Raw genomic sequence first — 57,671 nt, forward strand, 5'->3', positions numbered from 1 at the left:
TTGCCTCGAGCTTCCTTCAGATTCCACGTCACCGTGGACACCCTTGCTTTCAGCTATGTACTTACCGCTACTTGGTCATACTCGGGACTTTCACCCGTTAGAGTTCGCCCATGCTGGGCGAACATAAAAAGTCTCCCCAATCAGGGAGACCCTCGAGAGATTAGTCATTTGGATTAACTGTGTCTTCACAATCTCCAATGAATGTTTGTGGAGTCACATCTGCTTCAAACGTTGTTTGAAAAACAGTTCCATCTTCTCCTACTGCTGTGATTTCAACCGTTGCAGTACCATTATTAATGGTATAACTGAAATCGACAGTGTAGTCCTGATTCGGAATTAAATTTCCAGAACCTTGTGCTGTACCATCTTCTAAGATTGCAACCGTATTTCCTTCACACGAAATAAACCCACGTCTACCTTGTGTAAAGTTAATGGTATTTCCACCTTGACCTTGAGTTCCAAAGTTCACTGTAAAATTATCTACTGCCGGATTACACATTGCTGCTGCAGTAAAGCATTGCTCAGCAGAGAAGTTAATTGTATCCGTAAATGTTTGTACAGTTCCCTCAGGAGATGTTACAGTTACCGTTGCTTCAGTATTCGGTACGCCTAAAAGAAACTTACATGGACAAGCTAAACCCATTTTCATATCACCCTTTCTTTATGGAGTTGCTATATTGTATGAAAAAATGAACGTAATGTATGGACAGGTAGAATAAACAATTTGCACATTTTTTTAAAGAGTAACATGGATTTAAGGGAAGAGAAGTATAAAGGTCTATATAAAACAAAAATGCTCTACGCCTTTATATAAAGCGTAGAGCATGATCTTATTGGACGCCCTCGGAGGGAATCGAACCCCCATTTTAAGAACCGGAATCTTACGTGCTATCCGTTGCACCACGAGGGCATATTTAAGTAGTTTAGTTTGAGACTCTAATAAGATTTACGTCTAATTATTATATGCCATGCATTTAGCGTTTGCAAGGCAAACTTTGTGTTTAAAAAGGTGTGTAATATGGGTATTATGAGAAAGGAGTACATTTATGGAAATTAACTTAGAGTTAAACCATATACATACATATAGGGTGGTTATTAATAAAAACGGTGTCGAATAAATCCCTTTGATATTCAGTTCGATTCGTTTGACCTTTATTGACCATCAGTGTATCATAAACTTACATACAATTAAGGCTAAGAGTACCCAACCATGTATGTTTTTACTCTCAGAATGAAGGAGGAACAAAACAATGAACTTGATCCCAACAGTTATTGAACAAACAAATCGTGGAGAGCGTGCTTATGACATTTATTCACGTCTTTTAAAAGACCGTATCATCATGCTCGGTAGTGCCATTGATGATAATGTGGCAAACTCAATCGTTGCTCAATTATTATTCTTAGAAGCTGAAAACCCTGAAAAAGACATATCTATTTATATCAATAGCCCAGGTGGCAGTATCACTGCAGGTATGGCCATTTATGATACGATGCAATTCATTAAGCCAAAAGTACAAACAATTTGTATCGGTATGGCTGCATCAATGGGTGCATTCCTACTAGCTGCTGGTGAAAAAGGAAAGCGCTATGCTCTTCCAAACGCAGAAGTAATGATTCACCAACCATTAGGTGGAGCTCAAGGTCAAGCGACTGAAATTGAAATCGCTGCAAAGCGTATTCTATTCCTTCGCGAAAAATTAAATCAAATTCTTGCTGAACGTACTGGCCAACCAATCGACGTTATTGCGAAGGATACAGATCGCGACAACTTCATGACAGCTGAAAAAGCGAAAGAATACGGTTTAGTAGACCATATCATCACACGTAATTCTTTAGAAGATAATAAAGAAAACAAATAATACTTAAGTTTCAATAAAAAAACTCGCTCTGATTTTAAAGAGCGAGTTTTTTATTACGAAAAAATTGTATATAAGGATAACTTACGAAGTCTGCATCATAAAGCTCGAAAGTTCTTCAATCGCTTCTTTTTCGTCACTTCCATCAACGATGAGGGTTACGACTGCCCCAGAACTTAATGCTAAACTCATAATTCCCATGATGCTTTTCGCATTTACTTTTTTGCCGTCCTTTTGTAGAAAAACATCAGATGCAAACCGATTTGCCACTTGGACAAATAGTGCAGCTGGACGAGCTTGTAGACCTGTTCTTAGTTTCACTTCGACCTGCTTTTCCACCATGTGATTCTTCCTCCAATAATTCTCTCTATTTATGATTTATGGGATCTCCTGCTCGCAGTTTTTCTGCAATTTCATCAATTTTTCTTAGTCGATGATTGATCCCAGATTTGCTGATTGTTCCTCCTGATGCCATTTCACCAAGCTCTTTTAAAGTGACATCTTGATAAGCAACTCTCAGCTCTGCTATTTCCCTTAATTTATCAGGTAGGATATGAAGACCTACCGTGTCTTGAATATATTTAATATTTTCAACCTGTCTAAGAGCAGCACCAATTGTTTTATTCAGATTTGCTGTTTCACAGTTAACGAGTCTATTAACTGAGTTTCTCATATCGCGTACAATGCGGATATCTTCAAACCTTAACAGTGCCCCGTGGGCTCCTACTATGTTTAGGAATTCTGTAATCTTTTCAGCTTCCTTTAAATAGGTGATAAACCCCTTTTTTCTCTCTAGTGTCTTACTATTTAATCCAAAAGTATTCATTAATTGACACAACGCATCATTGTGTTCCTTATATAATGAGGCTACTTCCAGATGATAGGAAGAGGTTTCAGGATTGTTCACAGAACCTCCTGCAAGGAATGCTCCACGCAAATAAGAGCGCTTACAACACTTTTTCTTCACTAAGTCTTCGGAAATATCATGTTCAAAAACGAAGCTTTCTCTTAAAATCTTTAAGTCCTCAAGGATTTCTTTAGCTTCTTGAGATAATCGAACAATATAAACATTATTTTTTTTCAAACGCATTTTCTTTCTTACTAACAACTCAACTTGAGCTTCGTAATGCTTTTTAATTAAGGAATATATTCTTCTAGCAATAGCAGCATTCTCCGTTTGTATATCTACTACTAACTTACGATTGGAGAAGGATAAAGAGCCGTTCATTCGAATAAGTGCTGAAAGTTCCGCTTTACCGCAACAATTTTTAGCATCAATATTCGTTAATTCCTTTTTAGTTTCCGAAGCGAATGACATCCCTTCACCCCCTTAGACACAGGCTGCATCTATATTACGCTTTAAATCGCTTATTGGTTTCATTTATTAAAAGAGAATATAAAATTTTTGCTACTTCTTTTGTGTCATGACGGATAGCACCGTTGTCTAAACACATAATTTCACCATCCACCACTTCAAGTCCAAGTTCGTATAACCGGGTTAGGTCAAAGTGAACAGGCATGGCTAATTCTTCATCATACTTTGCCAAGACATCATCAGGAATATTTTCGCTGTTTACAAGGATTGTATTAATAAAAGCACATTTCATATGATCATAGATCGCTTTAACATGATCACTAGCCGTAAAGTTTAGCGTCTCCCCAGCTTGCGTCATTAGGTTACAAATATAAACTTTTTTAGCTCTAGAACGACATACCTCATCCCCTAGCTTCGGAACGAGAAGATTTGGCAATATACTTGTATAAAGACTGCCCGGCCCTAAAATAATTAAGTCTGCTTGCCTAATTGCATGTATGGTTTCAGGAAGAGGATGAATGTTATTAGGTGTTAAAAAAACCTTTTTAATTCTTTTTCCGGAGTAAGGAATTTTCGATTCACCCGAAACAATGGTTCCATCTTCCATTTCAGCATGAAGAACGACACTTCTATTTGCTGCTGGCAATACTTTGCCTCGAACGTTCAGAACTTTACTCATTTCTTGAATCGCATGAACAAAATTCCCTGTAATCGAAGTCATTGCAGCTAAAATCAAGTTCCCTAGAGAGTGTCCTGATAATTCATGAGATGTTGCAAAACGATGCTGAAACATTTCTTCTATTAAAGGCTCTACATCTGATAAAGCCGCGAGTACGTTTCGAATATCACCTGGAGGAGGAATATCCATTTCATCCCGTAAACGTCCTGAGCTACCTCCGTCATCAGCAACGGTAACAATCGCAGTAATATCCACTGGATACTGCTTCAGTCCTCGTAGAAGAACTGGTAACCCTGTCCCGCCTCCTATGATGACAATTTTTGGCTGTCCGTTTGTGGTCATGTTGTACTTTCCTTTCTCCTTTCAATGTCACGGTGAGTAATACGAGTGTTATAGTCTTTTTCAAAGTGATGGCCGATGTATTCTGCTAGTGCCACTGAACGATGTTGCCCCCCTGTACACCCAATCGCAACGACTAGTTGGGCCTTTCCTTCTCTTTTATAATGAGGGAGCATAAAGCTTAACAATTCCGTAACCTTTTCAAGGAATTTATTCGTTTCATTCCATTTTAAAACATAAGTCGAGACTTCCTCATCTAACCCTGTCTTCGGCCTCATATGGTCAATATAATGTGGATTTGGCAGGAATCTCACGTCAAAGACTAAATCTGCATCAATCGGAAGACCGTGCTTAAACCCAAACGACATAACATTGACTGTAAAGATCTCCTTTTTATTCACAGAGAACTCGACTATGATTTTTTCTCTAAGCTCTTTTGGCTTCATGCTAGAGGTATTATAAATAAGCTGTGCTCTGCCCTTTAGTTCTTCTAATAATTCTCGCTCAGACTTAATTCCTTCTAAAGGAAGCCCTGAGGGAGCTAAAGGGTGAAAGCGCCTCGTTTCCTTATATCTGCGCACCAAAGCTGCATCATCAGCATCTAAAAATAAGATTTGTGGGGTTACCCAAGAGGTTTCAACTAAATCATCAAGAGCCTTAAATAGATGTTCAAAGAATTCTCTGCCTCTTAAATCCATAACTAGAGCAACTTTATTCATTTTATTCCCAGACTCTTTCATCAGTTCTAGAAATTTGGGTAATAAAGTTGGTGGCAAGTTATCCACGCAAAAGAACCCTAAGTCTTCAAAGCTTTGCATGGCAACGGTTTTCCCTGCCCCTGACATTCCTGTAATAATAACCATTTGAGTATCATTTGCCGATCCCGTACTCATGGATATTCCCCCTATTAGATTCTAACTTGGATCAAGTCGATAATTAATTAGTTCGAAATCTGGTGTGTAAGTAAATGTTCCGTAAATGATGCCGTTTCCATGCACCATGTAATCTAATATATGATAATCTCCTTCTGCCATTGGTAAGTTCTTGATGTCATCAAAGGAATGCCAAGCAATGATTCCTTCCTCTGATTCATCTAGATTTATTCCATCTGCTTCTGTACAGAAAAAAGTGAACATCATCCATTCAGACAATACTTGATCTCCATCTTTCATGATGAAGGTGAAAATCCCTTTAATATTCGGGTTCCTTAAATATATTCCTGTTTCCTCACGGTATTCACGAATACAACAGTCTCTTACAGATTCACCAGGCTCCATCTTCCCTCCCGGTGCCACCCACCATCCACGTCTTGGTTTTTGTAAAAGCAATACTTTATTATCCTTAAGGAGTACACAATTCGTGACACGTTGCATAATTATCACCTCAATAAATCAGTAAATTAGTTCCGTATGTAAAGACAAATACCTTAGATTAAGGGGACTAGTGTGATTTGTCCGTTAATTGTAGGATTGTATTCTTTTTATTATACTATTTTTGCTATGCTGTCTCAATGAATAGGAATGAAGGTAAATTTTGCTCATATAATGATTCGCTTTATTTTAACGAACGTACATTCTTGCTTTTTGCCTAAAAAAAGAGCACAGGTCATTACTCCTGTGCTGTACAAAGGGTTATATCTTTAAAAGGGGGTCAATTCTTATTTCTATAATACCCTATATATATTTCACTTCTGTTACAGGATAATTAAAAGAGAATTACTTTTTGTTAATTTAGGAAGAAATTGGCTTAATAAATCTGATTTGGGGATTAGCTTAGTGCATGGTTCGGAGAATTTATACACTCTTAGTACCTGTTTTCAACGGTTTGCTCAATTTCTTGGTACTAAGAACGCAACTTAGTACACGATTTAGACCGGTTAGGCAGATATTCGGTATTAACATCCTTTCTTAATACAGGTTTTCAGTAGTTTGCTCACTTTTTTTGTACTAAGAGCTCAGCTTAGTGCAGGTTTTCACCTATCTAAGCAGAACAATGGAACTAAGTTACTCAAACATTGCCGGTAATCACACTGGACTGTTTGCCCAAAATTAAAACCGCACATATAGATGTGCGGCGTTAACAATTAAGATTTTGATTTTAATGACTCCATTAGTTCTTCAACATAATGCTGTGCGCTTTGCGCTGCGATACTTCCGTCTCCTGTTGCTGTTACGATTTGACGCAATGTTTTTTCGCGGATGTCTCCAGCAGCAAAGATTCCTGGTACTCTGGTTTCCATGCGGTCATTAGTTTCGATATAACCATTTTCATTGGTTATTCCAAGGTTAGCAAATGGCTTTGATAGAGGAACCATTCCAATGTAGATGAATACACCATCTGTTTTGAATTCTTGTTCTGCTCCATCTTCTGTTGAAACTAAAGTAACACTTCCTACTTTGCCGTCTTTATCATTGATTTCTTTTACCGTATGGTTCCAGATGAAATCAATTTTCTCATTATCAAAGGCACGTTGTTGTAGGATTTTTTGTGCACGTAGTTCGTCACGACGGTGTACAATCGTTACTTTTGTAGCAAAGCGAGTTAAATATACACCTTCCTCAACAGCCGAGTCTCCTCCACCTACAACCACAAGTTCTTTCCCTTTGAAAAATGCACCATCACAAACTGCACAGTAAGAAACTCCACGTCCACCTAGCTCTTTCTCTCCAGGCACTCCAATTTTCTTATATTCTGCACCAGTTGTAATAATAACTGCGCGTGCTTTATATTGTTTAGAGCCAGCGATAACCGTCTTGTATTCTTCGCCATCGATGACTTCTTTAATATCCCCATATGCATATTCTGCACCGAATTTCTTTGCATGCTCGAACATTTTTGTAGATAAGTCTGGTCCTAAAATATGGTCAAACCCAGGATAGTTTTCTACTTCTTCCGTGTTTGCCATTTGTCCGCCAGGGATTCCACGCTCTAACATTAGTGTAGAAAGATTTGCACGAGATGTATAAACTGCAGCTGTCATACCGGCAGGGCCTGCGCCAGCGATAATGACATCATAAATTTTTTCTTCAGACACGGTGATTCCACTCCTTTAATAAGCTGTTTCGGATAGATTATTTTCATGATTTCATTTCAATCTAATTTTAGTATGGGAGAATCTCTTGGTGAAAACTAGACGCGCTCTCCATATCACTAAACTTGTCGTTGTATAGTATTCCCTTACTAATCATATCCTATAAAACAACAGCTTTTTAGTCCAAAAAAATGCTCAGCAAAGGTGAATGTTCACAATTTTGATATATTTTTGAACCGTTGTGAGTGAAAGTCCGTACTGTTGTGCAATGGTTTGTTGAGTCACTTTCTCATTTCTCAGCTTTCTCCATAAGTATTCAATCGCTGCTGCAAAAGCTTTATAATTTTTCAATTCAACTTTTGCCTTTTCCATTTCAACAGAAACCGTGAACCACATTAAGTACAAACCGGCTTCGACCGTTCCAATCGGTTGATGAAATTGATAAAGTTCTTTTGCGGTTTCATGGACAGCTAGACTTGAGATTTTTTGATTTCCTTTTAACCAGAGGAAATATTTTTCCTCTAAGTCGTGCCTTGAAACATCTTTAGAAGTGAGAATTTCATCCTTTTTCTCAGAAAGAGAGCTTAGAAACATACCGAAAAGTCTTTCTTCGATATAATCACTCTTTATCTTTTTAAAAATTGTAGGTGTATGGTCCTCAATTCCCTCAATTGAATCTCGGTTTTCATTCCAAGGTTCTAGACCTTCCTTCTCGGGGTTTAATTGAAGGACTTTTTTCCAAAAACCTTCTGCCAGTTGTTCTCTACCAGTATGAAATGCAGCATAGGATAACCAGTAATAAAATGGACCATCACCATCAAAGCCCTGTTTATGCAGCTTTCTTAACCAAAGATAGGCCACCTCATATTCACCAACTAAAGCCAGTGTTGCCCCAACTTTAAATTGATGTTCTATAAGCATAGGTTTAATTTTCTTTAAAGTTTCCTTAAGTTGTTCAACTACCTTTTTTTCTTTCTGATAGAAAGCAAAAACTAGTTTGTTACAAAGTGCATGTAGGTTTCCTGGATTTTTCTCAAGCACTTCATTTAATATCGTTTCCGCTTTTTCTACTTCCCCTAGGTAAAAATGAGCTAATGCTAAATTATTATAAGCAGACCAATACTCAGGGAATTCGTCGATTACTGAGGTTAAAAGGTCAATCGCTTTAGGGAAATGGCCTGATTCAAGAAGATTTCTAGCTTCCTCTTGTTTTGTAATCAAATCATCCTGTTCATAAAGATCTTCCTCTAATTCCTCTGCCTCAAGGGACAGTAAATCTAGTAGATCTTCTGTATCCTCTATAAACTCGCCTTCTTCGTCCAAATCCATATATTGCTTCGCATGCTGGTAGGCATCCTTAAAGAAGCCCTGATGAGCATAGTTATTCGCAAGAAAATAATGGCACTCCACCATATCCGGATCGAGTTCATCCAAGATGAGATGTAGAAGTCGATTAGATTCCTTATACTCCCCTAGCTCTGTATAAATAATCGCGAGCTGACAAACAATCATCGGCTCTCCCGGTTCTAAGTGCATCGCTCTTTCAATGTATTTTTTCGCCTTATGAAAATCACGACGTTGATAAGCCTTTAACCCCTTCGTGAAATAGTACTCCCCCGTAGGAATAAAGGACAATAATTTTCCTGTTTTCTGTCTTGCTTTAGAGTCTTTGCTCATGAAATCCTCCAGTAACTAATTTCTTTCATCTATATGAAGATCTTAAGTGCCCCATTTTTATAAAAACTATTACTAATCAAATTAACTTATGTAGTATATCATATGTTCAAGCCTCCGGAGAAGGAAGAATTTAAGCCTACCTTCATTCCTTTTTTTCTCTCAAGAACTATTTTTACTATATTAGTAAAATAAAGGATTCGGAGGAAAAACGAACTCAAATACTTTTTCTTGCGAAAATTACAAAAATTCTATACTATTTATTTCATGAACCGAAATATTTTTATGCAGGGTTTTACTAAATTGAAAAGGGTGGATTTATGCTTACTTTTAAAAAACCAGATGTAGAACAGTTTTTCAGAACGTTCGGGATACAGAACTTCACAGTAAGTCCAGATGAAAAGCAGCTTATTTTTAGCACAAATATAAGTGGAAAATATAATCTTTGGGCAATGGATTTACCAAACCATTTCCCATATCCACTTACCTTCCAAGATCAAAGTTGCCAGGCTCTTCTTTATAATAAGGAAGGAGATTTTATTGTGGGTGGATTTGATACAGATGGGGATGAAAATACACAGATTTATGCACTCCCACCAAAGGGCGGAGAGCTAAAGCCTATTCGAGTAGAAGCTGGTCAAAAACATATGAATGCGTTCTTATCTAAAGATGGAAAACGTCTTTTCTACACATCTTCTAAAAATAACCCTATGTTTTTAAATGCTTATCGCTACGAGTTTGAGACTGGAGAAGAAACTCTAGTAAATGAGGGGAAAAAGGCAGCTACCTATCTAGTTGCGGTTAGTCCGGAAGAAACAAGCTCAATCTATCTCCGTCATTTCGCTAATACATATGCATTAGCTTTTACGAAAATAGGGGATGAAGAAGTACTACTAACTCCAGCTACAGATAAACAGCACACAGTATCTGCTGTTGTCTATACGGATGAAAACACAGTTTACTTATTAACAGACTACAATGATGATTTCTCTTACTTAGCAAAATTCGATTTAGAAACTCAAGAATTCACTAAAGTTCTTTCTTTAGAAAAAGAAAGCTTTGGCGATGTTAAATTTGATAAAAATCGTAATCAATTATATATTGCAAGCTCTAAAGGGGTAGAAGATTTTCTTTATGTATATTCTCTTGAAACTGGAGAACATTCGAAACTAGATATCCCAACAAGTGTCATTGAAAAATTAGTAGTCTCAGAATCAGGTAATCTCTACTTATTAGGTAGATCAGCTACTCGTCCGCACAATCTCTTTACAAAAGCTCTAGATTCAGATGAATGGACTGCTCTTACAAATTATGGAGTTCCAGGGGTACCGCAAGACGATTTAGTAGAGCCAGAGGTAGTAACGTACCCATCTTATGACGGTTTAGAGATTGAAGCTTTATTTTTCAGAGCAAAAGAGGAAGTTAGCAACGGTCATGTGATTCACTGGCCACACGGTGGTCCACAAGCTGCTGAGAGAAAGTTCTTCCGCGCTTTATTCCAATTCTTAGTTAACCGTGGATATAGCATCTTTGCACCGAACTTCAGAGGATCTTCAGGGTATGGTCTGTCATTTATGAAGATGGTAGAAGGAGATTGGGGATATGGCCCCCGTCTAGATAATATCGAAGGATTAGAGTGGCTAATTAAAAATGGTTACGCAGATAGAGAGAAAATCCTTCTAATGGGCGGAAGCTACGGCGGGTATATGGCACTTCTGTTACATGGAAGACATGCTGAATACTATAAAGCAGTTGTCGATATTTTCGGACCAAGTGACTTATTCTCGTTCATTAATTCAGTACCTGAGCACTGGAAGCCAGTGATGAATCAGTGGGTTGGCGATCCGGTAAAAGACAAAGAGAAACTGATCGAGTACTCTCCTATTACATACTTAGATCAAATGGTTAAACCAATGCTCGTGATCCAAGGGGCAAACGATCCACGTGTGGTAAAAGCAGAATCCGATCAAATCGTAAAAGCGTTGCAAGATAAAGGGGTTAAAGTTGAGTATCTTGTACTTGACGATGAAGGACATGGTTTCTCTAAGAAGGAAAATGAAATTAAGGTAAACCGTACGATTCTTGAGTTCTTTGATCGTTTTATTTAATAAATGAGAAAAGGTCAGCAAGGTACTGCACCCAAAAGTTAGATTCTTACTCTAATTTTCGGGGTGCAGTACCCTTCCGCTGACCTTATTTATATGCGAACATTTAGTTTTTCTAGTAGCCATTTGGGTACAACAAACCTGGCTGTCATAAGAGGATCTACAACCTGGCAAATTTCTGCTTGACCAGCAGCGCTCATTAACATGGTGACTTCACTAATTGGAAGCCCACTTCTGCTTGCGATAAAATCTATCATTTCTTCTGTTGCTTGTTTACAAGCCTGATCTAGCGTTTCTGCTGAAACGATTTGTGTTAGCACCTCATCATTTTCAAGCATTGGATGCTTTAGGTTTAAGCCTTTGATTACTTCTAATGTAACAGTCGCTTTACCAGGAATCTCAATCCCAGAAACACTTATTTCTCCATCACCCATTGCTGCATGGAAATCACCTAGTGCAAAGAGAGCCCCTTCCGCAAAAACTGGAAAATAAAGTGTTGCCCCTTCCGTCACCATTTTATTATCCATGTTCCCTCCATGAGCTCCAGGAGTTCCACAATTCACACCCTCACCCTCTGGTGCTACACCGATAACCCCAATCATCTTATTAATAGGAAGTTCAATATCATTAAAGATTGCCATTCCATCACGAATGGGGATAATTTTAGCTTCCATCTCTGTAATGCGATGGCCCATTACACCCAAATTAGGCCCAACCACCATTACACCTTGGTCACCAATTTGAATCTTCTCAATTTTGACCCTTAACACATCTCCTGGCATAGCTCCCTCTACAAAAATAGGGCCTGTTGCCGGATTAATCTGATTCCAGTTAATTTCTGTTACCACCGTTTCAGGAGATTGGATTTGATCTTGAAAACAATCATACGTTTCAATTTCAATTGTGGCTCCCGATTTAACTGTCATCGCTGGTTTATGGTTTTTGTTGAAGTCATAGATGATTCCAAGTTCACGTTGTAGCACTTCCATCTTTATACCCCCTTCGAAATAGGTTTACTTTTTTAATATTCTACAAGAATTAGATACTCTCCTCCAAAAGAGTTACTTAGAGCTTAAATAGTAAAGGCTATTCATTAACAGCAAATAATTTGGGTTGTTTTTCATATGATGATCAGTCCCACAAGTCCCGAACTCAGCGTGAGGAGATATTAAAACCATATATCCTTTTCCGTAAGGAGCTTCTATAATGGCAGGGAACCCCTTGAGATAAGTTTCAAACCTTTCTTTAGTAAGAGGGTTGGACCACTTCATTGCTTCTTGTGCAATCACATTATTCTCTAAGCTCCAAGAAGGAAGATCCTTACCAGAAGCAATAAAATCTCTAAATCTAGCTATAACAGATATATTCTCTTGATTTAAGATGTCAAAAGCAGGCCCTTCCCAATAAATCATATCTAAGGTACTAGGTCTCCCCATAGAAAGACCATTTGTAACAGGGTGGAATTCCTCTTCAAACTCAACTCTTACAAACCCAGTTCCCGTTCTCCAATAATCCAATCCACACTTATCTCCCACTGGTAACATATTAAGCCATATATCGTGAGGAACCGTTCCATTTTGAGCTGTTAGAGGAAAGTAGCTACCAGCACAAGAACCTAAATACATCCCTCCATTATTTATAAAGGAACGTATTTCTTCGTATCCTTTCTGTCCTAAGCCCTCATAATAGGATTCACCAGCATCAGGTCCGCCTGGTACAATTAGTAAATCGTACTTGCTCAAAACTCCCGTTCTTACTTGATCATCATTTAATATGTCTACTTTAAGACCATATGCTTCAAAAAAACTGTAAAAAGGGTCTGAACAAAATGGAGCACAGTTTTTCCCATCCAAGAAAGCAATTTTCGAGCTTAACTTCAAAGGCGAAACATACTCTTTGAACTCCCCAATGAGTCTATCGTAGCGAAAGTCTTCTACATCGCAATCAACTGGTACAATAAAGCTACCCGGAAAAATGATATGCCCCTCAGGAAACTTTTCCGTCTTACAAGAAAATTTCTCAGTCACAATAAATATCTCTTTTTGCTCACTAATCCAGAAGTTTATTTTTTTCATACAAGCCGATAATTCTGTCTGATAAGGTACCAAACCTAGTCTTGTCATTGGAATTAATTTATACATTTTATCCCCCCTAACTAGGAATCTCTAAACAGGGCATCATAGAATATTCTCGCCCTAAAAATTAATAGCTAACTATAAAGGTGACAAGCAACAAAATGTCCTTGTTTAACTTCCTTTAATGCTGGACTTTCTTCTTTACAGATCGCCATGCATTCTCGACAACGGCTGGCAAAGCGACAACCTGCTGGCAAATCAATTGGGCTAGGTAAGTCACCTTCTAAAATATAGTCCTCCCTTTTTGCTGTCGGATCTGGAACAGGTATGGCAGCCATTAGTGCCTTTGTATATGGATGTAACGTGTTTTTATAAAGTTCCTCTACATCAGCCATTTCAACAATCTGTCCTAAATACATAACGGCTACTCGATCACTAATGTGTTCAACAACACTTAAATCATGAGCAACAAAAAGCATAGTTAAGTTTAGCTCTTCTTTTAGTCGAACCAGTAAGTTTAGAATCTGTGCCTGAACAGATACATCGAGTGCTGACACTGGCTCATCAGCCATAATGAACCTCGGCTCAACTAATAGGGCGCGGGCAATAACAATACGTTGAAGCTGTCCGCCACTAAATTCATGTGGATGTCGGTCTAATGCATCTATTGGAAGACCCACTTTCTCCAAGATATCTGCCATACGCGCTTCTTCTTGACCCTTTTCCAACCCATGAACTTTCAAGATTTCCATAAATGTCTGTCTTATGGTTTTACGAGGATTAAGGGAGGAATGCGGGTTCTGGAACACCATTTGCATTTGACGTCTTAATGCTTTGAGACTCTTAGAATCCAAAGTAGTAATGTCCTCATCGTTAAAAACTACTTTCCCTGAGGATGGCTCTACAATTCTTGTAATACAGCGTCCCAAAGTAGATTTTCCACATCCGCTTTCTCCAACTAGACCAAATACCTCTCCTTCTCTAATCGAAAAAGACACATCATCGACGGCCTGAAGCAGTTGGAGGTGCTTTCCAAGCATATTGCGTTTTCCAGTTGGAAAATGCTTTCGTAGATTTTCAACTTTTAATATCGTCTTGGTCATACTACTGCACCCCTTTCCTGCATAATAGTCTCTGCGTGATGGCAAGAAACCTGATGGCCATCTTCTAATGTTCTTAATTTAGGAGAATCTGATAAACATAGCTCCGTTTTATATTTGCAACGATCTGCGAATGGACAGCCTTTTAATTCTAAGTGAAGATCTGGTGGACTTCCTTCAATTGGATTTAATGTTTTTGATCTTGCCCCTAGCTTAGGAATAGAAGAGATTAACCCTAGCGTATAAGGGTGCATAGGTGATGCAAAAATCACTTTTACATCGCCACTCTCAACAATTTCTCCCGCATACATAACAGATACCTTATCACAAACCTCTGCTACAACACCCAAGTCATGTGTAATCATTAGGACACCCATATCAAATTCATTTTGTAGCTCTTTTATTAGTCTTAAGATTTGTGCTTGAATCGTTACATCTAACGCGGTTGTTGGTTCGTCGGCAATTAATAGCTTTGGTTTACATGCTAAGGCAATGGCAATCATTAACCGTTGAAGCATCCCTCCACTGAATTCATGAGGATATTGACTATATCTCTTTTCTGGGGATGGAATACCTACAAGAGAAAGAAACTTAATCGTCTCTTCCTTTGCTAGCTTCTTGTTCATTTTTTTATGGTAACGGAACACTTCCGAAATCTGATCACCAACCGTAAATAAAGGATTTAAAGAGGTCATCGGATCCTGAAAAATCATGGAAACGATATTCCCTCTTATTTGCTGCATTTCCTTTTCTTTTTTAGACAAAATATCGATACCATCAATTGTGATTTCTCCAGAAAGAGAACTTCTACTTTTATCTACTAATCTCATAATGGACTTAGCGGTTACACTTTTTCCACTTCCACTCTCACCTACAAGTCCCATTGTTTCTCCACGATTAATGGAGAGATTAACATATCTTACGGCATGAGCCGTCCCTCTTTCAGTCTTAAACTTTGTTGATAAATCCTTTATTTCTAAAAGTACACTCACGTTCATTCCCCCAACCTAGTAGTAGTTATTGAACAAACTCCTACACTTTTCTTTGTTTCGGGTCAAAATGCTGCTGTAGACCATCACCGAACAGGTTAAATGCTATAACAGTAATCATTATTGCAAACCCTGAAGCAAGGGCTGTATTAGGAGAAATTAACAAGTATTGTCTTCCTTCCTCTAACATCGATCCCCAATCCGCTGTCGGTGGCTGAACTCCTAATCCAAGGAAGCTCATCGCAGCTAAATCTAGAATTGCATACGCTAAATCAATTGTTATCTGTACAACAATCGGTGACACACAGTTAGGAAGAATGTGCATAAAGATAATCCTAAAATTAGAAAACCCTAAGTTTCGAGCAGCTTCCACATATGTCTGTTCTTTTTCTACTAGGGTAACGGACCTTACTAACCTGGCTATCATAGGAATGTATACAATTCCTAGGGCAATTACGGCGTTTTCTAACCCTCTACCGAATACAGCAACAATAATAAAGGCTAATAAAAGTGCGGGGAATGCTAGTATTACGTCAAACACACGAGTGATGATATTATCAATTTTTCCACCGTAATAACCAGCGATTAGTCCTAATGGAACCCCAACTACTGTAGCGATCCCAACAACAAATACGGCACCAAGCAATGTAGTCCTTGCTCCATATATAACACGACTAAAGATATCTCTTCCCTGCTTATCTGTTCCAAAGATATGTTCACTTGATGCTGGCTGAAGTGAGTTAGATAAGTTCTGCTCATTTGGTTCATATGGTGCTACTAGAGGTGCGAATATGGCTAAAAGGACAATAATTAAAATGACTACACCCGCAGCAACAGCCAAATAGTTTTTAAAAAAAGAAGATTGAAACATCGTTTTATTTTTCCGTCTGAAAGGGAGCATCGGTTTTGTAGTTTCTATTTGTGCCAAAGGGAATCACCTCCTAATATCGAATTCTTGGATCTATTACGGCATAAAGAACATCGACTAATAAGTTAATTAGTAGAAAAACTGTTACTAGGAAAAGCGTTGTTCCTTGAACGACTGGATAATCACTCGTTTGAACACCATTAATAATTAAGCTTCCTATTCCACCAAGTCCAAATGTATATTCCACTAGAACTGTTCCTACAATTAAGAAACCTAGTTGTAGACCCGTTACAGTCAGTAATGGAATAAGCGCATTTTTTAACCCGTGCTTTAAGACAACCACGCTCTTCGGAATCCCTTTTGCAACAGCCGTTTGAATGTAATTCGTATTTAAAACTTCAATCATTCCGCTTCTAGTGATTCGAGAACTTAAGGCGATCATATTGACCCCAAGAGCAAGTGAAGGCAGCAATAAATATTTAAAATTTTCAATGACATTATCCCCCGTACCGAATGCTGGTAAAATGTCTAGCTTATAAGAGAACAGCAGTACCATTAAAACCCCTGTAAAGAATACAGGAGATGAAACGCCACTTAAGGCAAATAAGGATGATAAATAATCAATCCACGTATTCTTCTTAATGGCAGATATAATTCCTAGAGGAACAGCAAATAAAATCGTAATAACTGTACTCATAAGAACGAGCTGAACAGTTAAAGGTAAACGTTCCCCAATCATATCTGATACAGATTGCTTCATCTTAAAGCTCTCCCCTAAATCTCCTCTTAAAGCGTCCTTAATCCAATACAAGTATTGAATATGAACGGGTTCGTTTAGGTGATACTTTTCTCGAATATTTTCTAGAACCTCAGGTGACGTTTGTTTCCCACCCACCATAACTAGAGCTGGGTCAGTTGGTGTTAAATGAACCATACCGAAGATGAGGATGGACACAAAGAAAAGTACCGGTACTAATAACAAAAGCCTTCTAACAATATACGAGAACAACTCGTTCACCACCCTACATGAAGTAAGAGAAATTGGTCCAAGATAGACCAAAACTCCCTAGTTTAATTTTCTGAATATTTATAAATATTTTATCAACCACTGCTCTTTCATCTTTTAAAAATCTAATCATAATATCTTAAATATTTGATTAATTAAGAAAATTTAAAAAATATTTTTCTAGTGTTGGGTACTAATTTCCACTAGAAATAATCAATACTGTATTTTACATGGCTTAAAGCTAAAAATGGGTATAGAAATAAGCATAGGGATAATCCCTATGCTGTGGCTTTTGATTGATGAAAGGATAAATAATTAACCAGCCTTAATATGAAACAGGATACAGCTGTTCCTAGCAAAATTCCAATTGGAAGTGAGTAAATGATAGACAGTGTACTCGAAACACTAAATCCAATGATAACGCCAAGTATGTTGATCTTCCTCATGTTACTACCACCTAAAACGACTCCAAGAATAGGTCCCCATACTAGTCCAAAAACAATAATGACTTGTAAAAGTGTTATTTTAAAAGAGAATGCTACAATTACAGGTAAGATAAAATGCACAAATAACCATAGTGAACCTTTAAACTGACTTCTTTTCCGGAAGTCTTTCAACATTCTAGTAACTAGAGTGATAATAATAAAGATACTAGTTACAAGAAATAGCATTTGACCGAATTGTCCTCCAAAACGATTGATTACCATGATACTAACCTGATCACTTAGATCTGGCCATACTGCTTGAGCCTTTGCTAAAAAGGCAAGAGAACCTAGCGAAATGGGTACAACTAGCCAAACCATGGAGGAAATTAAATAAGTAAATGCTCGTTGGTTATCCAATCCTTTGTAATAAAACATATGATAAAGATACTGATGGGCTATTAGGATAATACCTAGTGTAACAACCAACAACCATGTATATCGATCATTAAATTTCAGCATATCAGTTGCTAAAAAATGCAATCCCGAATACACAGTTGGAATACTAACTTTTAGATAAACCAAGGTTGGAATTAAGAAAGAGAAAATTAAACCTGAAATTACGATGCTTATCGATAGTTTTTCATTGATTCTCTGAAGGAAGATAAAAACCACTGTGGCAACAATAATAAACAATACATTGATAATGGAGAAAAAGTAATAGAAAGATTCCTTAATAATAATCTCTATGACAATGGATATACATATACAAAGCTCTATTACATATAAGGAGTATAGAAAGTTTTTAAATGAATCATCAAATTTTGAAAAGATTGCTTTTCTCTGTAGAAAAAAGATGGCAATAAATGAAATTGCACCCATAATAGAAAAACCTAATAAGCCATGGACACCGTAGTCCACTGCTATTTGTGCCGATAATAAAAAGATGACGGGCGTAATCCAAGGAATTAGAAGAAAAATAATCTTTGTAGCCAATCCATATCACCCAACTTCTCTTTTATATTGACTAGGAGATATTCCAGTAAACTTTTTAAAACTAACAGCAAAATAAGCTGAACTATTAAAACCGACCATATCTGAAACTACTTCAATATTATAGTCTTGTTTAAGAAGGTCCTTTGCTTTATTAATACGAACATTTAACAGAATTTCGGTAAAAGTTTTTGCAGTCTCTTTCTTTAGCAGTCTATTTAAATGAGATGAACTAACATGAACTGCATGCGCAACATCAGCTAATGAAAGAGGCTTAAAATAGTTATCCTGTATATACTGCATGCATTTGTTCACAACAGACTCATCTTTACTTTGTAAATCCTTTATTGCATTAGCAAAGGAGTTCTTAAAGTTGTTCGAAGTACCAATTCCATATGAAAGCTGCTCCTTCATTTCAATATTTAGCTGCAATAAAGCATTCTTAATTGAATCTAAGTGATTACCACTAGTAACATAAATCGTGTTGTTCCCAATAGGCTCAGGTGCAAGAAATCCTTGAATGGTATGAAATCTTCTTATAAAACTTTTCTTCCAATCCGGTAGGTTACATTTTATTGAAACGACCACCTCAGGTATAAATCCAAAATACTTTAGAATTTCACTATTAGAAATGCTACCTTCACTAAAAATCATATTCTCTAACATAGATTGTTTAAGGAGGATGTTAATAGATTTTTTTTCATTCCATTGACTTTGAAGTTTCATAAATGTATCAGTAAACTCATTTTTACTAAACGGTTTAAGTAAGTAATGACTGGCTCCCAGTTCAATTGCCTTTTTAGCATAATTAAAATCGCTATAGGCAGATATGATGCTGACGAGTGTCTCTGGCCATTCACGTCTAATAAGCTCCAGGGTCTCTAGACCTGATAAGCCTGGCATTTTAACATCCATAAAGATTAAATCTACTGATTCTTTTTTCAAATGTTCAATGGCGTCAAGACCATTTTCAACTAAAGATATATCGTATTCTCGGATATCATTTAGGAGCTTTTTTACATTCAATAATTCTAATGGCTCGTCATCTGCAACTAAAATTTTCATTTACTTAACCTCCTTTAATGATATTAAACAGCTTGTTCCTTCTGGTGTACTCACAATACTTAAATCTCCATTTTGCCCAAAATAATGTCTTAACCTTTGATACGTATTCTTAATCCCGATTCCAAAATCTGTTGCTTCATTTCCCGTCTTCTTCCATAATTCAAACTGCTCAATTAATACAGGAGACATCCCTACTCCGTTATCGATAATTCGTATTCGGAGCTTATCTTCGCTTTTATAAGTAACTATCTTGATATAACCACCATTCATTTTAGGTTCAATCCCATGTTTACAAGCATTCTCTACTAGAGGTTGAATAATAAGCATCGGTATCTTAAAATCCTCTATCTCAGAGCTGCTATCAATTTCCCAAGAAAGACGGTTCCCAAATCTGAGTTGTTGGATTTTTAGATACATATGAACACTAAGCATTTCATCACTTAATTTCACTAGTTGTTGATTATCGCGAATGGTATATCTTAATAGTGACGAGATGGCATATACCGCTTCCTCCGCATCGTTATTTTTATTAAGCCTTATTAATGACGTGATCGCATTGAGTGAGTTGAATAAAAAATGAGGATGAATTTGAGAGGCTAAGTTACTTAACTGTGCTTGTTTCAGTAAATTTTCTAGTTCAGTCTTCTTTTTATCTACCTTTAAATACTCATGTTCTTTTTCAAATATAAGTAGTGCTACTAAAGCTGTAAAACTAACTACTCCACCGACTATTCCTAACACGATGATAACGGTAAACATAGAAAGAGACAAAACCATATCATATCTCCTCTTCTAATTATCAGAAAATTTTAATTATTATTATATCTTAATCTATTAAAATATCCAGTTTTTTATTTCGACAAACGAATTAAAAGTGAAAAGGCGAGATTATTTCTAATCTCACCTTCTCTATAAAACTACTTCAATTTCATATTCTTCGTAAAGGCATCCCAATACCAGAATGATGTGATATTGTATCCTTCCAGGTCTTTATTTGCAGCCATAATTTGTTTTGGATGGTCAATGACAATCCAAGGAGAATCTTCTGAAATAATTTTTTGTACTTGTATCATTAATTCAGTACGTTTAGCATCGTCTGTTATTACCGCTTGTTCATCTAAATATTTGTCGACATCACTATTACTATAGTTTGCAAAGTTTGAACCTCCATCGCCACGGTTGTTTGAATGGAAAACTGGTTGAAGATTTCCAACTGGGTCTGGGAAGTCAGATCCCCAAACAGTAATAATGATATCATAGTCTCTGGCACCACTGAATGCTCTAGTATTTAGTTCTTCAGCCGTAACCTTTTCAATCTCAAGATTAATACCTAATTCTTGAGCTGCTGCTTGAAGAGCAAGTGCTGTATTAAGTCTTAAAGTATCACTGTCTGTTAAAATAGTAGCATCAAAGCCATCTGGAACAGAGGATTTTGCTAAATATTCTTTTGCTTTTTCTAAGTCATATGAGTAGTCTGGTAATTGATCGTACGCAGCCTCCCACTTATCAGAAGAGAATACCCACTGAACTGGACCAACTGGTACTGCATTTGCAGGTGAGCCAGCATCCTTAACAATTTCATCTAAAATCTTTTGTTTATCTAATGCTAAGTTTAATGCCTTTCTTACATTCACATCATTAAAAGGCTCTTTTTCTACGTTCATAGCGATAAAATCAGTTAAGAAACTATCAACCATGTCTATTTTTACCGTATCCATTCCTTGTACAACAGGAATTAAATCAAGAGGTAAGCCAATTGTTGCTGTTACTTGACCTGTTTTCAAACCTGTCACTCGAGTTGTTCCTTCAGGTAAAACCTTATAAACAACGCTATCTAAATATGGTCCACCTGTTTTGTCCCAGTAATTCTCATTCTTTTCTAATACGATTTCAGAACCTGTTTTCCATTCAACATATTTAAATGGACCAGTACCAAGGACTCCGCCATCAGGCTTTCCGAAATTTTCGCTATTTTCTTCGTAATACTTTTTGCTAACTACGTGTCCAGCTGTTGTTGCTGGAACATATCGCCATAGAGTGTCAGGTTGCTTTAATTTAACCGTGATAGTCCACTCATCTGTTTTTTCAATTGTATCTACATTTGCATACATCCACCCTACATATGAAGCAGTTTCTGGATTTTTGATTCTTTCCATTGAAAAAATAACATCGTCTACAGTCATTTGCGACCCATCAGAGAAAGTGATATCATCTCTAATTTTATAAATATAAGTTGTTTCATCAGGATTCTCCCAACTTTCAGCTAGAAGGGGTTGTAATTGCCCCTCTGCATCAAAATACAAAAGACCCTCCGTAATTTGAGTTACGACCGGATTCGTTGTAAAGTCATAAGAGAATGCTGGATCTAAAGAGATAATATCTCCAGGTAACGCAAATGTGACAGTTCCTCCAGCCGAAGCTGATGAATCTTTTCCACTATCATCCTTTGGCTTTTCGTTTGAAGTAGTTTCATTACTACAACCAGCAGCAAAAATGGATAAGACTAACATTAAGACTAACAAAACCAGACTCTTCTTTCTCATACTATTCTTCCTCTCCTTCTCTTTTCCAAATTTTCTGATTTATCTAATTATTGCAATACCACACAAATAAAAGTTTTAAATTTGAATCATCATATTTTAAAAATACAATCAACATAATATTCATAATATTAAAAACCTTCTTAATATATTGACTACATATTTCTTCTGAATTAACATGGCTTCAAAGGAAAGTTTTACAGTTTTTGGAGTTTAATCATAAAGAGGAGGATGGTTATGCATTACTTAAAAAGAGAGCATTCGGTATATAGTTTTTCAAAGAACCACAAGCCAGAGCTTCATATTAAGAGTGGAGAAAAAGTAGTTTTTCAGACATACGATTGTTTTACAAATCAAATTCAATCTGAGGAAGACTTGGTTACAAGTATTGATTTTTCAAAGGTAAACCCTGCAACTGGTCCTGTTTATATTGAAGAAGCACAACCTGGTGATATTTTAAAGGTTGAAATACATGATGTAAAAGTTCGTGATTGGGGAGTCATTAGTACTCTACCAGAGATTGGTGTGTTAATTCACAGAGCTGAAACGAAGACAAAAATAGTGGAAGTTGAAAATAGTTTAACCGTTCACTTTAATGATGAAATCTCTTTTGACGCTGCTCCTATGATTGGGGTTATCGGTTGTGCCCCAGCAGATGAAGACGTTCCTTGTGGTCTTCCTGGTAACCATGGCGGAAATATTGATAACCATGTTATTACGAAAGGGTCCACCGTATATCTACCAGTGAATGTAGAAGGCGCACTCTTTGGTCTTGGTGATATACACGCTTCCATGGGAGATGGTGAAATTGGCGGAACTGGCGTAGAAATCTCTGGAGAGGTAGAAACTACTATATCAACGATAAAAGGTGAAAGTATTCCTCGCCCATTAGTAGAAACAGATGACAGCTGGTATACCGTTGCATCCTCTGATAATACAGACCGAGCTATTCAAATCGCTTGTGAGGATATGCAGGATCTTCTAGTAAAAAAATGGAATCTCTCTCCAACAGATGCTTATCTTCTTATGTCAGTAGCCGGTGATGTTCAAATGTGTCAATGCTGTAAGCCTTCCCCTATTGACGTAATTGCTAGATTTAGAATGCCAAAAATTAAGAATATGCCTAGGTTGATTTAAAGTTTCATAGAAAACTATAAATAAATATATTCTAAGGAGAGGTGCTTAAAATGAAAGGTAAATCTCAAGTTGTGCCGATTAGTGGTGGGTTTCACGTTTGGACGAGAAAGGTTGGAGACAGCCCGATAAAGATGCTCCTTCTACATGGTGGTCCAGGAAGTACACATGAGTATTTGGAATCTTTTCAGGATTACTTACCACAGGAAGGGATTGAAATCTATTTTTACGACCAGCTAGGCTCCTATAATTCAGACCAACCAAGTGATCCTAACCTTTGGGACGTAGACCGTTTTCGCGAAGAGGTTGAAGAAGTCCGTAAGCATCTAGGATTAGAACAGTTCTATTTATTTGGATCTTCTTGGGGAGGTTTCCTTGGTATTGAGTATGCTCTTAAATATCAATCCAACCTAAAAGGGCTCATCATTTCAAATATGACCGCAAGTATTCCTTCTTATGTTGAACACATTAATAAACTCCGTAACCAATTACCAGTAGAGATTATCGATAAGCTTACAGAATATGAAGACAGAGGCGATTATAAAAATCCAGAGTATGAAAATCTCCTTATGGAGCATTTATATAGTAAGCATATTTGTCGCTTAGATCCATGGCCAGATGCGGTTGTTCGCGGGCTTGGTCATATTAACGAAGATGTTTACAACACGATGCAAGGACCTAATGAGTTTCTAGTAACAGGTACGTTTAAGGACTGGGACCGATGGGCTGATCTGCACAACATCACTGTCCCTACCCTACTTCTCGGTGGAAAGTACGATACAATGGCTGTGGAAGATAAAGAGGAAATGGGAAGACGCATCCCTAACTCTAGAGTAGGTATCTGTGAAAACGGAAGTCACTTATCTATGTGGGATGATGCAGACGTATACTTCAACTTTATCAAGCAGTTCGTTAAAGACGTTGAGGATAATGTGCCAATCTCTAATACAAAAACTACTAGTGCCCAATAAAATGCAGAAGGCTTGGATTCTTTGATCCAAGCCTTCTAACTATTTCTTCTCTCCACCCTCATGACGCTTCTTCAAAACTTTCAAAACCTCTTTAAATGGTAGCTTTTGTTCTTCTAGTAATACAAGTAAGTGATAAAGAAGATCAGCCGCTTCCCACTTTAGTTCTTCGCCATCACGGTTTTTTGCTGCAATGATGACTTCAGATGCTTCTTCCCCTACTTTTTTCAATATCTTATCGACGCCTTTTTCAAATAAGTAAGTTGTATAAGCTCCCTCAGGTCTTTCTAGCTCACGCTTTTTTATCACTTCTTCTAATGATTTTAAAATTTGATAGTCTGATAAGCTGCTGGTTGTAGACCCTGTAGCCTCAAAAAAGCTTTCCGTAAAGCAACTTGTTGTACCAGTATGACAAGCTGGACCAGCAGGCTCTACTAAAACAACTAGTGAATCTTGATCGCAGTCATATTTCATATCAACGATTTTCTGAGTATTGCCACTCGTAGCACCTTTATGCCATAACTCCTGTCTTGAGCGACTGTAAAACCACGTTTCACGAGTTTCAAGAGATTTCTCCAATGACTCTTTATTCATATAAGCAAGGGTTAAAACTTCCTTCGTTACCGAATCCTGAACGATGGCAGGAATTAATCCTTTTTCATCAAATCTAATTTTTTCAATGGTCATCGGACGTTCACCTCTTTTTCTTTTAAAAATGATTTCACTTCTTCAACAGATGTTTCTTTGTAATGAAAGATTGAAGCGGCTAATGCTGCATCTGCTTTTCCGTTAATAAAAGCATCTGCAAAATGTTCTGCGTTTCCGGCTCCACCTGAAGCAATAACTGGAACTGAAACAACCTCACTAACGGCTCTAGTTAACTCAATATCAAAGCCTTTTTTCTCGCCGTCACTATCCATACTTGTTAACAGAATTTCCCCTGCTCCACGTTTAACTGCTTCCTTCGCCCACTCAATCACTTTAAGTTCTGTTGGTGTACGGCCTCCGTGTGTGTACACTCTCCAGGTTCCTAACTCCTCATCGTACTTAGCATCAATAGCTACAACAATACACTGAGTACCGAAGAAGTTAGCTCCTTCAGTAATTAACTCTGGATTGTTAACAGCTGCCGTATTTAGAGAAACTTTATCTGCTCCTGCTCTGAGAATACGTTTCATATCGTCTAGCGCGTTAATTCCACCGCCAACTGTAAAAGGAATGGCTAGCTCTGAAGCAACAGCTTTTACTACCTCAACCATTGTTTTACGTCCCTCATGCGAAGCTGAAATATCAAGAAACACTAACTCATCTGCACCCTGCTCATCGTAAAAACGCGCGAGTTCAACAGGGTCTCCCGCGTCGCGAAGTTGTACAAATTGGATTCCTTTTACAACCCGACCGTCTTTCACATCAAGGCAGGGAATAATTCTTTTTGTTAGCATATTATTGACCCACCTTTTTTAGTGCTTCTTCCACAGAGAATCGACCTTCGTAAATCGCTTTCCCAACGATTGCCCCTAGAACACCTTTATCTACTAACTCTTTTAATGCATCTAAATCAGCTAACGAGCTAACTCCACCAGAAGCAATGACTTCTTTACCAGTCTCAGTCGCCATTAGCTCTACCGCTTGTAGATTGGGTCCAGATAGCATTCCGTCCGTTGCAATATCAGTAAAAATAAATGTTTCAGCGCCAGCGTCTGCAAATCTTTTTCCTAAATCAACAGCTTTCATTTCTGAAGTATTTAGCCAGCCATGAGTCGCTACATAACCATCCTTTGCATCTATTCCGACCGCAATTTTTGAACCGTACTTCTGAATCATTTCAATCGCAAATTCAGGGTTTGAAACCGCAATACTACCAATAATGACACGATCGATGCCATTTTCTAAGTAATGAAGAATATCGTCTTCCGTACGAATTCCACCACCAATTTGAACCTTTGCATTCAACTCTTTAGCAGCTTGGATGACATATGTATCATTGACGCGTTTTCCATCCTTTGCCCCATCTAAGTCAACCATATGAATCCACGTTGCACCCGCCTCTGCAAAGCTTTTTGCCATATCAAATGGAGAGTCACCATAGACGGTTTCTTTATCATAGTCCCCTTGCAGAAGGCGAACGCATTTGCCACCTCTCATGTCGATGGCTGGATAGATTGTAAAACTCATGATATGGTCACCCTTTCTTCTATTAGCTTGGTAAAATTACGAAGTAGCTCCATACCAAGCTTGCTGCTTTTTTCCGGGTGGAATTGCATTCCGAATACATTTCCCCTTCCTACAACGGCTGGTACCTGTACGTCGTATTCAGCACTTGCGATGACAACTTCACTGTCTTGTGTGTCTACATAATAAGAGTGAACAAAGTAGACAAAATCCTCATCAATATTTGCTGTGATTGGCGAAGATTGTGAGAAACTAAGTTTGTTCCAACCCATGTGTGGGACTTTGTAAGACTGGCCATCCTTTGTTATACCTGAGAATCGTTTTACCTCCCCTGGTAAAAGGGATAAACCTTTTGTTAGGCCATTTTCTTCACTTTGTTCAAACAAGAGCTGCATCCCTAAACAGATTCCTAGAAGTGGCTTACCTTGACCAACATACTCCTTAATCATGTTCGTTAGGCCATCCTCATTCAGTCGCTCCATTGCATCCTTAAAAGATCCCACTCCAGGCAGTAGCAGTCCATCTGCGCTCATTAACTTTTCTTTATCATTCGAAATGAAGTATGGGACTCCTAATCGTTCAAGTGCTTTACTTACACTGAACAGGTTCCCCATTCCATAATCTATAATCCCGATCATTTATAACATCCCTTTCGTAGATGGAACCCCTTTGATTCTTGGATCAATTGTTGTTGCTTCGTCTAAAGCTCTTGCTAGTGCTTTAAAAATCGCTTCAATGATGTGATGCGTATTTTGACCATAGTGAACGATGACATGAAGGTTCATACGAGCCTCTAATGCCAGTTTCCATAGAAACTCATGAACAAGCTCAGTATCAAATGTACCTACCTTTTGACTTGGGAATTCCGCACGCATTTCTAAGTGAGGACGATTGCTTAAATCAACGACTACCTGCGCTAACGCTTCATCCATAGGCACGAAAGCATTACCGTATCTTTTAATCCCTTTTTTATCACCAAGTGCTTCTTTTAATACATGTCCAAGACAAATCCCGATATCCTCCGTTGTATGGTGATCATCCACTTCCGTATCACCTTGGGCATTAACCGTTAAGTCAAATTGTCCATGCTTAGTAAATAAATCGAGCATGTGAGTTAAAAATGGGACACCTGTTTCAAGATTTGATTTCCCTTCCCCATCTATATTTAATGCTAGTTCGATATTCGTTTCATTTGTTTTGCGACTAATGCTGGAAGTTCTGGTCATTGTGGGTTCCTCCGTGTGGTTATTATTTTGGGACGGGGGGACAGGTCCACTGTCCCAACTTATTGTGCTGGGACGCGGTACCTGTCCCCTTGTCCCTTAAGACTTAAACCTTTCTTCTACCGCTCTAGCGTGAGCCTCAAGCCCTTCTAGTCTAGCAAATGCTGCTATCTTATCTTTATTTTCTCTTAATGCCTGCTCGCTATAGACAATAAGGCTAGATTTTTTCTGAAAGTCTTCTACATTTAGTGGACTTGAAAAACGTGCAGTTCCGTTTGTTGGCAACACGTGATTTGGTCCGGCAAAGTAATCCCCTACTGGCTCTGGACTAAATCGGCCGATAAAAATAGCACCAGCATGTTTAATTTGTCCGATATAGCCCATTGCATTTTCAACGATGATCTCTAAATGTTCAGGAGCCAGTTGGTTAATCGTGTTGATTGCCTCGTCCATGGAGTTTGCTACATAGATTGCCCCAAAGTCTTGTATAGATTTAGACGCAATCTCCTTCCGCGGTAATTCCTCAAGCTGCCTCAACACTTCACTTGCAACTTCTTCAGCTAGCGTTTCAGACGTCGTTACTAGTACACTGCACGCTCTTTCATCGTGCTCCGCTTGTGATAGTAAGTCGGCTGCAACCTCATTGGCTCTAGCTGTGCTGTCTGCTAAAATGGCAATCTCACTCGGTCCAGCAATCATATCAATATCAACATCACCGAATACTTCTCTCTTCGCAAGTGCTACATATATATTTCCTGGTCCAACAATCTTATCAACAGGCTTGATGGTGTCTGTTCCGTAAGCAAGAGCTGCAATCGCTTGCGCTCCACCAACCTTGTAAATTTCTTTTACACCGGCCTCTTTAGCAGCTACTAAAACTGCAGCAGGAAGCTTTCCGTTTTGACCTGGTGGAGAGACCATCACGATTCGTTCTACCCCTGCCACCTTTGCTGGTAAAACATTCATCAGAACGGAAGAAGGATATGCTGCAAGTCCTCCTGGTACATACACCCCTACAGAATCCAGTGGCGTAATTTTTTGACCTAGGATCGTTCCGTTCTTTTCTGTCGTCATCCAAGAGTTGTGTAATTGTTTTTCATGAAAGGATTGAATATTCGCCGCCGCTTCACGGATTATGTCAACTAATTCAGCATCGACACGTTCGTAAGCTTCCTCTACCTCCTCAGCTGAAACGAGATAAGAAGATAAAGAGGTACGGTCAAATTTTTCAGTATACTCTTTAACCGCTTCGTCTCCTCTAGTTCGGACATCATCAATTATCGCCTTTACGACTGAACGCTGCTCCTCGGTTCCACTTTCAACTGATCTTTTAATCGAAACAGCGTCACTCACTTTCTGGATTATCACCATAATCATCCTTTCATGATCAAAACATTCACTATATATATGGACGGAGCCTTTAACTCTACTGTTAAGAATAGCTTTCTATGCTATATCTACAAATTTTAGCTGTTTAACTACAAATTTTTTTGATTTATCAACAAATCCCTATCGTTTTTAAACAATTTTCTAGGCTTTATCTACAAAAATGAGTCCTTTATCTACAAACTACCTCGAAACACTACCTTTTATGACCTCAGTCAATCGATCGACAAGATCGCTGATTCTTTCATCTTTCATTCGGTAGCTTACTGGATTTACGATCAGCCTTGATGTGATATCGACGATACGCTCATATTCAACTAGTCCATTCTCAACTAGCGTTCTCCCCGTAGAAACAATATCAACAATTCGATCGGATAACCCAATGATCGGAGCAAGCTCGATGGAGCCGTTTAGCTTGATGATTTCTACCTGCTCACCTTGCTCACGGAAGTAGGCAGCAGCTACGTTCGGATATTTAGTCGCCACTTTTGGTGCTACATCATTCATTTTTGTATTTGGAAGTCCTGCTACTGCTAGATAGCATTCACTAATTTTCAAATCCAATAGTTCGTATACATCTCTTTCTTCTTCAAGCATGACGTCTTTCCCTGCTATCCCTAAGTCGGCAACCCCGTGTTCTACATATGTAGGAACATCCATCGGCTTTGCTAAAATGAATCGAAACCGCTCTTCCTCTACATCAATAATCAGTTTACGTGAATCTTCGAATTCAGGTGGCAAGCGATAGCCTGCTTCTCGAAGCAGATCTGCAGCTTCTTCAAAAATACGACCTTTTGGCATCGCAATCGTAATGAAATCTTGCATTAGGCTTGCCCCCTTCCTGCTTTTCCGATTAAGTACACGATATCTTCATATTGACTAGTGCAAGCATCTACATTTTTTACCCCATTAATATCTTGAAGAACCGTCCTAATCCCTTTTGCACGCTTTTCCTTTGCTACCTTAAACGCTTCTTGGCGTCTTTCCTCGCTAAAAATAATGCAATGGGTTGGAGCCGTTTTTTCGATTTGTCCTAACGCTTCTAACAGACGATCTAATCTTAAAGCAAATCCAGTTGCTGCTGTATCTTTACCGAATTTTTGAAGTAGAAAATTGTATCTTCCCCCGTTCCCAATCGGAAAACCTACTTGGTCTGCGTAAACTTCAAATAAAATTCCTGTGTAATAGCTCATATGGCTAACTAGAGTAAGGTCAAACTTTAATCTAGATTCCTCTCCATAATCAACAACGATATCCCATAATTGTTTTAGTTGAAGAATAGCTTCTTTCCCTTGTTCATTCTCGATAATTTTTAACGCCCACTCAATGACTTCTTCGCCACCTCTTAATTTTAAAAACTCAAGAAGGCGCTGTTTGTCAATTGACGATAATGCTAGGTTTTTAACATGCTCACGGTATCCTACATAATTTTTCTCATATAAGAACTTTGTTAGAGCGTTTGCCCGTTCTTCCGTCCCTAATATTTGTAAAAATAACTGTTGGACAAATCCGATATGTCCAACTGAAATTTGGAAGTTATTCAAACCTGCAGCTGTTAAAGTAGAAATCATAAGTGCAATAACTTCAGCATCTGCGCTGATCGTTTCATCTGCAATGCATTCCACACCAATTTGTTCAAACTCTGCCGGTCTTCCACCCTCACGTTGTTGAGCACGGTACACATTTGCTGAATATGCCAATCTTAAAGGTAAATCTTCTTGTAACAGCTTAGATGCTGCCACACGAGCAATTGGTGCCGTCATATCCGGACGTAGTACAAGCGTATGCCCCTGTTGATCTAATAATTTAAAAAGCTGTTGATCAAGGATAGCTGATGCAGCTCCAATGGTTTCATAATATTCAAGAGTCGGAGTCTCAATAAACTGATAGCCCCACTTCTTCATTTCTTCACCAATCTCTGTACGAACTCGACTTTTTGTTTCATATAAGTCAGGTAATGTATCTCGCATGCCTAATGGCTTTTCAAACATAAATAAGCGACTCATTTCTTTCACCTCTACTGACTAAAAAATTCCGAATCCTTTAGTTCGCTAATATGTTAGCAAATTGAAGTATATTTGTAGTTTAACGTGACTTTTTCCATTCGTCAACCAAAAACCATAAGCATATCTATGCATGTTGCACCTAATTTTTCGGGACATGCTGCATCCTTTTCCATGAAGTTGTGACGAGGATGTGACATTTGCAAATAAATTGGTCTAGTATGCAAATATAATAATAGAATCTGCAAATAAATAGGAATTTTTCGCAAATATATGTGTTAACTCTGCAAAAAACTAAACCCAACTATTATTATTTTGCTACTTTGCCCAACAAAACCTTCATTAAAAGAAAAAAACTCCACTAACCTAAGTTAATGGAGTACCACTTTTACCGTAGATAGGGTCATTTTCCCATCGTTTTGCAAGCTCTTCCTTTGTATAGATCACTTTCATCGGATTTCCACCAACGAACGCTCCTGCTGGTACATCTTTATGTACAAGGGTCCCGGCTGAAACAAACGCTCCGTCTCCGATGGTCACTCCTGGCAAAATGGTTGTGTTCGCACCGATCATTACTTCGCTGCCGATTTTCACATCGCCTAGGCGGTACTCTTTAATCAAGTACTCGTGAGCTAAAATTGTTGTATTATAACCGATTACTGTATTGCGTCCGACACTTATTTTTTCGGGGAACATGACATCAAGCATGACCATAAGTGCAAAAGATGTCTGGTCGCCTACTTTCATTTTTAAAAAAGTTCGGTACAGCCAGTTTTTCATACTCAAGAAAGGAGTGTAGCGAGCTAACTGTATTACAATGAAATTTTTAACAACTTTTGAAAAAGGCACGGTTTTGTAGACGTGCCATAAAGAGTTACCTCCCTCAACGGGATAACGAGTGGTGTTCCTCATCCTTTTTCCACTCCGAGAATTCCAAGTAGGTCTCTCATATTTTCTAGCATGTAATCAGGATGATAGCTTTCGAGATGCTCTCTACCTTTTACGGACCAAGCAACTCCAGCTGTTTTTACCCCAGCATTTTTCCCTGCTAGAATATCATGATAATTGTCCCCAACCATCATTGCTTCTTCAGGAGTTGAATTCAATTTTTCTAGTGCCATAAAAATGGGACCTGGATCTGGCTTTGCTTTTTCTACGTGATCAAGAGCTACGACCACTTCAAAGTACGGATCAAGCTTTGTGAGCTTTAATCCCTTCATGACCACATCTGAGATTTTTGAAGTGACAATTCCAATCTTAAAACCTGCTTCTTTTAAGGCTTGGATTGTTTCTAAAACTCCCTCGTACTCTTTCACAAGTAAATCGTGGTTCGTTAAGTTAAATTCTCTGTATGTGCGGATCATCTCATCCATTTTATCCTGGTCCATACTTCCAAACGTCTCTTTAAGAGTCGGGCCGATAAACGGAAGAACGTCTTCTCTTTTGTATTGGTTTGGATAGTAATGGTCTAGAGTATGAAGGAATGAATTTATAATAAGTTCATTTGTATCAATTAATGTTCCATCTAAGTCAAATAGAATGGTTGTAAGATTAGTGTTCATACGTTGCTTCCTTTCTTTTTCCTAGTTCAACTCTGTTCCACACAACAGCGACGACAACTGTTAAAATAATGGCCATTGCTAGACGGATCAGCAACAGTGGTAAAACTGGAATTCCTAAAGGTACAAAAATAAGGGTATCTTCAACAACGGCGTGACAGGCTGCTAAAAAGATAAACGCAATCGTCACATCTTTTTTGCTCACTCCATCTTCTTTTACCGCTTGAATCATTACACCTGCCCCGTACGCAAGACCAAATAAAAGTCCAGCAGCTAGAGTCGTAGATGTATTTTCTTTCATTCCAAGTGCTCTTGTAATGGGTGCCATCCATCTTGAAAAAACAGCAAGCCATTTTAAATCCTTTAAAATTTGGATTGCGATCATAAGTGGAATCACGATAATAGCTAATTGGAATATCCCAATGCTTGCCGTCTGAACGGAATCGAAAATAATGTTCCATACGCCCGTTACTTCTTCTTCTTTTGGTGGAATAAAACCGTACTTTGCCTTCTCTCCTCCACCTTGCCAAACAAGATTAATAACAATCCCAGAAACGATGGCAAGCCCGATTCTTACAACAAGCGCGATCCAAAGCTTCACGCCAACCTTCACTGCTACGCTTGATTCTACAAGCATGTTGTGAGAGAAGGAAAGCATAACCGCGATGATAAACACTTCTTTTACTGTTAAGTCAATTGTTAAAATAGCTCCAATGGCAGCATAGAGATTAAGAAAGTTTCCTATTACAAGTGGAATCGCAGCGTCTCCTGATAGTCCGAAAATCCCCATAAAAGGCTCAATCAACTTAATTAACCACGGTAAAATCGGAGTGTGTTGAAGCAATGCAACAATCAGGGCGACTGGAAAAATGATTTTCCCTAATGCCCACGTAGTTCGTAAGCCAACCAATGAACCCTCTTTTGCTGAACGAAGTAACATTTCTCTATCTCCCTTTAATCGTTAATCGGTCCATCATTCGTGGCCAATTTTTTATAAATACTGCTAAATTAAGCACTTTTGTCTAAATAGCGTGTTTCAGCAAGACCCTTCATTCTTCTAAAAATTAATAGAGCAACAGCACCAATAATTAATGCGATGGAAATCGTCTGTGCGATTCTTAGCGTTTCTGTTAGCATGAGGCTATCTGTGCGTAAGCCTTCGACAAAGAAACGACCGATGGAATACCATATGACATACGTTAAGAACAGTTCACCTCTACGTAAATTCACTCTTCTTAATGCTAGTAAAATAAAGAAGCCCATGAAATTCCAAACAGATTCATATAAGAAGGTTGGGTGATAGTATGTTCCGTTGATATACATTTGATTGATAATAAACTCAGGTAAAAATAGCCCCTCTAAAAACTCACGAGTCACTTCCCCACCGTGTGCTTCTTGATTAATAAAATTTCCCCATCTTCCGATTGCTTGACCGAGAATAATACTTGGAGCAGCTATGTCAGCAACCTTCCAAAAAGAAAGGCCTCTTTTTTTCGTAAATACATAGGCTGTTACGACTGAGCCTATGAGAGCCCCGTGTATGGCGATTCCCCCGTTCCAAATCTTAATGATGTCACCAGGGTTTTGTGAAAAGTAATCCCACTGAAAAATGACGTAATAAATACGAGCTGAGATAATGGCTATTGGGATTGCCCATAGCATCAAATCAGCAAATACTTCCTTATCCAAGCCTCGTTTCTCACCTTCTCTCATTGCTAGAATAAGAGCAAGAGCAAGCCCTGTTCCTATAATGACTCCATACCAATGAACCGGAATGGGGCCAAGATTAAAGGCAACTCGATCTATGGGTTGTATCGATCCTAACATGGTATCTCTCCTTCAAATAAAAATTGACTAACTTTGTGCGATGAGATTTTAATGCATTCGCGGAATAATAAGATATAAACGCGAAATTATTTGTGATAACCGCGGAATTATCCAATTAAAACGCGGAAAACTCTCTGCGAACCGCGAATTAAAAACAGACAATGCATCATTCTGAAGCATTCACTGGGCCGTTTTATTTTTTAAACAACCCAGATCGAATTGAAAATTATTTATCCTCATGATCTCCATCTTCAATAACATCTGAGAGACGGTTACTGAATTGTTCAGCAGCGTTAACACCCATTCTTTTTAAACGGAAGTTCATTGCAGCTACTTCTATAATGACCGCCAAGTTTCGCCCAGGACGAACTGGTACAGTAATTTTTGTAAGATCGGTGTCGATGATTTTGACCTTTTCTTCATCCAGTCCTAAGCGATCGTACTGCTTGTTCTGGTCCCAAAGTTCAAGGCTGATGACTAAAGAAATCTTTTTGTAACTACGAACAGCACCAGCACCAAACAGGGTCATGACGTTAATGATTCCTAGTCCGCGAATTTCAAGGAGATGCTCGATAAGCTCGGGCGAGTTCCCAATTAATGTGTCCTCATCTTCCTGGCGAATTTCCACACAATCATCGGCAACTAGGCGGTGACCGCGTTTAACTAACTCCAGTGCAGTCTCACTTTTACCAACACCACTTTTTCCTGTAATCAAAACCCCTACTCCATATATATCAATTAACACACCATGAACGGCTGTAGTTGGGGCGAGCTTACTTTCAAGAAAGTTCGTCAATCTACTAGAAAAACGAGTTGTTTTTTGCTTCGATCGCATAACAGGTACTGCTTCTCTTTCTGCGGCTTCGAGTAGTTCCACAGGAATTTCCATATCTCTCGTTACAATAATCCCTGGTGTGATATCTGTGCAAAGAAGCTCTAGCCTTGTTTTACGATCAACATCACTTAACTTTTCAATAAAAGTAAGCTCAGTTTTCCCTAGGAGCTGAATCCGCTCTGCTGGATAATAATCGAAGAATCCTGCCATTTCAATCCCGGGCCTTGATATATCACTTGTTGTGATTGGTCGGTTAACCCCTTCCTCCCCACTCATCAGCTCAAGATCAAATTTTTCTATTACGTCTTTAGTTCGTACTTTTGGCAAATCAAGCTCCTCCTTATGTATAAGGCTTTTACATGTAAATATGAAATTGAAAAGTAATCTACCGAAATACTCCTAATAAATATTGACTTGTCTTTAATATTTATCATAAAAAACGGTTAAAGTCACTGAATGATGGCGACTCTTAAAAAGTATAAAATGTTCACACTTCAAACATACACTTTATTTTAGCATTTTTTATTAAATATCCAAATTTCAGGAGCTTATATTTTTAATAAGATTTTGATTACTTAACTGGTCTAGACAACTATATATTAAATGAATATAATTAAAGTGACATAAGGAAAAGGAGATGAACCATATGATACGTCTTCTCTTGAGAAACGCCAAAGTAATCATTGAAAAAGAAGTCATTGAACATGGCTATGTATATATTGAAAACGATAAGATTAAGAGTTTTGGGACTCTAGCCAATCTTCCAAGCCTACAAGAGGAAGTCCAAGTCATTCATTTGAGCGATGAAGATACCATTGCACCCGGGTTTATTGATGTTCATATTCACGGGGTTGGTGGCGCTGATACGATGGACGGAACGATGGACGCTTTATCGACAATGGCTACCACTCTACCCGCGGAAGGAACGACTAGCTTTCTAGCTACAACCATCACCCAGGGAGAAGAAAGCATTTCGACCGCTCTTAAAAATGTAGCTAACTATTGTAATGCTGCTAATTCCCCAGGTAAAGCTGAAATTTTAGGTGTTCATCTAGAGGGACCCTTTATCAATGTAAAAAAAGCCGGTGCACAACCGAAAAATGAGATCACCGCGCCCAACATTAACCTTTTTAAAAAGTGGCAAGAGGAAGCAGATGGTTTAATCAAACTTGTTACCCTGGCACCAGAGGTTGAAAATGGCATTGAATTGATTGAATATCTTTCAAGCACTCAAGTCATCTCTTCTATTGGACATTCGGACGCAACTTATGAACAAGTGGAGAGGGCTGTAGAAGCTGGTGCATCTCATGTTACCCATCTATTTAATGGCATGCGGGGCATTCATCACCGCGAGCCAGGTGTTGCAGGTTCTGCCCTTCTTTTTAAAGAATTAATAATTGAAATGATCGTTGATGGAATCCACATTGATCCCCAAATAGTTAGACTTGCCCTTCAATCTAAAGGGGTAGACGGAACGATTCTGGTTACAGATTCCATGCGGGCAAAGTGTTTAAAGAGTGGAGAATACGAACTTGGTGGGCAACCAGTAACCGTTAAGGACGGCAAGGCCCTGCTTTCAGATGGAACACTTGCTGGGAGTATTTTAAAAATGAAACAAGCTGTACAAAATATCGTAGATTACACCAATATCTCTCTTGTTGAAGCAATCCAACTTGTGACTGTCAATCCAGCCAAACAGCTGAATATTTATGACCGTAAAGGGAGTATCGAGATTGGGAAAGACGCTGATCTTGTCGTATTGAACAAGGAATTAGACGTAACGTTAACGCTCTGTCGAGGAATAAAGGCATATGAGAAGGAGCTGATCAAAGATGAAAATTATTAAGACAGCGAATTATGAGGAAATGGGACTTGAGGCTGCTAAAATCATTATTGAAAAAGTCCGCTCCAATCCAGGTACTGTTTTAGGATTAGCAACAGGGAGTACCCCTAGAGGCGTATATAAATATATGGTGGATGACCACCAGCAGAAAGCTACGAATTATGAAGAAGTAAGAACAGTAAATCTAGATGAGTATGTTGGGCTTCCAGAGACGGACGAAAACAGTTACCACTTTTTTATGAAACAGCACCTATTTAACCATCTTAATATCCCTAAAAATCAAACCTTTCTACCATCAGGGGTTGCGGAGAACTTAGACGTAGAATGTAAGAGGTATGAAAAACTTATTAAGAATTTGGGAGGCGTTGATTTACAGATCCTTGGAATTGGACGAAACGGGCATATCGGCTTTAATGAACCCGGTACTTCTTTTAAAAGTAGGACGCAAATCGTCGACCTTGCGGAAAGTACTCGTATGGCAAACGCACGTTTTTTTACTAGTTATGAGGACGTTCCAACAAAAGCGATTACAGTTGGAATTTCTACGATTTTAGACAGTAAAGAGATTCTTCTTTTAGCATCTGGAAGTTCTAAGGCAGAAGCGATTAAAAAATTGCTAGAGGATGAAGCAAATGAGCAGTTCCCAGCATCTGCTTTAAAACATCATGACCAAGTCACGATTATTGCGGATGAAGAAGCACTACAACTGGTAGAGAAAGAGAGACTTTCCTATGATCGATAAGTACTCTCCAATCCCTATCTACCATCAACTAGAGGAATATATTCGAGGACAAATCGAAAACGGGACCTACCCTTTTGATACAACCATTCCATCTGAGCGAGAGCTGGCAGAGAGATTTGAGATCAGTAGAATGACGGTTAGACAAGCCATCAATAATCTTGTAAACGACGGGTATTTGTATCGGGAAAAAGGCCGTGGAACTTTTGTTAATAGACGAAAAGTCGAACAAAAGCTTCAAGCTGTAACTAGTTTTACCGAGGATATGATAGAAAGAGGATTGACGCCTAAGAACAAGCTGTTAACCTTTCATATCATACCGGCGAATGGAAAAGTAGCGAGCATTCTAAATCTTCAAGAACATACCCCAGTCTATGAGATTAAAAGAATTCGAATTGCTGACGATTCACCGATTGCGATAGAAACAACCTATTTACCAGCTAACTTAATTAAAGGGTTATCAGAGGAGATTTTAAATCGCTCCCTTTATAATTACATTGAAAATGACTTATCCCTAAAAATTAGTGAGGCCACTCAAGAAATTGAGGCTGCGAGCGCCAAGCAGCAGGATACAGCCCATCTGCAAATTGAAAAAGGTGCTCCTGTTTTGGTGATATCGCAAACATCTATTCTTGATGATGGGACCCCTTTTGAGTATGTAAAATCGATTTATCGGGCTGATCGATATAAGTTTGTTCATAAGATGAAGAGATAGTTGGTTTAATCTATATAAATATGTGAGAAGCGTACCAGTCCTTATGTGAGTGGTACGCTGTTTTTGTAGGTGGTAGGTTGGGCCCTTCTAGCTGTTTGTACTTTTTTTATCTTCTGTTAGATCGTTAATCAAAGAGCCAAGGTTCTAATTTCATGATAGACACGTTTAAATGGCAATATTTAGGTTAAAATGTATTTGGGTCCTTATTATTCCTCTTTTCTAATGTTTATCGTAGCTGAAAACATAGTAGCCAAGAGTGAATAAAATGAACCCTTTTTCTTTTTATACAATTATTATATTCTCTTAATCCTCCACCCCTCCTCCTGTCCGAACCTGAAGCAACTTCTAACTGTTCACAGCCTTTTTCTACTTCTCCTGTCCGAACTTGAAGCAACTTCTAACTCTTCACAGCCTTTATTTTCTCCTTCTCCTGTCCAAACTTGGAGTAACTTCTGACTCTTCACAGCCTTTATTCTCCTTCTCCTGTCAGAACTTAGAGTAACTTCTGACTCTTCACAGCTTTTTTCTTCTCCTCCTGTCTGAACCTGAAACAACTTCTGACTCTTCACAGCCTTTATTCTCCTTCTCCTGTCAGAACTTAGAGTAACTTCTGACTCTTCACAGCCTTTTTTCTCCTTCTCTTGTCAGAACTCGGAATAACTTCTGACTCTTCACAGCCTTTTCCTTCTTGTCCTGTCCGAACTTGGAGTAACTTCTGACTGTTCGAAGCCTTTTTCTTCTCCTCCTGTCCGAACTTGATGCAACTTCTAACTCTTCACGGCTTTTTCCTTCTTCTCCTGTCCGAACTTGAAGCAACTTCTGACTCTTCATAGCTTTTTTCTTCTCCTCCTGTCCGAACTTGGAGCAATTCTTAATTTCATTGACCGATTAGCTTGATCATTATTTTTTCCTATATTAAACCCTGTCCCTTTCTAAATAGTAAAACGTATTATAAAGACAAAGTTACTATTTTTAAGGAGGAATATGATGAAAATCATGCTAGATGCTGGTCATGGGTACAACACGCCTGGTAAGAGGAGTCCTGATGGGTTTCGTGAGTATGAGTTTAATCGAGAGGTTGCTTGTTTTATAAGAGATATGTTAGGAGATTTTGAGAATGTAACAGTGTATTTCGCACATTCTGATAAACGAGACGTCCCGCTTGTGGAAAGAACAGATTACGCCAATCAATTACAAGTTGATTGCTATGTTTCCATACATGCGAATGCCCATGGTTCAGGCGGATGGAGTACTGCTAATGGAATTGAAACATTTGTACATTGTTCAAGACCAACCGAGGCTCTCGAGTTAGCGGAGAATGTACAGAGAAGGTTAATCGAAAATACTAAGTTGAAAAACAGAGGTGTAAAGGCTGCGGATTTTCATGTATTACGAAAAACAAATATGACAGCTGTCTTAGTAGAATGTGGATTTATGACTAACAAAGAAGAAGTAAAGCTCCTTCGTTCTGATGAGTTTCAGAAAACTTGCGCGAATGCAATTGTACAAGCATTAGAAAAACAGTATGGGTTACAAAGGGATGCAAAGGTACACTTTAGTGATTTAACTATATAGAAAATTAGTAAGTTATAAATACTTTTACTCTTTGGCCACAAATCATTAATTGAAATAATTACCATGCATAACATTGAAAGTTTCCCTATTTATTTTCACTCCAATTTAATATAATTATCTCAAAACTTTCCAGGGTGATAGGGATGAAATATATTAGAACGCTTTTATACTTTCTATTATTTTTTTCACTATGGTTCAGTAGTGTCCAAAACTCTTCGGCAGCTTCAACCAATATAACGGTGCTCTTAGACGGAGAACCAGTTGAATTTGATCAGCAGCCTGTAATACAAAACGGAAGGACTCTCGTTCCATTTCGAAAAATATATGAGGAGTTAGGTGCTGAGGTCTCTTGGGAGTCCAAAACTAAGACAGTTACTGTGGTTAGGGATAACAAAGTAATTAAATTGCAACTTGGGAGCGTCCATGCATCAGCTAATGGTGCTTATGTAAAATTGGATACTCCTGCTCAAATTATTAATAATCGAACTATGGTTCCTCTCCGTTTTATTTCGGAATCGTTTGGTGCTAAAGTCAATTGGGATAACAATGAAAAGTTAGTTGAAATCAATACATTTGCTATCAATATTGATCAGTACTTTAATTCTTACAATAACGGTAGTTTTTCCTACGAAATATCAGAGGAAGAATTTTTAAATCGTATAGAAAACCTTAATTTAGACCAGGAAATAGTTAATGTTTCGCTCTACACAAGTTATTTGGATCAAGGTAAACAGTTCATCTCCTCAGAACATTATTCAGTTAGAATGATTGAAAATGAGGTATACACTGTATACATGACAGCTTTTGGAGAGTTAATAGACGAAAAAGGCAATACTCTCATAAATGGTGATTTTCACATTGAAATATATGATATAAATACAGATGAATTGGTTTTTAGTGATTTAGGCGAGCTAAATAATCTCTTATATAATCAGTCTGTTTTCTATACCACATTAGAGGCATTAAAGGATCTAAGAATAATTGAATAGTATATAGGAGACATGCATGAAAATGCTCCTAGCGAGAATGGCCATTAATACCCCACTAAGAACATATATAAATAAAAAGGATCCAGCTGGATCCTTTTTTCATAAACTATTTCTCTTTTTCCTCAAAAACAACCTTCTGAATAATTAAATTTGCTATCGACATAATGATGGATATCAAAACCGCCATTCCAAATCCTTGGATTTCAAACGCCGCCCCAATGATTGCATCTGTTAGGAGAAGCGTGATGGCGTTAATGACAAATAGAAACAACCCAAGTGTAAGCAATGTTACTGGTAGTGTTAATATAACTAGAATTGGTTTCACAAGTATATTCAATATAGCCAATACAAAACTTGCTCCTAATGCTGCACCAAAGCCCTCAATATAAAAGGAATTTTCGAAGAACCCCGCTAGTGCAACAAAAAGGACTGCATTAATAATGATTCCGATCAACCATCTCATAATAAACACCCTTTACTTCATAAAACGCTATTTGACTTGTTTAATCGCAATGGATCCTGTTTTTGTTTCAGCATCTAATTTTGTTACTAATTCACTAGGCTTTACAGAATGGAATCGCACAAATTTCTGTACAACATCATTCTTCTCATCAGTCACTTGAACTCCTGAAAGATCCAGATCAAATCCACCTAAATTGGACTTTAACTGCCCACTAATGGCTGCTGATTCTGGAACATAAAGCTTTACATTCCCTGTCGTCGCTTTGGCTTCGATTCTTTCACAATAAGGATCCTCAACCGAACAGACAATACTTCCATGGAAGGTTTGAACATCAAGCTTCTTGAAGCTCCCATCTACCTTTATAGCTCCATTGATGGTTTCTGCCTCAAAGTCATCAATTTTTCCTGACCTAACCTCAATATGTCCATTGGCTGTTTCAGCTTCTACACTCTTACTAGTAATTTTCTTCAAACTGATTTTGCCGTTTGCTGTTTTTACTCTATACTTGTTTATATTTAAGTTTTCACTAGAAATGGCACCATTAAACAAACGAATTCTTACCGTTTCATACGTACTCTGAGGAACATAGATCACTGCGTTAACCTTCATCCATTTCTGTTGAACAATAAAACGAAGCTTTTGCCCTTCTACTGCAAATGTAACATCCTTTAGGAAAGAGCTCCGAGCTTCATCTTGTGTTTCAACTCGATGAACCTTTGCTTCGCATTCTACTCTAACGTCATTTTGATCCCATGGGATTATTTTGACCGATCCATTCGCGATATCAACATCCATATCCTTTAAATATACATCAGCCTGCTGGAACACATGGGAGATCTCAACAGATTGAGCAAAGTTAAGGTCTAAGTCAAGGTCCTTGATTTTTTTTAGTGCTGAGTCAACAAAATCAAATAATTTATCCTTTACGGATTGAAACTTTTGGCTATTTGAATAATCTTCTTTTTTCGTATCATCAAAATTAACGACGGTTGAAAGTTCTCCGATTATTTCTTCTTCTTTTTGCTTCATCGTTTTACTTGATTTCTCAAGTTCTTCTAACAAAACTAAGGCTTCATCAACAGTAAGTTTCCCCTCTTCAACCATTTTTAAAATTCGTTTTTTCTCCTCATTCATGGTAATACCCCCGTTCATTTATCTCTCGCTTAATACTTTAATCCCTTTGACAATATTCCAAATCAAAACAATTAAACTAAGAATGACTGTTGCACCTACTCCAAAAAAGAAAAAGATTGGGAAGGTGTTTTGATTAGAATCAAAATGTACAAAAGCTGAAATAAGAATAATTGGAACAGGAATCAAAGGAATTAAATGTGAAAGTAAAGCCTTCTTAGAATGATCTCTCACTTCCTGATCCTCTGCTACTAACATAATAATGAGTGGAACTATAATACCCGCAAATAAGACACTAAAATAACTTATCGCCGCTAAAACCTTTCTCGTTTCCATAAGGAGCCCCTTTCGCACCTGAGCTTTTCTAATGAGAGAAAAACGCTCTCAACCATACCTTATTTACGCCTGATAAAGATAAAAGTTTCAATTTCTTGGCTAAAACGCACTGAAAAAAAAGTAAAATTTATCCTTAAACTTATTTAAACATACACTTTATAAAATTTGCTCCATCCACAGACTTAAACTACAAAAAAACTCGCTGATATATATCCAGCGAGCTCCATAAACCTATTTTGTTACTTTTTCTTTTTCTTCAATAATCGTTTTCATTCTTGAACGATCTCGTTCTAAAATCGGTTTTAAATACTTCCCTGTGTACGATTCAGGAACTTCTGCAACAACTTCAGGTGTCCCGGTAGCGACAATCGTTCCACCTTTGTCTCCACCTTCTGGCCCTAAGTCGACAATAAAGTCAGCTGCTTTGATAACATCTAAATTATGTTCAATCACTAATACTGTATCGCCATTTTCAACAAGTCGTTGAAGAACCACTAGTAATCTTGAGATATCATCCACATGTAGCCCTGTTGTTGGTTCATCTAGAATATACAATGAACGGCCTGTAGAACGGCGGTGAAGTTCAGAAGCAAGTTTTACACGCTGCGCTTCTCCACCAGATAGAGTAGTAGCTGGCTGTCCAAGTGTAATATATCCTAAGCCCACATCAAAAATGGTCTGCAGCTTTCGTTTGATTTTAGGAATATTTTCGAAAAACTCCAGTGCATTCTCAACTGTCATATCAAGGATGTCTGAAATATTCTTCCCTTTATATTTTACCTCTAACGTCTCACGGTTATATCGTTTCCCATGACAGACTTCACACGGGACATACACATCTGGAAGGAAGTGCATTTCAATTTTTATAATTCCATCTCCACGGCAAGCTTCACAACGACCACCCTTAACATTAAAGCTAAAACGACCCTTTTTATATCCACGAACCTTAGCTTCATTCGTCGAAGCATATACGTCCCGAACATCATCAAAGACACCCGTATAAGTTGCAGGGTTGGACCTAGGTGTTCGACCAATTGGTGACTGGTCAATATCAATAACTTTTTCTAAGTGCTCAATTCCTTTGATATCCTTATGCTCACCAGGTTTACTTTTAGCATGGTGAAGCTTTTGAGCAAGAGTCTTGTGCAAGACCTCATTAATGAGTGTACTTTTTCCGGAACCTGAAACCCCTGTAACAGATATAAAGGTTCCAAGTGGAATTTTAACATTCACATTCTTGAGGTTATTTTCACGAGCTCCTTTAATTTCTAAATAGCGACCATCACTTTTTCTACGCTCAAGTGGAAGAGGGATAAACTTTTTGCCAGATAAGTATTGACCAGTTAAGGAGTTATTGTCTGCCATTACTTCTTCAGGCGTACCTGCTGAAATAATTTGCCCTCCATGGACTCCAGCCCCAGGTCCAATATCTATTAAATAGTCTGCCGCCATCATCGTATCCTCATCATGTTCAACGACAATGAGTGTATTTCCGATATCGCGCATGTTTCTTAACGTATCAATCAATCGATCGTTGTCTCTTTGGTGAAGTCCGATGGATGGCTCGTCCAGAATATAGAGAACACCTGTTAATCGCGAGCCGATTTGAGTTGCAAGACGAATTCGCTGTGCTTCTCCACCAGAAAGGGTACCGGCCGCTCGACTTAGTGTTAGATAGTCTAGACCTACATTGATTAAGAACCCTAGACGCTCTAAGATTTCTCTAAAAATAAGATTAGCAATCTTCATTTCTTTTTCAGAAAGCTTTAGGTTTTGGAAAAAGTCATGAGCCTCCTGAATTGAGAATGATGTTACATGACTAATATGTTCACCTGAAATCAGGACTGCTAAACTTTCTTTTTTCAATCTGTTCCCCTTACAGGTTGGACACGCCTGTTGGCCCATATATTTTTCCATTTGCTCTCGAATATAATCTGAGCTTGTTTCCTTATAACGGCGTTCAACATTCGTCATGACACCTTCAAAGTGAATATAATTTTCACGTACTTGTCCGAAGTCATTTTCATATCGGAAATAAATCACATCTTCTTTTGATCCATACAGCACCTTGTCTAAAAGATGCTTTGGAATATCCTTGACTGGAATATCCATATCAATTCCATAATGGTTACAGATTGATTCCAATAGCTGCGGATAGTATTGAGAACTTGTTGGCTCCCAAGGTGCAATGGCATGCTGTTTAAGTGATAAATCTTGGTTTGGAATGACAAGGTCTGGATCTACCTCTAGCTTTGAACCAAGCCCGTCACAATCAGGACAAGCACCAAAAGGGCTGTTAAATGAAAACATTCTTGGCTCTAATTCACTAATGGAGAAACCACAGTGTGGACATGCATGATGCTCACTAAATAACAGTTCCTCTTCTCCAATGACATCAATGATGACTTTTCCTTCTCCTAAGCTTAAAGCTGTTTCAAGGGAATCAGCTAATCGAGCGCTGATTTCATCTTTCACCACAATACGGTCTACAACTACTTCAATGGAGTGTTTCTTATTTTTCTCTAACTCTATGTCGTCTCCAAGGTCGTACATTTCTCCATCTACACGGACACGGACATATCCTTGCTTCTTTATATCTTCTAATACTTTTACATGAGTCCCCTTACGACCTGAAACGATTGGCGCAAGCACCTGTAGTTTCGTTCTTTCTGGGTATTCTAAAATTCGGTCTACCATCTGTTCAATGGTTTGCGAACTAATTTCAATATTGTGAATCGGGCAGGTTGGTCTCCCTACTCTAGCATAAAGCAAACGTAAGTAGTCATATATTTCCGTTACCGTTCCTACTGTAGAACGAGGGTTTCGACTTGTGGTCTTTTGATCAATAGATATCGCTGGTGAAAGCCCCTCAATGGCATCCACATCAGGCTTATCCATTTGCCCTAAAAACTGTCGAGCATAAGCAGACAGGGATTCAACGTATCTGCGCTGTCCCTCTGCGTAAATCGTATCAAATGCTAATGATGATTTCCCCGAACCAGAAAGTCCTGTCAGAACAACAAGCTTATCCCTTGGAATGGTGACATCAATGTTTTTTAAGTTATGGGCTCTGGCGCCTTTTACAATTAATTTATCCATCGCCATTGTATCGTCATCCTTCCGCTTTCAACTCTAATAAAAGGTCGCGTAGCTCTGCTGCTCTTTCGAAGTTCAATGCTTTTGCCGCTTCCTTCATTTCTTTTTCCATATCTAAGATAAGCTTCTCTCTTTCTTTTTTATTCAGCTTACCTAGCTTAGCAACTGGTGAGTAGTCTTCCTGTTCCTCTGCTGCATACGTTGCTTTTATCACATCACGGATTTCTTTCTGAATCGTCATTGGTGTAATTCCGTGTTTTTCATTATATTCTTCTTGAATCGAACGACGACGCTTCGTCTCGTGTATGGCAATTTCCATTGATTTCGTCATCTTATCTGCATACATAATCACGTGTCCATTGGCATTACGAGCTGCACGGCCGATCGTTTGAATAAGTGACCTTTCTGAACGGAGGAAACCTTCCTTATCTGCATCTAGGATCGTAACAAGCGAAACTTCAGGAATATCTAATCCCTCTCTTAAAAGGTTTATTCCAACGAGAACATCGTATTTACCAAGACGGAGTTCTCGAATAATTTCAATCCGCTCTAGTGTCTTAACTTCTGAGTGAAGATATTGAACTTTAATTCCGATTTCCTTTAAGTAATCCGTTAGGTCCTCGGACATTTTCTTCGTTAAAGTGGTAACAAGTACACGTTCGTTTCGTTTGATTCTATCTTGGATTTCTCCGATTAGATCATCAATTTGACCTTCGATTGGACGAACATCAATCGTTGGATCAAGCAATCCTGTTGGACGAATAATCTGCTGGATCATTTCCGGTGTATGCTCTATTTCATAAGGTCCAGGAGTTGCTGAAACATAAACGATTTGTTTCACATGCTTTTCAAATTCGCTGAATGTTAAAGGGCGGTTATCCATCGCCGACGGTAAACGGAATCCATGATCAACCAATACCTGTTTCCTTGCTTGGTCACCGTTATACATTCCACGAATCTGTGGCAAAGTAACATGTGACTCATCTATCACTAATAAGAAATCTTCTGGGAAGTAATCTAGTAAAGTGTAAGGAGTTGAACCAGCAGGCCTTAATGTCAAGTGACGCGAGTAGTTCTCAATCCCTGAGCAAAAGCCCATTTCCCGCATCATTTCTAAGTCGTATCTAGTTCTTTGTTCAAGACGTTGAGCTTCTAGAAGCTTTCCATTCTCTCGCATAATCGCAAGCTGTTCCTCTAGTTCCTGCTCAATATTCTCAACGGCTATTCTCATTTTTTCTTCACGTGTAACGAAGTGGGATCTTGGGAAAATCGCGACATGATCCCGATCACCGAGAATCTCACCCGTTAAGGCATCCACCTCACGTATCCGATCAATTTCATCTCCAAAAAACTCAACACGAAGACAGTGCTCGTCACGAGAAGCTGGGAAGATTTCCACCACATCTCCACGAACACGGAACGTACCACGTTGGAAGTTAAGATCATTTCGTTCGTATTGGATATCGACTAACCGATGTAATAGTTTATTTCTCTCAATCTCCATTCCAGTTCTTAATGATAAAACGAGATCCCGGTATTCTTCTGGGGACCCTAAGCCATATATACAGGAAACGCTGGCAATAATAATGACATCTTTCCGTTCAAATAATGAAGATGTCGCTGAGTGGCGAAGCTTATCGATTTCATCATTAATACTAGCGTCTTTTTCAATAAAGGTATCAGTGGATGGTACATAAGCTTCCGGTTGATAATAATCGTAATAACTAACAAAGTACTCAACCGCATTATTGGGGAAAAACTCTTTAAATTCACTATATAATTGACCCGCCAACGTTTTGTTGTGGGCGATAACTAATGTGGGTTTATTAACCTCTTTAATTACATTTGAAATCGTAAATGTTTTACCTGTTCCTGTAGCACCTAACAATGTTTGATGTTTTTTCCCCTCACCGATTCCTTGTACAATCTTTTTAATCGCTTCAGGCTGATCACCTTGAGGGGAGTACTTGGAAACGAGTTCAAATTGGTCCTTCACACGCAAGCCTCCTGTTCCTAAATCTTCTATATGATTACAAATCAGCATGATAATTAAGTAGGACCTGAGTTGAGCTGATTTACTATTTTTTCTAGTTCAAAACTACATCATCATTCTACCACAAACTTATCAAAACAAACCAATAATATGCGAACGGATATTCGATTTTTCTACTATTTACTAAAGAAATTGGTAAATGATGTAGAAGCTTTGTTAATCAATCGTTTGATTGAAAACAGATCTGTACTAGATATAAAGCCATTCTTTTAACTTTTCCGTTAATAAAATTGTCGATACATTTTTGCGATTCTTTTTACGTGTAGGGACATTTGTTGAGGTTTGTAGAAGTGTAGTTAATCAATCGTTTGATTGAAATCATTAAAAAAGTGATTATGTAGGGGAAAGTTTTATATTTCGAAGTGAGAATATTGTCGAGGGAATTATGCAAGTTTTATGCTGAAATGCTCTGAACTGCGGGTTTTGCCTACTAAACGAGGTAGTCTTGATGATTTATGGAGAACTTACAAGCTGTATGCGGCTTCTCCATGGGTTTATGCGGCAGTTTATCTCTTTTATGCGGGACCTTTAATTATTTATGCCGTATTTCCCACGGGTTATGCGGCACTTTGGACACTTTATGCGGATTTCTTTTAGGTGGCACTGGAAGTTTCTACTTTCACAGTTCAATTGATGCAGAACCAGCTCCCCTCCCCTACTCCCCAATCAAAATACAAAAAAGCCCGCAGATCAACTCTACAAGCTTTCACATTTATTTAGAATTGTTCTAACCTAAGGAGCTGTTATGCACTCTGCTTAGTCCTTTTCTTCATATTCCTCGCATACCAAAATCCCACTGTTAAAGAAATAGTGTCTACCACTATTAAATAGAAAGAATTGGTGTATCCTTTATAAACGGAAGCAGCTATTAAAGCTAACGTTAGAACTAGTCCAATGATATGGTTGTACGTAACTCTTGTAAACAAAACAACAAGAAGTCCTGGAAGTAATAGAGCCAATATAACTTTTACCAACACTTGTGACACCTTCTTTAATAAAATAAACATATGTATAAGGATAGCTTCTCCAATCGTTATATACAAGAGATTTTATTAGTTGGTATTCAGTAGCTTTTTGAAAAACTTCCAGCCTGCATACCCTAAAAGTGCCATTACCGAATAACCTACTATAATAATAAGGATCGGAACATACGCAGGTGTAGTACCTGAATCCGTTGACATTCCCGCTAAAAAAAGAGGCATAATGGGAAGAGTAAAGATACCTGGTCCTAGAAATATACATACAGCAAATATCCCTATTACAATCCAACTTGATTTTTTACCAACTAACAGTGGATTTTTATCTCTAACCCCATCATCGGATTCCTTCGCAAGTGCATCCTTCACCACAAGATTATATGCCTTGATCTCTCTTATTGCTTTTCTGAAGAAATAAAACCATACAGCTATGATTACCAATGCAACAATAGACAACATGGTCCAGTAGGATGAGAATCCCCCCGAAAACATCGAAACAAAAGGATTAAGAACCATGAAGAAAAGCGTTATTCCATATTGAAGTAAAAATAATACAGATAAAATGATATAGACATATGCCCACACAGGTTTTTGTGAACTCATACCGTGTTTAACCTCTCATAAATTAGAATTTTTTTACAGCAATCTCATTATATTACGAAAACGTTATGATGAACAGACTCCCTATTTGCCATGAATAAAAACAGGTAACAGTAGAATACTTACAACAACAAGACCTTCAAAACAGTATAAAGGTTGGTGAACCCATCATGGCAAGAAGAAAACGCCCCCTTGTACCTGGAGCTCGAGGTGCATTAGATCAACTTAAAGCACAAGTAATGGAAAAACAAGGTTATCAGGTGGACAAAGAACATCCAGAGAATGTTAAATATGAGGTAGCAGAGGAAAGAAATGTTCCTCTTAAGAAAGGATATAATGGAACACTCACCTCACACCAAGCAGGAAAAGTTGGTGGTCCAATTGGGGGAAATATGGTAAAAGAGCTTGTAAGAATGGCACAAGAAAGTTTAAATAAGAAATAGAAGTAGAAGAGCTAGTCTCCATCGACTAGCTCTAATTTTTTTGAAAAAATGCAACCTTTTAGAAATAGAGTCGTCTATATATAAACTTTCTGAAAGGAGGTACTGCCTCTTGATTGAGCCTAGCAAAATATACAACAAAGACATAGCACTAGAATATTTATTGCAAGAATACGGAGACAGCGTAAAAAAACTTGCTTATACGTATGTAAAGGATTGGAGTATTGCAGAGGATATTGCGCAGGAGGTTTACATTACAAGTTATAAACATTGGGACCAATTCAGAGGAGAGTGCTCCTATAAAACTTGGCTTTTTAAAATCACGGTCAATAAATGCAAGGATACATACAAAAGTAAATGGTTTAACGTCCAGGGGTTATTAGAAAATATAAGCTTTAAGTTAAAGTCCACCGCTTCCACGGAACATGAAGTGTTGTTAAGAAGTGAAGCACGAGAATTGTCTGAGTATGTCTTACAGTTACCCATTAAGTACCGTGAGATAATCATTTTATTCTATTATGAAGAATTAAAAATAGTAGAAATCCAAGAACTAACCGGACTTAATCCTTCCACCATAAAATCCAGGCTGTATAGAGGAAAAGAAAAACTACGACATATGTATGGAGGTGAATAGATGTGGAAGAAAAGCTTAATAGACTAAGAGATAGCATGGACAAAACAGTTCTAAAAAACGGAAGGATGTCTAAGAGTGAAAAAGAAAAAATCTTACTAAATGCTCAGCAGGATACCGAACGTAAAGACCCTTTTTTAGCACCTATTTTGTCCTTTGTTTTCATCTTAACCTTTCTGTTTTTAGTTAGCATATTCTTCTACAATCAAGTGTTTAATGAAGGGGGCTTTATCATGGTGAGCTTAGATCAACTCTTCTTATGGATTTTACTATTTTTATTTATAATAGCTGGAACCATCTTCTTAATATCCCAACGCCAAAATAAATATTTTAGGACTTATTTAGTTACACTCCCTACATTATCGTTGGCTGCTGCCTGTCTTCTATTCTTTCAGTCGGACACTTCCGTTACAAACGTTCAAACACCAAGTGCAGCCCAATCATTAGAAAAAACAGATGTGGAAACAGAGACTGTAGCACTTGACCGAAAAATTCGTGATGCTATTTATGAAAAACTTGATATTATGACTGATATTGATGAGAAGCGAATCGAAGAACTTGTAGTCAGTGTGGATGAGAAAAATGTTGAATTAGTACTTGGAGCGAGCGGGATAGGATACATGGAGGAAATAAGAAATAAATTGGTCGTAGATAGCCAAGCTGCTATCCAGCTAGTTTTCGAAAATGAACAAGTCCAAACCGCTTCCTTTCAGTGGAAGGTCCAACATTATCCAAATCCAACGGGTGCAGAACGTGCTGGAGAAAGACAATACGAAGTAGCTCTATCCTATCAACTTTCAAGAGAACAATACGAGAAAATAAATTGGGATTCTTTCAATCTTGAAGAACTTCAAAAAACTACCCAAGGATATGAAATACAGCCATTCCTTCTTCAAAACTAAATTCTAGTTGCTTGTTACACGCATTCAAAAAGGAACAAACCCTTTATTTTTAAATAAGGGGCTGTTCCTTTTTTATTCCATTCCATATTTAATCCGATATATTTTCGCCATTGCTTGAACACGGTCGGAAACATTCAGTTTTCTAAAAATATTGGTGATATGGTTTTTTACCGTATGTATGCTAATCGTTAATGCACTCGCTACTTCCTGGTTATTCAATCCTTCAAGGACTAAATGTAGGACCTCCTGCTCTCTTGATGTTAAAGGGAGTTCAATGATTACACTGCTTACATCTCGAACCTTTTCGATATCTTCTAAGCTAATCTCGACTTTATCCATTTCTACCTTTTCATTAAGTTCCATACTTTGAATAAATGCCTCAAACTTCTCTTTGAGTGACTCATTTATACCCTCTATATCCAAGTCTTCCTTGTTACAAACCTTGCGATAAATTAACCCCAGAATTTGACTTTCAATTCGATAGAAATGGTTGGAACCTTGGTTCTCAAGCAACCGATGATAGTCCTCTAGGATGGAAATTTCAGGGCCCGCTGAAATTTTTTCCTTAATAAACGAAAGCCGATAAGGTACAACTTTAATTGCCCTCTTTAAATCGTTCAAATTAAATTCCTCTAGCTGTGAAAAGGTTTCAGCCATTGTTAATGCTTTTTGAACAAGCTGGTATTCTTTCGTATTCCATTCTTTTATGCTCGCATGAAGGAGTTCCAATGCATCTACCCTATCACTTTGACCTTCTCCATCCACGACCGTACAATATTTCATACTTAGAATTTTTCCAAGTAAGTCCAAGAATCCCTCAACGTTACAAGAAGGTGCTTCAACTTCCATCGTAAGAATTCCGTTCACACTCTGGTTTTTCACAATGGGAACATGAATTAGATTCTGGCTATTTTTAGTATGGGGCATGAACTGTTCTACCGATTGTCCTATGTAAGCGGTCAGTTGTTTATGATAATGCTTTAACTTATCATTGGTCGTTCCTCTTAGGAAAAGCTCTCCTCCAATTAAGGTGGCACAAACAAAACGATTTTTGTTCAGACTTCTACACACTTCCAAAACCTTATAAAGCAGGTTCTTCGGATTATTGGAGTGAATAAATACGTCCATTACATCAACCAAGCTTTGGTAATACTCCTTTATAACCTCGGATGTACCTATCGCCTCTCTTATGCTCTTTCTATCCGATAAAAATTGAACGAAGCATTTCATGATAATATGTAATTCTTCATGAAACGGAGTGCCCTTTAACTTTCCTCCAAAAACAAGCCCTTCCACTATGTCGTGATTTTTAATAGGGTACGAGAATAAATGATTAGGCTGGAGACCTGCTTTTTTAAAAATTTCTGCCCGATTTGATTGACCTATACCATTCCAAATCATCTCTTTCTCTGCTGCAGCCGACTGGCCTAGTAGACCTTCCCCAATATAAAATGTGACACCATTAAGTGAGTGCCCCTTTTCTCCAACAACAAGGTCTACACAAAACGTATCAACGGTGTTTTTACTCGCAAAACCTATAAAATCTAAATTATAAATCGTTAAAACATTTTTAAAAAAAGAAGGGAGGATTTCTTTGCATTCCTTATTATAAGTAAACTCTTTAATAAGATTTAATTTCTCTTTTTGTAGTTGTTTACTATGTGTGTCTCTATATAAAACCTTAAGAGTTTCTACTACCTTTTCAATACTCTGGATGAGTTTATGTTTGTCTTCTTGAGTAATAGAATGGACACCTTCCAAAAGAATTTCTTCTTTTTCAGTAAGATTACTTTCAACAAATGGACCTGCTAGTAGAAAGCATGGTCGATTTTCACCATAAAAGAGTGGTGAGAGTACATACTTAAGTGGAGCCTGTTCCTCTGAAGACATGATCAGTACAGGCCTTTTTATATTTTCTACCATTCTTTTAATATCATCTAAAAATACAGAGTTTTCAAGGTGAAGATTAGAACAGTCCAAACCATCTTTATTTGCTTTTATTACTATTTCTCCTGAAAGGTCCACAATCCAAAGTGGTACTTGAAGATAAGAAGAATAAGTTCCAAGCAATTCTTCAATAATATGTACGTTGTTAATCATAGGTGCACCTCTAATTGTTCTATATAAATAATATCGACACTTAAATTAAAACCTTTTCTGGAAAATGCAACCACTTAAACTTCCACTTTGTTTATAGTACTGTATTTTCATGAAGATGTATGAGACTTGATCATAATTAAATAGAATACGTTTGATGACTAAGCTCCCGAGCTAGCTTGTTCCAAGGGAATAATTGCTTTTCAAACTCATCCGCTGGAACTGGACGACTAAAGAAATAGCCTTGCACCGTTTCACAGCCAACTTCCCTTAAATAGTGTATTTGGCGGTCTCTCTCTGTTCCTTCCGCCACAATATCAAGTTTTAACGAACGGCCCATATCAATAATGGCTTTTACAATTGCTTGATCTTGCCGATCATAATCAATTTCCTTTATGAATGCTCGATCTATTTTAATTGTTTCAATGGGAAACTTCTTTAGATAGGATAATGATGAATAGCCCGTCCCAAAGTCATCAATTGAAACACCAATGCCAATATGTTTCAATTCATTAAGAATCTTTAAAGTTTCACCAATATTGTTAACAATCATATTTTCCGTTAGCTCCAGTTTTAGAAAGGAAGGGTTAAGCTTAGAATGAGCTAAAGCATTATTAACAGCCTTTACAAGAATATTGGATTTAAACTGTACAGGAGATATATTTACGGAAACACTTAAAGCGGGCAACCCTTTCTGGACCCAAATGTTTTGCTGTCTACAAGCTTCCTGTATAAGCCATTCTCCTATTGGAATAATAAGACCTGTGTCTTCTAGGATAGAGATAAATTCCCCTGGTGGAATGATTCCAAGCTTCGGATGATTCCAGCGCAACAAAGCCTCTGCTCCCATTATCCTCCCCTTAACCACATTCACTAATGGCTGATAGTATAAAATTAGCTCATCTCTTTCGAGCGCGTAGCGAAGATCCTTTTCCAAGTTTAAACGGTTAGAAAGATTCTTCCCTAATCCCTTTTGATAAAATTGAACGTGATTTCTTCCTTCTTTTTTTGCTTGTTGACAAGCAAGGTCGGCCTTGATTAAAAGAGAACGAGCATCAGCTCCATCCTTTGGAAACTCCACGATTCCAAAGCTCGCTGTTACATATAATTCTTGTTCCCCTAAATAATAGGCTTGTTTAAACACATCGGATATTTTTTGAATTTCTTGCTGTAAAGGCTTTTGCTCCCCTACATTTTTAATGAGAACAATAAATTCATCCCCATTCATGCGTGCCACAAAATCACCTTCTGAAAGACAGGTTGAAAGTTTAGTCGTTAAGGCTTTTAAAATCTGATCTCCTCCGAGGTGACCGAAGGAATCATTCAATATTTTAAAACGATCAAAATCAATATAAATTAGTACAAAACGATTTTGAGTATGCTGAAATTCAGAAATGGCATGATCTATGTTTGATATCATTAAACTTCTATTAGGTAGGTTCGTTAATGGGTCAAAGAAAGCTAGAGTGTGAAGTTCTTTGTCCTTTTTGTGTTTCTCAATAGCGATTGCTGCAATTTTTCCTAAATTGCTTACCACGTTTAATTCATCGTCACAAAGTTCATTATCATCTTCCGAGAAAATTGCAACTACCCCTAGAACCTCTCCACTACTCGAAAGAACTGGAATGCCATGACACCCATTCATAGATGTCTGAAGGTAAAAGTTAGCACTCCTTTTAATAGAGATTTTTCTTTCGACTATTTCTTGAAAAAGGCTATTTGTATGGTTTGTAAGCTCTTCAATAGCTGAAATTATTTTAGTTTGCAGATTAGAACTTGCGACTAGCTCAAACTTTTTTTCACCCTCGTAGATTAGAATCGAACAGGACACGTTTGACAGATGTCCTTCTATAACCACCGCTAACTGAGAGAGAACATCCGTAATTTTTGTATTAGATGCCAAAGCTTTTAGCACTTCCTGAACTCCCACAATCGTACGTTCTTTTCTCTTCTCCATGCTAATATCGTAACCAGTTAGCACGAATTGTTCTTGATGATCTGCTTTTCTTAGCAAACCTCTTATCCACTTACCAGTTTTAAGGCAAAATTCAAACTGAACCTCCTCTTTATACTGGCAATGCGCAACCATTTCTTTAAAATACGCTTGATCTAAACCATTAATATGTGATAAAAAATTTTCTTTTACTCGAAGATGGCCATCTTCCACTTTGGATTCAAGTATAGTACCTTCAGGGTCCATTTTAAGGATAAAAGAAGGAAATGATGAATTTGGTCCACTGAAAGATGTATCATTTAGTAAGTTATTCACTCTGATTTCCCCTCTTCCTCTACATTTAAAATAAATCTACTTTCAAAATAGAGATATCATCTTGATCTTCAGTAGGAGCTTTTCTTTTATTTAAGGCTTCCAAGACAAATGCTTCACATTCTAGGTTTGGATTCTGCGTAAAAGCATTTGCGATTACTGAAATAGCCTCACCTGCTCGTTTCATGCCTGTGCTTTCTAGAACTCCATCGGTATATAGGATAATTTTCGTTCTGCCCTCATATTGAATGCTAGACGATTCGATATTTATCTTTTTCATTAAGCCTAGTGGTGGGCAATTCGATTCCATTAATTCATAGGTTTTATCGCTATAGGAAAGGATTCCTGATGGGTGGCCCGCATTAACATATTTAATCTCCTTTAATTTTGTATCTATGAGCATATAGATGGATGTAAAATACCTAACAGAATCTGTGGAATTAAAATTAAATAGCTGATACATATGCCTATTTAACTCTTCCATGACGAGGATGGGGTCCTGAACCCTTGTAATTAACCCTTCTAATAAAGAACGAATGCTCATTGAGATCAGTGCGGAAGAAACTCCATGTCCCATTACATCTAAAATAAGAACCCCATATCGACCATCATCTATCTGGTACCATACGTACAAATCTCCACCAACGGTATTGGCCAACACGAAATAGCCAGAAATATTGATCTCATTGGTATGTAAGGGTTTGCTAATTACGCTGTGCTGAAGAAGATTCGCTAACTGAAGGTCTTTTTTAACTAATGACTCTAATCGACTCTCTTCGGTAATATCCCTTGCAACGACAAATATTCCTTCTAAGGAACCGTTAACCATGATTGGAATACTTTTATAATCAATATAAATTTTATTGCCGGAAACCCCAGTGAGTTCATTCGTACCCGTAACCGTTTCTCCTTCAAGGGCCTTATGAAAGAGGTTGATGGTTTCGTCCACTGAGTCCTTTGCAATAATTTCTTTAAAATGAACTCCTACTTTATATGACCCCATATGATCTTGAAAGGTTTGATTGGTTTCTGTAATCTTCCCATCCTTATCAATGATGCAAGCCAAATGAGGATTTTTATCAAAGAGAGATTTGTAGCGCTGCTTTAAAACATCAAGCTGTTCAGAGTACATCTTTTCCTTTGTTACATCCTTCGCTACACCGACTAAGCCTGTTTTTTTACCATGAGGGTCGAAAAAAGGAACAGATAACACTTCAATGTATAGGATTTCTCCATTTTTATGAATAATCTGTTCCGTTGTGACTAAAGATTTATCCGGTTGTAAGTCGCGATCAAGGTTAAGGCGCTCCATACTTTTTTTTGCAAGAAAGGTGGAATAATGCTTTCCAACTATATCTTTGTAAACATAGCCCAGCATTTTGCATAACGCGAGATTAATATCCTGTACATAGCCTTCTTTATCAACTACATAGACTCCATTAATAGGATTATTGAATAAAGCTAAATACTGATTATGGCTTAATTTGATTGTGGCGACTACTTTATTTCTTTTGAAATAAAAGATTGCTATAAATGGGATATTTAAAGCTGCTAAAAGCAAAAGAATGATGGTAGCCTTTGCAAATGGTGAATGAAATCCTAAGGCATCTAGTACGGAATATGAAGAATCATTTAAGATATAGACCGCAATCAA

55 protein-coding genes and 1 tRNA gene (1 of these 56 running past the window's edge) are annotated in these 57,671 nt (G+C 37.9%); 12 read left to right on the plus strand and 44 right to left on the minus strand.

Translation table 11 applies throughout. The features are described 5' to 3' along the window. Positions 1–160: 160 nt before the first annotated feature. Both ACFYKX_RS13205 and ACFYKX_RS13210 read right to left on the minus strand, forming a co-directional pair. Positions 161–643 (minus strand): hypothetical protein, encoded by a 483-nt coding sequence (locus tag ACFYKX_RS13205; RefSeq protein WP_389361527.1) that lies wholly within the window; start codon positions 641–643, stop codon positions 161–163. A 195-nt stretch (positions 644–838) separates the two neighbouring features. Then, positions 839–910, minus strand: a tRNA-Arg gene (locus ACFYKX_RS13210). Positions 911–1,250: 340 nt separating this feature from the next. On the opposite strand from ACFYKX_RS13210, the gene clpP reads away from it, so the two are divergent. Further along, positions 1,251–1,859, plus strand: coding sequence for an ATP-dependent Clp endopeptidase proteolytic subunit ClpP (gene clpP / locus ACFYKX_RS13215; RefSeq protein WP_389361528.1), 609 nt, complete (start codon positions 1,251–1,253; stop codon positions 1,857–1,859). A gap of 81 nt (positions 1,860–1,940) precedes the next feature. On the opposite strand, the gene ACFYKX_RS13220 is transcribed toward clpP, so the two are convergent. The 7 genes from ACFYKX_RS13220 to ACFYKX_RS13250 form a co-directional block, all read right to left on the minus strand. Then, positions 1,941–2,198 (minus strand): HPr family phosphocarrier protein, encoded by a 258-nt coding sequence (locus ACFYKX_RS13220; RefSeq protein WP_389361529.1) that lies wholly within the window; start codon positions 2,196–2,198, stop codon positions 1,941–1,943. Positions 2,199–2,223: 25 nt separating this feature from the next. Next, positions 2,224–3,174, minus strand: coding sequence for a DNA-binding protein WhiA (whiA, locus tag ACFYKX_RS13225; RefSeq protein WP_389361530.1), 951 nt, complete (start codon positions 3,172–3,174; stop codon positions 2,224–2,226). Between the two features lie 34 nt (positions 3,175–3,208). After that, entirely contained in the window at positions 3,209–4,192 is a 984-nt protein-coding gene (locus ACFYKX_RS13230) for a gluconeogenesis factor YvcK family protein (RefSeq protein WP_389361531.1), read from the minus strand. After that, the gene (gene rapZ, locus ACFYKX_RS13235) at positions 4,189–5,082 is read right to left on the minus strand and encodes an RNase adapter RapZ (RefSeq protein ID WP_389361532.1); all 894 of its coding nucleotides are present in this window, start codon (positions 5,080–5,082) and stop codon (positions 4,189–4,191) included. Before rapZ ends, ACFYKX_RS13230 begins: the two co-directional genes overlap by 4 nt. Positions 5,083–5,103: 21 nt before the next feature. After that, positions 5,104–5,562 carry an NUDIX hydrolase gene (locus ACFYKX_RS13240; RefSeq protein WP_389361533.1) on the minus strand — a complete coding sequence of 153 codons (459 nt, stop codon included), beginning with the start codon at positions 5,560–5,562 and terminating at the stop codon, positions 5,104–5,106. 710 nt (positions 5,563–6,272) lie between these two features. Further along, positions 6,273–7,223, minus strand: a complete 951-nt coding sequence (gene trxB / locus ACFYKX_RS13245) for a thioredoxin-disulfide reductase (protein WP_389361534.1) — start codon at positions 7,221–7,223, stop codon at positions 6,273–6,275. 192 nt (positions 7,224–7,415) lie between these two features. Continuing rightward, entirely contained in the window at positions 7,416–8,897 is a 1,482-nt protein-coding gene (locus tag ACFYKX_RS13250) for a tetratricopeptide repeat protein (protein ID WP_389361535.1), read from the minus strand. A gap of 317 nt (positions 8,898–9,214) precedes the next feature. Between ACFYKX_RS13250 and ACFYKX_RS13255 the strand changes: the two genes are divergently transcribed. Then, positions 9,215–11,002 carry a S9 family peptidase gene (locus ACFYKX_RS13255; protein ID WP_389361536.1) on the plus strand — a complete coding sequence of 596 codons (1,788 nt, stop codon included), beginning with the start codon at positions 9,215–9,217 and terminating at the stop codon, positions 11,000–11,002. A gap of 89 nt (positions 11,003–11,091) precedes the next feature. Here the strand turns inward: ACFYKX_RS13255 and ACFYKX_RS13260 are convergent, their stop codons facing one another. The 10 genes from ACFYKX_RS13260 to ACFYKX_RS13305 all read right to left on the minus strand — a co-directional run bounded on the left by ACFYKX_RS13260 (position 11,092) and on the right by ACFYKX_RS13305 (position 22,060). Then, positions 11,092–11,988, minus strand: a complete 897-nt coding sequence (locus tag ACFYKX_RS13260; protein WP_389361537.1) for an acetamidase/formamidase family protein — start codon at positions 11,986–11,988, stop codon at positions 11,092–11,094. 72 nt (positions 11,989–12,060) lie between these two features. After that, on the minus strand, positions 12,061–13,140 hold the full coding sequence (locus ACFYKX_RS13265) for a BPL-N domain-containing protein (RefSeq protein ID WP_389361538.1): 1,080 nt from the start codon (positions 13,138–13,140) through the stop codon (positions 12,061–12,063). A 68-nt stretch (positions 13,141–13,208) separates the two neighbouring features. Continuing rightward, the gene (locus tag ACFYKX_RS13270; RefSeq protein WP_389361539.1) at positions 13,209–14,177 is read right to left on the minus strand and encodes an ABC transporter ATP-binding protein; all 969 of its coding nucleotides are present in this window, start codon (positions 14,175–14,177) and stop codon (positions 13,209–13,211) included. Beyond that, on the minus strand, positions 14,174–15,166 hold the full coding sequence (locus ACFYKX_RS13275) for an ABC transporter ATP-binding protein (RefSeq protein WP_389361540.1): 993 nt from the start codon (positions 15,164–15,166) through the stop codon (positions 14,174–14,176). The genes ACFYKX_RS13270 and ACFYKX_RS13275 overlap by 4 nt, the downstream gene beginning before the upstream one ends. 40 nt (positions 15,167–15,206) lie before the next feature. After that, positions 15,207–16,091, minus strand: coding sequence for an ABC transporter permease (locus ACFYKX_RS13280; protein ID WP_389361541.1), 885 nt, complete (start codon positions 16,089–16,091; stop codon positions 15,207–15,209). A gap of 13 nt (positions 16,092–16,104) precedes the next feature. After that, entirely contained in the window at positions 16,105–17,049 is a 945-nt protein-coding gene (locus ACFYKX_RS13285) for an ABC transporter permease (RefSeq protein ID WP_389361542.1), read from the minus strand. Positions 17,050–17,315: 266 nt separating this feature from the next. Continuing rightward, positions 17,316–18,455 carry a hypothetical protein gene (locus ACFYKX_RS13290; RefSeq protein ID WP_389361543.1) on the minus strand — a complete coding sequence of 380 codons (1,140 nt, stop codon included), beginning with the start codon at positions 18,453–18,455 and terminating at the stop codon, positions 17,316–17,318. Positions 18,456–18,461: 6 nt separating this feature from the next. Then, entirely contained in the window at positions 18,462–19,517 is a 1,056-nt protein-coding gene (locus tag ACFYKX_RS13295; RefSeq protein WP_389361544.1) for a response regulator transcription factor, read from the minus strand. Beyond that, a complete protein-coding gene (locus tag ACFYKX_RS13300) occupies positions 19,518–20,294 on the minus strand; it encodes a sensor histidine kinase (protein WP_389361545.1) in 777 nt (258 codons plus the stop codon). A gap of 140 nt (positions 20,295–20,434) precedes the next feature. Then, a complete protein-coding gene (locus ACFYKX_RS13305) occupies positions 20,435–22,060 on the minus strand; it encodes an ABC transporter substrate-binding protein (RefSeq protein ID WP_389361546.1) in 1,626 nt (541 codons plus the stop codon). A 234-nt stretch (positions 22,061–22,294) separates the two neighbouring features. Here ACFYKX_RS13305 and ACFYKX_RS13310 point away from each other — a divergent pair, with 234 nt between their 5' ends. Continuing rightward, entirely contained in the window at positions 22,295–23,194 is a 900-nt protein-coding gene (locus tag ACFYKX_RS13310) for an acetamidase/formamidase family protein (protein WP_389361547.1), read from the plus strand. 50 nt (positions 23,195–23,244) lie between these two features. Beyond that, positions 23,245–24,162 (plus strand): proline iminopeptidase-family hydrolase, encoded by a 918-nt coding sequence (locus tag ACFYKX_RS13315; protein WP_389361548.1) that lies wholly within the window; start codon positions 23,245–23,247, stop codon positions 24,160–24,162. A 39-nt stretch (positions 24,163–24,201) separates the two neighbouring features. Here the strand turns inward: ACFYKX_RS13315 and hisIE are convergent, their stop codons facing one another. From hisIE to hprK, 13 genes are all read right to left on the minus strand, one after another. Continuing rightward, positions 24,202–24,846, minus strand: coding sequence for a bifunctional phosphoribosyl-AMP cyclohydrolase/phosphoribosyl-ATP diphosphatase HisIE (hisIE, locus tag ACFYKX_RS13320; protein ID WP_389361549.1), 645 nt, complete (start codon positions 24,844–24,846; stop codon positions 24,202–24,204). Beyond that, positions 24,843–25,601 carry an imidazole glycerol phosphate synthase subunit HisF gene (gene hisF / locus ACFYKX_RS13325; RefSeq protein ID WP_389361550.1) on the minus strand — a complete coding sequence of 253 codons (759 nt, stop codon included), beginning with the start codon at positions 25,599–25,601 and terminating at the stop codon, positions 24,843–24,845. The genes hisIE and hisF overlap by 4 nt, the downstream gene beginning before the upstream one ends. Position 25,602: 1 nt before the next feature. Continuing rightward, positions 25,603–26,334 carry a 1-(5-phosphoribosyl)-5-[(5-phosphoribosylamino)methylideneamino]imidazole-4-carboxamide isomerase gene (gene hisA, locus ACFYKX_RS13330; protein WP_389361551.1) on the minus strand — a complete coding sequence of 244 codons (732 nt, stop codon included), beginning with the start codon at positions 26,332–26,334 and terminating at the stop codon, positions 25,603–25,605. Next, positions 26,331–26,969 carry an imidazole glycerol phosphate synthase subunit HisH gene (gene hisH / locus ACFYKX_RS13335; RefSeq protein WP_389361552.1) on the minus strand — a complete coding sequence of 213 codons (639 nt, stop codon included), beginning with the start codon at positions 26,967–26,969 and terminating at the stop codon, positions 26,331–26,333. Before hisH ends, hisA begins: the two co-directional genes overlap by 4 nt. After that, a complete protein-coding gene (gene hisB / locus ACFYKX_RS13340; protein ID WP_389361553.1) occupies positions 26,970–27,557 on the minus strand; it encodes an imidazoleglycerol-phosphate dehydratase HisB in 588 nt (195 codons plus the stop codon). A 96-nt stretch (positions 27,558–27,653) separates the two neighbouring features. Beyond that, positions 27,654–28,922: a histidinol dehydrogenase gene (gene hisD / locus ACFYKX_RS13345; RefSeq protein WP_389361554.1), complete on the minus strand. Its 1,269-nt coding sequence runs from the start codon at positions 28,920–28,922 to the stop codon at positions 27,654–27,656. 201 nt (positions 28,923–29,123) lie between these two features. Next, positions 29,124–29,765 (minus strand): ATP phosphoribosyltransferase, encoded by a 642-nt coding sequence (gene hisG, locus ACFYKX_RS13350; RefSeq protein ID WP_389361555.1) that lies wholly within the window; start codon positions 29,763–29,765, stop codon positions 29,124–29,126. Next, positions 29,765–30,946, minus strand: coding sequence for an ATP phosphoribosyltransferase regulatory subunit (locus ACFYKX_RS13355; protein WP_389361556.1), 1,182 nt, complete (start codon positions 30,944–30,946; stop codon positions 29,765–29,767). Before ACFYKX_RS13355 ends, hisG begins: the two co-directional genes overlap by 1 nt. A gap of 363 nt (positions 30,947–31,309) precedes the next feature. Then, complete coding sequence (locus ACFYKX_RS13360; RefSeq protein ID WP_389361557.1) at positions 31,310–31,855, minus strand: acyltransferase; 546 nt, start codon at positions 31,853–31,855, stop codon at positions 31,310–31,312. Beyond that, positions 31,852–32,505 carry a pyrophosphatase PpaX gene (gene ppaX, locus ACFYKX_RS13365; protein WP_389361558.1) on the minus strand — a complete coding sequence of 218 codons (654 nt, stop codon included), beginning with the start codon at positions 32,503–32,505 and terminating at the stop codon, positions 31,852–31,854. Before ppaX ends, ACFYKX_RS13360 begins: the two co-directional genes overlap by 4 nt. Next, complete coding sequence (locus ACFYKX_RS13370; protein ID WP_389361559.1) at positions 32,495–33,442, minus strand: nucleoside recognition domain-containing protein; 948 nt, start codon at positions 33,440–33,442, stop codon at positions 32,495–32,497. The genes ppaX and ACFYKX_RS13370 overlap by 11 nt, the downstream gene beginning before the upstream one ends. A 68-nt stretch (positions 33,443–33,510) precedes the next feature. Further along, positions 33,511–34,329, minus strand: a complete 819-nt coding sequence (gene lgt, locus ACFYKX_RS13375; protein ID WP_389361560.1) for a prolipoprotein diacylglyceryl transferase — start codon at positions 34,327–34,329, stop codon at positions 33,511–33,513. A 226-nt stretch (positions 34,330–34,555) separates the two neighbouring features. Further along, the gene (gene hprK / locus ACFYKX_RS13380; protein WP_389361561.1) at positions 34,556–35,491 is read right to left on the minus strand and encodes an HPr(Ser) kinase/phosphatase; all 936 of its coding nucleotides are present in this window, start codon (positions 35,489–35,491) and stop codon (positions 34,556–34,558) included. A 319-nt stretch (positions 35,492–35,810) separates the two neighbouring features. Here hprK and nagA point away from each other — a divergent pair, with 319 nt between their 5' ends. Genes nagA through phnF form a run of 3 tightly spaced genes read left to right on the plus strand, consistent with a single transcriptional unit; the run spans position 35,811 to position 38,461 of the window. Beyond that, complete coding sequence (gene nagA, locus ACFYKX_RS13385; RefSeq protein WP_389361562.1) at positions 35,811–37,010, plus strand: N-acetylglucosamine-6-phosphate deacetylase; 1,200 nt, start codon at positions 35,811–35,813, stop codon at positions 37,008–37,010. After that, positions 36,997–37,749: a glucosamine-6-phosphate deaminase gene (gene nagB / locus ACFYKX_RS13390; protein ID WP_389361563.1), complete on the plus strand. Its 753-nt coding sequence runs from the start codon at positions 36,997–36,999 to the stop codon at positions 37,747–37,749. The genes nagA and nagB overlap by 14 nt, the downstream gene beginning before the upstream one ends. Beyond that, positions 37,739–38,461 carry a phosphonate metabolism transcriptional regulator PhnF gene (phnF, locus tag ACFYKX_RS13395; protein ID WP_389361564.1) on the plus strand — a complete coding sequence of 241 codons (723 nt, stop codon included), beginning with the start codon at positions 37,739–37,741 and terminating at the stop codon, positions 38,459–38,461. Before nagB ends, phnF begins: the two co-directional genes overlap by 11 nt. A gap of 353 nt (positions 38,462–38,814) precedes the next feature. Here phnF and ACFYKX_RS13400 read toward each other — a convergent pair whose 3' ends face one another. Both ACFYKX_RS13400 and ACFYKX_RS13405 read right to left on the minus strand, forming a co-directional pair. Further along, entirely contained in the window at positions 38,815–39,030 is a 216-nt protein-coding gene (locus ACFYKX_RS13400) for a hypothetical protein (RefSeq protein WP_389361565.1), read from the minus strand. A 49-nt stretch (positions 39,031–39,079) separates the two neighbouring features. Further along, positions 39,080–39,292 (minus strand): hypothetical protein, encoded by a 213-nt coding sequence (locus ACFYKX_RS13405; protein ID WP_389361566.1) that lies wholly within the window; start codon positions 39,290–39,292, stop codon positions 39,080–39,082. A 156-nt stretch (positions 39,293–39,448) separates the two neighbouring features. Here ACFYKX_RS13405 and ACFYKX_RS13410 point away from each other — a divergent pair, with 156 nt between their 5' ends. Both ACFYKX_RS13410 and ACFYKX_RS13415 read left to right on the plus strand, forming a co-directional pair. Beyond that, positions 39,449–40,036: an N-acetylmuramoyl-L-alanine amidase gene (locus tag ACFYKX_RS13410; protein ID WP_389361567.1), complete on the plus strand. Its 588-nt coding sequence runs from the start codon at positions 39,449–39,451 to the stop codon at positions 40,034–40,036. A 143-nt stretch (positions 40,037–40,179) separates the two neighbouring features. Then, a complete protein-coding gene (locus ACFYKX_RS13415) occupies positions 40,180–41,025 on the plus strand; it encodes a copper amine oxidase N-terminal domain-containing protein (RefSeq protein ID WP_389361568.1) in 846 nt (281 codons plus the stop codon). A 106-nt stretch (positions 41,026–41,131) separates the two neighbouring features. On the opposite strand, the gene ACFYKX_RS13420 is transcribed toward ACFYKX_RS13415, so the two are convergent. The 7 genes from ACFYKX_RS13420 to ACFYKX_RS13450 all read right to left on the minus strand — a co-directional run bounded on the left by ACFYKX_RS13420 (position 41,132) and on the right by ACFYKX_RS13450 (position 49,684). Further along, positions 41,132–41,488, minus strand: a complete 357-nt coding sequence (locus ACFYKX_RS13420) for a phage holin family protein (protein ID WP_389361569.1) — start codon at positions 41,486–41,488, stop codon at positions 41,132–41,134. Between the two features lie 27 nt (positions 41,489–41,515). Next, positions 41,516–42,622, minus strand: coding sequence for a DUF4097 family beta strand repeat-containing protein (locus ACFYKX_RS13425; RefSeq protein WP_389361570.1), 1,107 nt, complete (start codon positions 42,620–42,622; stop codon positions 41,516–41,518). An 18-nt stretch (positions 42,623–42,640) separates the two neighbouring features. Beyond that, entirely contained in the window at positions 42,641–42,955 is a 315-nt protein-coding gene (locus ACFYKX_RS13430; RefSeq protein ID WP_389361571.1) for a DUF4870 domain-containing protein, read from the minus strand. 231 nt (positions 42,956–43,186) lie between these two features. After that, positions 43,187–46,060: an excinuclease ABC subunit UvrA gene (gene uvrA / locus ACFYKX_RS13435; RefSeq protein ID WP_389361572.1), complete on the minus strand. Its 2,874-nt coding sequence runs from the start codon at positions 46,058–46,060 to the stop codon at positions 43,187–43,189. 7 nt (positions 46,061–46,067) lie between these two features. Further along, entirely contained in the window at positions 46,068–48,047 is a 1,980-nt protein-coding gene (gene uvrB, locus ACFYKX_RS13440) for an excinuclease ABC subunit UvrB (RefSeq protein WP_389361573.1), read from the minus strand. Between the two features lie 800 nt (positions 48,048–48,847). Beyond that, a complete protein-coding gene (locus tag ACFYKX_RS13445) occupies positions 48,848–49,111 on the minus strand; it encodes a DUF2198 family protein (protein ID WP_389361574.1) in 264 nt (87 codons plus the stop codon). A gap of 45 nt (positions 49,112–49,156) precedes the next feature. Next, positions 49,157–49,684, minus strand: a complete 528-nt coding sequence (locus ACFYKX_RS13450; RefSeq protein WP_389361575.1) for a hypothetical protein — start codon at positions 49,682–49,684, stop codon at positions 49,157–49,159. Positions 49,685–49,851: 167 nt separating this feature from the next. Here ACFYKX_RS13450 and ACFYKX_RS13455 point away from each other — a divergent pair, with 167 nt between their 5' ends. From ACFYKX_RS13455 to ACFYKX_RS13465, 3 genes are all read left to right on the plus strand, one after another. Then, a complete protein-coding gene (locus tag ACFYKX_RS13455) occupies positions 49,852–50,124 on the plus strand; it encodes a small, acid-soluble spore protein, alpha/beta type (protein WP_389361576.1) in 273 nt (90 codons plus the stop codon). A 109-nt stretch (positions 50,125–50,233) separates the two neighbouring features. After that, positions 50,234–50,755: a sigma-70 family RNA polymerase sigma factor gene (locus ACFYKX_RS13460; protein WP_389361577.1), complete on the plus strand. Its 522-nt coding sequence runs from the start codon at positions 50,234–50,236 to the stop codon at positions 50,753–50,755. Between the two features lie 2 nt (positions 50,756–50,757). Next, positions 50,758–51,654, plus strand: coding sequence for a hypothetical protein (locus tag ACFYKX_RS13465; RefSeq protein ID WP_389361578.1), 897 nt, complete (start codon positions 50,758–50,760; stop codon positions 51,652–51,654). Positions 51,655–51,726: 72 nt separating this feature from the next. Here ACFYKX_RS13465 and ACFYKX_RS13470 read toward each other — a convergent pair whose 3' ends face one another. From ACFYKX_RS13470 to ACFYKX_RS13480, 3 genes are all read right to left on the minus strand, one after another. Then, on the minus strand, positions 51,727–53,754 hold the full coding sequence (locus tag ACFYKX_RS13470) for a helix-turn-helix transcriptional regulator (protein ID WP_389361579.1): 2,028 nt from the start codon (positions 53,752–53,754) through the stop codon (positions 51,727–51,729). A gap of 136 nt (positions 53,755–53,890) precedes the next feature. Further along, on the minus strand, positions 53,891–56,020 hold the full coding sequence (locus ACFYKX_RS13475; RefSeq protein ID WP_389361580.1) for an EAL domain-containing protein: 2,130 nt from the start codon (positions 56,018–56,020) through the stop codon (positions 53,891–53,893). A 25-nt stretch (positions 56,021–56,045) separates the two neighbouring features. Then, a protein-coding gene (locus tag ACFYKX_RS13480; RefSeq protein WP_389361581.1) for a SpoIIE family protein phosphatase crosses the window boundary here: on the minus strand, positions 56,046–57,671 show its 3' portion. Its footprint extends 63 nt past the window's final position; 1,626 of the gene's 1,689 nt are visible here — the last part of the coding sequence; the start codon falls outside the window, past its right edge; its stop codon occupies positions 56,046–56,048.

This window comes from Cytobacillus spartinae, from assembly GCF_042865285.1.
Classification (GTDB): Bacteria; Bacillota; Bacilli; order Bacillales; family Cytobacillaceae; genus Robertmurraya_A; species Robertmurraya_A spartinae.

Coding starts and splice junctions, on each gene's coding strand:
- ACFYKX_RS13300 (WP_389361545.1), bottom strand. CDS start 20,294: ATGGTTTTGTCTCTTTCTATGTTTACCGTTATCATCGTGTTAGGAATA.
- ACFYKX_RS13360 (WP_389361557.1), bottom strand. CDS start 31,855: ATGAGGAACACCACTCGTTATCCCGTTGAGGGAGGTAACTCTTTATGG.
- ACFYKX_RS13455 (WP_389361576.1), top strand. CDS start 49,852: ATGGCAAGAAGAAAACGCCCCCTTGTACCTGGAGCTCGAGGTGCATTA.
- ACFYKX_RS13420 (WP_389361569.1), bottom strand. CDS start 41,488: ATGAGATGGTTGATCGGAATCATTATTAATGCAGTCCTTTTTGTTGCA.
- ACFYKX_RS13425 (WP_389361570.1), bottom strand. CDS start 42,622: ATGAATGAGGAGAAAAAACGAATTTTAAAAATGGTTGAAGAGGGGAAA.
- ACFYKX_RS13430 (WP_389361571.1), bottom strand. CDS start 42,955: ATGGAAACGAGAAAGGTTTTAGCGGCGATAAGTTATTTTAGTGTCTTA.
- ACFYKX_RS13205 (WP_389361527.1), bottom strand. CDS start 643: ATGGGTTTAGCTTGTCCATGTAAGTTTCTTTTAGGCGTACCGAATACT.
- ACFYKX_RS13260 (WP_389361537.1), bottom strand. CDS start 11,988: ATGGAAGTGCTACAACGTGAACTTGGAATCATCTATGACTTCAACAAA.
- hisF (WP_389361550.1), bottom strand. CDS start 25,601: ATGCTAACAAAAAGAATTATTCCCTGCCTTGATGTGAAAGACGGTCGG.
- hisH (WP_389361552.1), bottom strand. CDS start 26,969: ATGATCGGGATTATAGATTATGGAATGGGGAACCTGTTCAGTGTAAGT.
- ppaX (WP_389361558.1), bottom strand. CDS start 32,505: ATGAACACTAATCTTACAACCATTCTATTTGACTTAGATGGAACATTA.
- ACFYKX_RS13220 (WP_389361529.1), bottom strand. CDS start 2,198: ATGGTGGAAAAGCAGGTCGAAGTGAAACTAAGAACAGGTCTACAAGCT.
- ACFYKX_RS13410 (WP_389361567.1), top strand. CDS start 39,449: ATGAAAATCATGCTAGATGCTGGTCATGGGTACAACACGCCTGGTAAG.
- ACFYKX_RS13445 (WP_389361574.1), bottom strand. CDS start 49,111: ATGTTTATTTTATTAAAGAAGGTGTCACAAGTGTTGGTAAAAGTTATA.
- ACFYKX_RS13255 (WP_389361536.1), top strand. CDS start 9,215: ATGCTTACTTTTAAAAAACCAGATGTAGAACAGTTTTTCAGAACGTTC.
- hisA (WP_389361551.1), bottom strand. CDS start 26,334: ATGAGTTTTACAATCTATCCAGCCATCGACATGAGAGGTGGCAAATGC.
- rapZ (WP_389361532.1), bottom strand. CDS start 5,082: ATGAGTACGGGATCGGCAAATGATACTCAAATGGTTATTATTACAGGA.
- ACFYKX_RS13305 (WP_389361546.1), bottom strand. CDS start 22,060: ATGAGAAAGAAGAGTCTGGTTTTGTTAGTCTTAATGTTAGTCTTATCC.
- ACFYKX_RS13370 (WP_389361559.1), bottom strand. CDS start 33,442: ATGTTACTTCGTTCAGCAAAAGAGGGTTCATTGGTTGGCTTACGAACT.
- nagA (WP_389361562.1), top strand. CDS start 35,811: ATGATACGTCTTCTCTTGAGAAACGCCAAAGTAATCATTGAAAAAGAA.
- ACFYKX_RS13270 (WP_389361539.1), bottom strand. CDS start 14,177: ATGACCAAGACGATATTAAAAGTTGAAAATCTACGAAAGCATTTTCCA.
- hisG (WP_389361555.1), bottom strand. CDS start 29,765: ATGCAAGATTTCATTACGATTGCGATGCCAAAAGGTCGTATTTTTGAA.
- ACFYKX_RS13250 (WP_389361535.1), bottom strand. CDS start 8,897: ATGAGCAAAGACTCTAAAGCAAGACAGAAAACAGGAAAATTATTGTCC.
- phnF (WP_389361564.1), top strand. CDS start 37,739: ATGATCGATAAGTACTCTCCAATCCCTATCTACCATCAACTAGAGGAA.
- ACFYKX_RS13415 (WP_389361568.1), top strand. CDS start 40,180: ATGAAATATATTAGAACGCTTTTATACTTTCTATTATTTTTTTCACTA.
- ACFYKX_RS13240 (WP_389361533.1), bottom strand. CDS start 5,562: ATGCAACGTGTCACGAATTGTGTACTCCTTAAGGATAATAAAGTATTG.
- lgt (WP_389361560.1), bottom strand. CDS start 34,329: ATGTTAGGATCGATACAACCCATAGATCGAGTTGCCTTTAATCTTGGC.
- ACFYKX_RS13295 (WP_389361544.1), bottom strand. CDS start 19,517: ATGAAAATTTTAGTTGCAGATGACGAGCCATTAGAATTATTGAATGTA.
- nagB (WP_389361563.1), top strand. CDS start 36,997: ATGAAAATTATTAAGACAGCGAATTATGAGGAAATGGGACTTGAGGCT.
- ACFYKX_RS13355 (WP_389361556.1), bottom strand. CDS start 30,946: ATGAGTCGCTTATTTATGTTTGAAAAGCCATTAGGCATGCGAGATACA.
- whiA (WP_389361530.1), bottom strand. CDS start 3,174: ATGTCATTCGCTTCGGAAACTAAAAAGGAATTAACGAATATTGATGCT.
- ACFYKX_RS13265 (WP_389361538.1), bottom strand. CDS start 13,140: ATGTATAAATTAATTCCAATGACAAGACTAGGTTTGGTACCTTATCAG.
- ACFYKX_RS13405 (WP_389361566.1), bottom strand. CDS start 39,292: ATGAAGAGTCAGAAGTTGCTTCAAGTTCGGACAGGAGAAGAAGGAAAA.
- clpP (WP_389361528.1), top strand. CDS start 1,251: ATGAACTTGATCCCAACAGTTATTGAACAAACAAATCGTGGAGAGCGT.
- ACFYKX_RS13450 (WP_389361575.1), bottom strand. CDS start 49,684: ATGAGTTCACAAAAACCTGTGTGGGCATATGTCTATATCATTTTATCT.
- ACFYKX_RS13315 (WP_389361548.1), top strand. CDS start 23,245: ATGAAAGGTAAATCTCAAGTTGTGCCGATTAGTGGTGGGTTTCACGTT.
- hisB (WP_389361553.1), bottom strand. CDS start 27,557: ATGACCAGAACTTCCAGCATTAGTCGCAAAACAAATGAAACGAATATC.
- ACFYKX_RS13310 (WP_389361547.1), top strand. CDS start 22,295: ATGCATTACTTAAAAAGAGAGCATTCGGTATATAGTTTTTCAAAGAAC.
- ACFYKX_RS13230 (WP_389361531.1), bottom strand. CDS start 4,192: ATGACCACAAACGGACAGCCAAAAATTGTCATCATAGGAGGCGGGACA.
- uvrA (WP_389361572.1), bottom strand. CDS start 46,060: ATGGCGATGGATAAATTAATTGTAAAAGGCGCCAGAGCCCATAACTTA.
- hisIE (WP_389361549.1), bottom strand. CDS start 24,846: ATGACCATTGAAAAAATTAGATTTGATGAAAAAGGATTAATTCCTGCC.
- ACFYKX_RS13470 (WP_389361579.1), bottom strand. CDS start 53,754: ATGATTAACAACGTACATATTATTGAAGAATTGCTTGGAACTTATTCT.